The organism is Spirosoma profusum, assembly GCF_014699005.1.
Lineage (GTDB): Bacteria > Bacteroidota > Bacteroidia > Cytophagales > Spirosomataceae > Spirosoma > Spirosoma profusum.
In genome coordinates this window covers 1-57,671 of the sequence record NZ_JACWZY010000039.1, presented here as the reverse complement: position 1 = coordinate 57,671, position 57,671 = coordinate 1, and the positions used below count along the sequence as shown (strand labels likewise).

The 57,671-nt window shown below is 47.1% G+C and carries 51 protein-coding genes and 1 pseudogene; 24 read left to right on the top strand and 28 right to left on the bottom strand.

The window, feature by feature from the left end:
- Window positions 1–435: 435 nt before the first annotated feature.
- The 3 genes from tyrS to IC229_RS30115 all read right to left on the bottom strand — a co-directional run bounded on the left by tyrS (window position 436) and on the right by IC229_RS30115 (window position 3,560).
- The gene (gene tyrS, locus IC229_RS30125) at window positions 436–1,722 is read right to left on the bottom strand and encodes a tyrosine--tRNA ligase (RefSeq protein ID WP_190891884.1); all 1,287 of its coding nucleotides are present in this window, start codon (window positions 1,720–1,722) and stop codon (window positions 436–438) included.
- A 70-nt stretch (window positions 1,723–1,792) separates the two neighbouring features.
- Window positions 1,793–3,058 (bottom strand): S-adenosylmethionine:tRNA ribosyltransferase-isomerase, encoded by a 1,266-nt coding sequence (locus IC229_RS30120; RefSeq protein WP_190891882.1) that lies wholly within the window; start codon window positions 3,056–3,058, stop codon window positions 1,793–1,795.
- On the bottom strand, window positions 3,051–3,560 hold the full coding sequence (locus IC229_RS30115) for a hypothetical protein (protein ID WP_190891876.1): 510 nt from the start codon (window positions 3,558–3,560) through the stop codon (window positions 3,051–3,053). The genes IC229_RS30120 and IC229_RS30115 overlap by 8 nt, the downstream gene beginning before the upstream one ends.
- Before the next feature lie 389 nt (window positions 3,561–3,949).
- Between IC229_RS30115 and IC229_RS30110 the strand changes: the two genes are divergently transcribed.
- From IC229_RS30110 to IC229_RS30080, 7 genes are all read left to right on the top strand, one after another.
- Window positions 3,950–4,285 carry a PadR family transcriptional regulator gene (locus IC229_RS30110; RefSeq protein ID WP_190891874.1) on the top strand — a complete coding sequence of 112 codons (336 nt, stop codon included), beginning with the start codon at window positions 3,950–3,952 and terminating at the stop codon, window positions 4,283–4,285.
- The gene (locus IC229_RS30105; RefSeq protein WP_223834277.1) at window positions 4,282–6,942 is read left to right on the top strand and encodes an ABC transporter permease; all 2,661 of its coding nucleotides are present in this window, start codon (window positions 4,282–4,284) and stop codon (window positions 6,940–6,942) included. The genes IC229_RS30110 and IC229_RS30105 overlap by 4 nt, the downstream gene beginning before the upstream one ends.
- Window positions 6,943–7,160: 218 nt before the next feature.
- On the top strand, window positions 7,161–7,727 hold the full coding sequence (locus IC229_RS30100) for a cob(I)yrinic acid a,c-diamide adenosyltransferase (RefSeq protein WP_190891872.1): 567 nt from the start codon (window positions 7,161–7,163) through the stop codon (window positions 7,725–7,727).
- A 137-nt stretch (window positions 7,728–7,864) separates the two neighbouring features.
- The gene (locus tag IC229_RS30095) at window positions 7,865–8,935 is read left to right on the top strand and encodes a branched-chain amino acid aminotransferase (protein WP_190891871.1); all 1,071 of its coding nucleotides are present in this window, start codon (window positions 7,865–7,867) and stop codon (window positions 8,933–8,935) included.
- Between the two features lie 148 nt (window positions 8,936–9,083).
- A complete protein-coding gene (locus IC229_RS30090; protein WP_190891869.1) occupies window positions 9,084–9,497 on the top strand; it encodes a hypothetical protein in 414 nt (137 codons plus the stop codon).
- Window positions 9,498–10,059: 562 nt separating this feature from the next.
- Window positions 10,060–10,620 (top strand): hypothetical protein, encoded by a 561-nt coding sequence (locus IC229_RS30085; protein WP_190891868.1) that lies wholly within the window; start codon window positions 10,060–10,062, stop codon window positions 10,618–10,620.
- A gap of 214 nt (window positions 10,621–10,834) precedes the next feature.
- Window positions 10,835–11,971: an energy transducer TonB family protein gene (locus tag IC229_RS30080; RefSeq protein WP_190891867.1), complete on the top strand. Its 1,137-nt coding sequence runs from the start codon at window positions 10,835–10,837 to the stop codon at window positions 11,969–11,971.
- Window positions 11,972–12,010: 39 nt separating this feature from the next.
- Here IC229_RS30080 and lpxB read toward each other — a convergent pair whose 3' ends face one another.
- Window positions 12,011–13,123, bottom strand: coding sequence for a lipid-A-disaccharide synthase (lpxB, locus tag IC229_RS30075; RefSeq protein ID WP_190891866.1), 1,113 nt, complete (start codon window positions 13,121–13,123; stop codon window positions 12,011–12,013).
- Between the two features lie 75 nt (window positions 13,124–13,198).
- Entirely contained in the window at window positions 13,199–13,615 is a 417-nt protein-coding gene (locus tag IC229_RS30070; protein ID WP_190891865.1) for a 6-pyruvoyl trahydropterin synthase family protein, read from the bottom strand.
- A gap of 267 nt (window positions 13,616–13,882) precedes the next feature.
- Between IC229_RS30070 and rfaD the strand changes: the two genes are divergently transcribed.
- A complete protein-coding gene (gene rfaD, locus IC229_RS30065) occupies window positions 13,883–14,848 on the top strand; it encodes an ADP-glyceromanno-heptose 6-epimerase (protein WP_190891864.1) in 966 nt (321 codons plus the stop codon).
- 89 nt (window positions 14,849–14,937) lie between these two features.
- On the opposite strand, the gene IC229_RS30060 is transcribed toward rfaD, so the two are convergent.
- The 5 genes from IC229_RS30060 to IC229_RS30040 all read right to left on the bottom strand — a co-directional run bounded on the left by IC229_RS30060 (window position 14,938) and on the right by IC229_RS30040 (window position 19,748).
- Window positions 14,938–15,309 (bottom strand): DMT family protein, encoded by a 372-nt coding sequence (locus tag IC229_RS30060; RefSeq protein ID WP_190891863.1) that lies wholly within the window; start codon window positions 15,307–15,309, stop codon window positions 14,938–14,940.
- Window positions 15,306–16,631 carry a sensor histidine kinase gene (locus IC229_RS30055; RefSeq protein ID WP_190891862.1) on the bottom strand — a complete coding sequence of 442 codons (1,326 nt, stop codon included), beginning with the start codon at window positions 16,629–16,631 and terminating at the stop codon, window positions 15,306–15,308. Before IC229_RS30055 ends, IC229_RS30060 begins: the two co-directional genes overlap by 4 nt.
- Complete coding sequence (locus IC229_RS30050) at window positions 16,628–17,299, bottom strand: response regulator transcription factor (RefSeq protein WP_190891860.1); 672 nt, start codon at window positions 17,297–17,299, stop codon at window positions 16,628–16,630. The genes IC229_RS30055 and IC229_RS30050 overlap by 4 nt, the downstream gene beginning before the upstream one ends.
- Window positions 17,300–17,333: 34 nt before the next feature.
- Window positions 17,334–18,128, bottom strand: coding sequence for a hypothetical protein (locus tag IC229_RS30045; protein WP_190891858.1), 795 nt, complete (start codon window positions 18,126–18,128; stop codon window positions 17,334–17,336).
- 96 nt (window positions 18,129–18,224) lie between these two features.
- Window positions 18,225–19,748 carry a S8 family serine peptidase gene (locus IC229_RS30040; RefSeq protein ID WP_190891857.1) on the bottom strand — a complete coding sequence of 508 codons (1,524 nt, stop codon included), beginning with the start codon at window positions 19,746–19,748 and terminating at the stop codon, window positions 18,225–18,227.
- A 140-nt stretch (window positions 19,749–19,888) separates the two neighbouring features.
- Between IC229_RS30040 and IC229_RS30035 the strand changes: the two genes are divergently transcribed.
- Window positions 19,889–21,184 (top strand): aminopeptidase P N-terminal domain-containing protein, encoded by a 1,296-nt coding sequence (locus IC229_RS30035; RefSeq protein WP_190891855.1) that lies wholly within the window; start codon window positions 19,889–19,891, stop codon window positions 21,182–21,184.
- Window positions 21,185–21,447: 263 nt separating this feature from the next.
- Here IC229_RS30035 and IC229_RS30030 read toward each other — a convergent pair whose 3' ends face one another.
- Window positions 21,448–22,101, bottom strand: a complete 654-nt coding sequence (locus tag IC229_RS30030; protein WP_223834276.1) for a TetR/AcrR family transcriptional regulator — start codon at window positions 22,099–22,101, stop codon at window positions 21,448–21,450.
- A gap of 293 nt (window positions 22,102–22,394) precedes the next feature.
- Complete coding sequence (locus IC229_RS30025) at window positions 22,395–22,835, bottom strand: WapI family immunity protein (protein ID WP_190891853.1); 441 nt, start codon at window positions 22,833–22,835, stop codon at window positions 22,395–22,397.
- 195 nt (window positions 22,836–23,030) lie between these two features.
- On the opposite strand from IC229_RS30025, the gene IC229_RS30020 reads away from it, so the two are divergent.
- The 5 genes from IC229_RS30020 (at window position 23,031) to nspC (ending at window position 28,756) form a co-directional block, all read left to right on the top strand.
- A complete protein-coding gene (locus IC229_RS30020) occupies window positions 23,031–24,248 on the top strand; it encodes a saccharopine dehydrogenase family protein (RefSeq protein WP_190891852.1) in 1,218 nt (405 codons plus the stop codon).
- 246 nt (window positions 24,249–24,494) lie between these two features.
- On the top strand, window positions 24,495–25,286 hold the full coding sequence (locus IC229_RS30015; RefSeq protein WP_190891850.1) for a hypothetical protein: 792 nt from the start codon (window positions 24,495–24,497) through the stop codon (window positions 25,284–25,286).
- Between the two features lie 43 nt (window positions 25,287–25,329).
- Window positions 25,330–26,109 carry a hypothetical protein gene (locus IC229_RS30010; protein WP_190891849.1) on the top strand — a complete coding sequence of 260 codons (780 nt, stop codon included), beginning with the start codon at window positions 25,330–25,332 and terminating at the stop codon, window positions 26,107–26,109.
- Between the two features lie 254 nt (window positions 26,110–26,363).
- A complete protein-coding gene (locus IC229_RS30005; protein WP_190891847.1) occupies window positions 26,364–27,185 on the top strand; it encodes an energy transducer TonB in 822 nt (273 codons plus the stop codon).
- Between the two features lie 425 nt (window positions 27,186–27,610).
- Complete coding sequence (gene nspC, locus IC229_RS30000; RefSeq protein WP_190891845.1) at window positions 27,611–28,756, top strand: carboxynorspermidine decarboxylase; 1,146 nt, start codon at window positions 27,611–27,613, stop codon at window positions 28,754–28,756.
- Window positions 28,757–28,900: 144 nt separating this feature from the next.
- On the opposite strand, the gene IC229_RS29995 is transcribed toward nspC, so the two are convergent.
- Window positions 28,901–29,881: a UDP-glucuronic acid decarboxylase family protein gene (locus tag IC229_RS29995; protein WP_190891843.1), complete on the bottom strand. Its 981-nt coding sequence runs from the start codon at window positions 29,879–29,881 to the stop codon at window positions 28,901–28,903.
- 130 nt (window positions 29,882–30,011) lie between these two features.
- A complete protein-coding gene (locus IC229_RS29990) occupies window positions 30,012–31,346 on the bottom strand; it encodes a UDP-glucose dehydrogenase family protein (RefSeq protein WP_190891842.1) in 1,335 nt (444 codons plus the stop codon).
- Window positions 31,347–31,719: 373 nt separating this feature from the next.
- Here IC229_RS29990 and IC229_RS29985 point away from each other — a divergent pair, with 373 nt between their 5' ends.
- The gene (locus IC229_RS29985) at window positions 31,720–32,859 is read left to right on the top strand and encodes an acyl-CoA dehydrogenase family protein (RefSeq protein ID WP_190891840.1); all 1,140 of its coding nucleotides are present in this window, start codon (window positions 31,720–31,722) and stop codon (window positions 32,857–32,859) included.
- Window positions 32,860–32,973: 114 nt separating this feature from the next.
- Here IC229_RS29985 and IC229_RS29980 read toward each other — a convergent pair whose 3' ends face one another.
- The 3 genes from IC229_RS29980 to IC229_RS29970 form a co-directional block, all read right to left on the bottom strand.
- On the bottom strand, window positions 32,974–33,216 hold the full coding sequence (locus IC229_RS29980; RefSeq protein ID WP_190891838.1) for a GlsB/YeaQ/YmgE family stress response membrane protein: 243 nt from the start codon (window positions 33,214–33,216) through the stop codon (window positions 32,974–32,976).
- An 80-nt stretch (window positions 33,217–33,296) separates the two neighbouring features.
- Complete coding sequence (gene pgeF / locus IC229_RS29975) at window positions 33,297–34,064, bottom strand: peptidoglycan editing factor PgeF (RefSeq protein WP_190891837.1); 768 nt, start codon at window positions 34,062–34,064, stop codon at window positions 33,297–33,299.
- A 128-nt stretch (window positions 34,065–34,192) separates the two neighbouring features.
- A complete protein-coding gene (locus IC229_RS29970) occupies window positions 34,193–34,912 on the bottom strand; it encodes an SDR family oxidoreductase (protein WP_190891835.1) in 720 nt (239 codons plus the stop codon).
- Window positions 34,913–35,259: 347 nt separating this feature from the next.
- On the opposite strand from IC229_RS29970, the gene IC229_RS29965 reads away from it, so the two are divergent.
- Together IC229_RS29965 and IC229_RS29960 are read left to right on the top strand one after the other, a co-directional pair.
- Complete coding sequence (locus IC229_RS29965; protein ID WP_190891833.1) at window positions 35,260–36,789, top strand: peptidoglycan DD-metalloendopeptidase family protein; 1,530 nt, start codon at window positions 35,260–35,262, stop codon at window positions 36,787–36,789.
- 11 nt (window positions 36,790–36,800) lie between these two features.
- Window positions 36,801–39,479 (top strand): GEVED domain-containing protein, encoded by a 2,679-nt coding sequence (locus IC229_RS29960; protein WP_190891832.1) that lies wholly within the window; start codon window positions 36,801–36,803, stop codon window positions 39,477–39,479.
- A gap of 67 nt (window positions 39,480–39,546) precedes the next feature.
- Here the strand turns inward: IC229_RS29960 and IC229_RS29955 are convergent, their stop codons facing one another.
- Window positions 39,547–40,074 carry a DinB family protein gene (locus tag IC229_RS29955; protein ID WP_190891831.1) on the bottom strand — a complete coding sequence of 176 codons (528 nt, stop codon included), beginning with the start codon at window positions 40,072–40,074 and terminating at the stop codon, window positions 39,547–39,549.
- Between the two features lie 191 nt (window positions 40,075–40,265).
- On the opposite strand from IC229_RS29955, the gene IC229_RS29950 reads away from it, so the two are divergent.
- Window positions 40,266–41,033, top strand: coding sequence for a cupin domain-containing protein (locus IC229_RS29950; protein ID WP_190891830.1), 768 nt, complete (start codon window positions 40,266–40,268; stop codon window positions 41,031–41,033).
- Window positions 41,034–41,103: 70 nt separating this feature from the next.
- On the opposite strand, the gene IC229_RS29945 is transcribed toward IC229_RS29950, so the two are convergent.
- From IC229_RS29945 to IC229_RS29935, 3 genes are all read right to left on the bottom strand, one after another.
- Entirely contained in the window at window positions 41,104–42,108 is a 1,005-nt protein-coding gene (locus IC229_RS29945; protein WP_190891829.1) for an SMP-30/gluconolactonase/LRE family protein, read from the bottom strand.
- Window positions 42,109–42,187: 79 nt separating this feature from the next.
- Window positions 42,188–42,982, bottom strand: coding sequence for an alpha/beta hydrolase (locus tag IC229_RS29940; protein ID WP_190891828.1), 795 nt, complete (start codon window positions 42,980–42,982; stop codon window positions 42,188–42,190).
- Window positions 42,983–43,135: 153 nt separating this feature from the next.
- Window positions 43,136–43,723, bottom strand: a complete 588-nt coding sequence (locus tag IC229_RS29935) for a Crp/Fnr family transcriptional regulator (RefSeq protein WP_190891827.1) — start codon at window positions 43,721–43,723, stop codon at window positions 43,136–43,138.
- A gap of 116 nt (window positions 43,724–43,839) precedes the next feature.
- On the opposite strand from IC229_RS29935, the gene IC229_RS29930 reads away from it, so the two are divergent.
- Together IC229_RS29930 and IC229_RS29925 are read left to right on the top strand one after the other, a co-directional pair.
- A complete protein-coding gene (locus tag IC229_RS29930; protein ID WP_223834275.1) occupies window positions 43,840–44,256 on the top strand; it encodes a hypothetical protein in 417 nt (138 codons plus the stop codon).
- A 138-nt stretch (window positions 44,257–44,394) separates the two neighbouring features.
- Window positions 44,395–44,946 carry a DUF4468 domain-containing protein gene (locus tag IC229_RS29925; RefSeq protein ID WP_190891826.1) on the top strand — a complete coding sequence of 184 codons (552 nt, stop codon included), beginning with the start codon at window positions 44,395–44,397 and terminating at the stop codon, window positions 44,944–44,946.
- A 125-nt stretch (window positions 44,947–45,071) separates the two neighbouring features.
- On the opposite strand, the gene IC229_RS29920 is transcribed toward IC229_RS29925, so the two are convergent.
- Window positions 45,072–45,602 carry a hypothetical protein gene (locus tag IC229_RS29920; RefSeq protein WP_190891825.1) on the bottom strand — a complete coding sequence of 177 codons (531 nt, stop codon included), beginning with the start codon at window positions 45,600–45,602 and terminating at the stop codon, window positions 45,072–45,074.
- A gap of 232 nt (window positions 45,603–45,834) precedes the next feature.
- Here IC229_RS29920 and IC229_RS29915 point away from each other — a divergent pair, with 232 nt between their 5' ends.
- Both IC229_RS29915 and IC229_RS29910 read left to right on the top strand, forming a co-directional pair.
- Complete coding sequence (locus IC229_RS29915; protein ID WP_190891823.1) at window positions 45,835–47,592, top strand: purple acid phosphatase family protein; 1,758 nt, start codon at window positions 45,835–45,837, stop codon at window positions 47,590–47,592.
- Window positions 47,593–47,712: 120 nt separating this feature from the next.
- Window positions 47,713–48,594: an alpha/beta hydrolase gene (locus tag IC229_RS29910; RefSeq protein WP_190891822.1), complete on the top strand. Its 882-nt coding sequence runs from the start codon at window positions 47,713–47,715 to the stop codon at window positions 48,592–48,594.
- A gap of 605 nt (window positions 48,595–49,199) precedes the next feature.
- Here IC229_RS29910 and IC229_RS29905 read toward each other — a convergent pair.
- The 6 genes and pseudogenes from IC229_RS29905 to IC229_RS29880 all read right to left on the bottom strand — a co-directional run.
- Window positions 49,200–50,234: pseudogene (locus IC229_RS29905) on the bottom strand (right-handed parallel beta-helix repeat-containing protein); the annotation flags it as partial.
- Between the two features lie 352 nt (window positions 50,235–50,586).
- Window positions 50,587–51,039, bottom strand: coding sequence for a lipocalin-like domain-containing protein (locus IC229_RS29900; protein WP_190891818.1), 453 nt, complete (start codon window positions 51,037–51,039; stop codon window positions 50,587–50,589).
- A 271-nt stretch (window positions 51,040–51,310) separates the two neighbouring features.
- Window positions 51,311–52,636, bottom strand: coding sequence for a tail fiber domain-containing protein (locus tag IC229_RS29895; RefSeq protein ID WP_190891817.1), 1,326 nt, complete (start codon window positions 52,634–52,636; stop codon window positions 51,311–51,313).
- Between the two features lie 3 nt (window positions 52,637–52,639).
- Entirely contained in the window at window positions 52,640–53,170 is a 531-nt protein-coding gene (locus tag IC229_RS29890) for a hypothetical protein (protein ID WP_190891815.1), read from the bottom strand.
- Entirely contained in the window at window positions 53,167–53,781 is a 615-nt protein-coding gene (locus IC229_RS29885) for a hypothetical protein (RefSeq protein WP_190891813.1), read from the bottom strand. Before IC229_RS29885 ends, IC229_RS29890 begins: the two co-directional genes overlap by 4 nt.
- Window positions 53,778–54,665: an SGNH/GDSL hydrolase family protein gene (locus IC229_RS29880; RefSeq protein WP_190891812.1), complete on the bottom strand. Its 888-nt coding sequence runs from the start codon at window positions 54,663–54,665 to the stop codon at window positions 53,778–53,780. The genes IC229_RS29885 and IC229_RS29880 overlap by 4 nt, the downstream gene beginning before the upstream one ends.
- A 147-nt stretch (window positions 54,666–54,812) precedes the next feature.
- Between IC229_RS29880 and IC229_RS29875 the strand changes: the two genes are divergently transcribed.
- Window positions 54,813–55,538, top strand: a complete 726-nt coding sequence (locus IC229_RS29875; protein WP_223834274.1) for a LytR/AlgR family response regulator transcription factor — start codon at window positions 54,813–54,815, stop codon at window positions 55,536–55,538.
- Window positions 55,535–57,556, top strand: coding sequence for a sensor histidine kinase (locus IC229_RS29870; RefSeq protein WP_190891810.1), 2,022 nt, complete (start codon window positions 55,535–55,537; stop codon window positions 57,554–57,556). Before IC229_RS29875 ends, IC229_RS29870 begins: the two co-directional genes overlap by 4 nt.
- Window positions 57,557–57,671: the final 115 nt, after the last annotated feature.

Here is a 57,671-nt window from a genome sequence, read left to right as displayed (position 1 = left end):
TAAATAATTGTGTGTCTAACCTAAATTAAACACGGTGTTTTTAACCGGTTGAGCGAACTCAATCTCGGTTGTGTGCTTTCCAGTGATATCCCGTTTGTCAAAGAACAAGTTGCCCGGCCCGTTGGCCCAAGCAAGGTGAGAAAAAGGCCCGAAACTTGGGGTGTTTCTCAAAGCGGATGCAAAGGTACACCTTTTATTCCGTCGTGTCAAGTGAAAATGAAAAATATTTTTCTGATCCACTTACCCGTTTCAGCTGGTTAACTTCTTCACAATGAGCTTATTAGTACTTATCTGTGAATTGTTTTAGTGAATTGGGACTGCAAAGGTAGGGGGATAAAAAAGCTTTGTCAAGGGGTGGTTTGAAAATAGTTGGAGCCCTGCCAAATATTATTTGGTAAGACTCCCGCTATCAACTACTTACAAACCGAAAAAATTTTAAACTTTTTTTAGCAGGTGGTTCTTCTTCCCCTTTGAAACCAAAATATAGCGATCCTGGAGCCATTCCAGCGACAAAGGCGCAGCAGGATCAGCCACCTTCGTTTTGTTAATACTGACCGCATTTTGAGTAATTGCACGACGTGCTTCTCCTTTCGAAGCATACACTTCCCCTCTACTTGCTATCGATAACAAATCAGTAATGTCTTTGCTATTGGCTAATTCCTCTGCTGAAATCTCCGTTTGTGGTACGCCATCAAAAATCGTATCGAACTCGTCGATTTGTATAGAACGTAACGTATCGAGGGTTGCTTTCCCGAATAATACGTCCGATGCTTTTACAGCCAAATCATATCCGGCCTGCGAATGGACACGTATCGTTACGTCCTTCGCAATCGCTTTTTGCAGTATTCGTAAATGAGGAGCTTCCTGGTGCTGACGTTCCAGCTCTTCGATTTCTTCTCGGGTTAGTAAGGTGAATACACGCATAAACCGCCCACAGTCTTCATCAGCCGCATTTAGCCAAAACTGGTAAAACTGATAGGGTGATGTCATGGCAGGATCAAGCCAAACGTTTCCACCTGCCGATTTCCCAAATTTGGTGCCGTCAGCCTTTGTAATCAATGGCGTTGTCAGTGCGTAAGCGTGGTATTCTTCACGACCTTCCTTTCGCCGAATCAATTCGGTACCTGTCGTAATATTTCCCCACTGATCGGAACCGCCCATTTGTAAGCGGACACCTTTATTTTTATAGAGCCAGAAAAAATCGTAGCCCTGAAGCAACTGATACGAAAATTCCATAAATGACAAGCCCGTTTCCAGCCTTTTCTTCACCGAATCTTTCGCCACCATATAATTAACAGTAAGATGCTGGCCAGCCTCGCGCAGAAAATCAAGGAATGTCATTTCCTTAAACCAGTCGTAATTATTGACCATCTCGGCGGCATTCGCACCTGAATCAAAATGGAGGAACCGAGTTAATTGCGACCGAATTCCTTCCTGATTGCGACGTAGTGTTTCTTCAGATAAATAATCACGTTCGGTAGAGCGCCCTGATGGATCACCAATCATGCCTGTTGCACCACCAACCAACGCAAACGGTTTATGGCCGGCCCGCTGCAAATGCACCAGGAGCATAATGGTTGCCAGATTACCAATGTGAAGCGACGCAGCCGTCGGGTCGAAACCGATATAGCCCGCCGTCATTTCTTTCTGAAGTTGTTCTTCAGTGCCGGGGGTCATGTCGTTCAACATACCGCGCCAGCGGAGTTCTTCAATGAAATTCATAAAGAGCATTTTCAAAGAACGAAAGTGTGAAAGAGTGGAAGAGCGATGGTGCCAGATGGTATTCGCTCTTTCACTCTTTCACACTTTCGCTCTTTAGTTTTGGCAAAAGTAATGACGAATCGCCGTAACTCAGGAAACGATAATCGTTTTGTAGCGCTTCTTCATAAACTCGTTTCCAGTCGTTTCCTATTAAAGCAGCAATAAGCAAAATCAACGTAGAGCCTGGTTGGTGGAAGTTCGTGACGAGTCCTCTGCAAAGTTTAAAGGAATAACCGGGCGTCACGTAAATGCCGGTATGTGCCACAACCGATCCCTGTTCAGCCGATGCTACGTAGTGAAGAACGGCCTGTAAAGCTTCTTCAGCTGTTGGCTGCTGCTCTATCGGAATTTGATACGCATAGTGCTGATCTAACACAAACGGAGTTGATTCACTACGTAGTAATCGAACGCCAATCCAGTACAAGCTTTCCAACGCCCGCATCGACGTAGTGCCCACCGCAATAATCGTATCGAGATGACTGAGCAGATTCTGGATATTTTCTTTTGTATAAACGACCTGTTCGGAGTGCATGTAATGCTGCCGGACATCATCGGTTTTAATAGGCTGGAACGTACCGGCCCCTACGTGAAGGGTCAGATAATCGAACGTAACGCCTTGGGAACGTAGCGCGTCAAAGACGGCTGGTGTAAAGTGCAGGCCCGCCGTAGGTGCCGCCACAGCTCCTTCTTCCTTCGAATAAATGGTTTGATACGTAGTACGGTCGGCGTCGGTAACGTTACGTTTCAGATAAGGCGGTAACGGAATTTCGCCAGCATATTGAACAATCTGGGCGAACGTTAACTCTGTAGGAGCCCAACTCAAACGTACCACCGACTGCTCATAGTCCTCCCAACTCGCGGTAATTTCTATCCCGCCCAAGGCGATGCTATGTTTCCCATGCCCCCTGCCCTCTGCCCCCTGCAAAGTCAGCGACTCGTCTCGTTTCCAGCGTTTACGGTTGCCAATCATCCCTTGCCAGACTGCCGAGCCCGTCGCTTCCATCGCCTGACTGATCGGCAAATCGCTGGGAAATGGATTTAGCAAAAATAATTCGATGTGGGCGCCAGTGGGTTTCGTGAAGTGCAACCGCGCCGGAATAACTTTCGTATTATTAAATACAAGAAAACTATCCGACGGAAGTAGTTCGGGAAGTTCGGTAAACTGGTGATGGCTAATCTGACCGCTGCGGTAAACCAATAATTTCGACGTATCACGCTGCGCCAGTGGAAACCGGGCAATACGTTCATCGGGAAGGTCGTACTGAAACTGGGTCAGCAGTAACTCACTATCAGTCATCAGTACTAGGCTTCATGTACAACTGAACGGGCAGTGATAGCAGAACAGCGACTAAAATGGCCGTGCTCAATGGCAGTAACCAGGCATAATCGTAAGATTGCATACTTCGATCCGAGCGGTTGAGCAGCGATAAAACCAGCAATCCCATAGCCAGTATCGTATTGATAGCAGCCATCAGAGCCTGAAACCAGTTTTTAAACACTTCATTCAGTTGCGAACGATGACTAGCCCACACAGACTGATTCGGAACCGGAATCTGAGGAGTTGGAACACGCGGGAAAAGCCGGGCTACTACGTTAATCAGCGTATTACTCAGCAGAAAAATACCGATGGCAATGTAAAAAATCACCTCGCGGCCAATCGTCTGAATGGGTTGCTTGAGGGCATCGAAACGAACAGCAACTTCATCAGGATACGAAATATAACTGGAGAATAAGGCTATCAGCAAACCGAGAATGGACAGAAGACGCCACGCACGGACAAGAAAGGTACCTGTTTTCATTATAGTTATTAGTCAATAGTCGTCAGTCATCAGAAGTTTTACAGTAACACTCAACTAACGACCAGCGACTATTGACTTTATTTTGATGCAAAGGTACGGCGATACCAGGAAAATCTGTTAGTGCAGTCGCCTGGAATATCTGATGCATTTCTCAGATCACTTACTACGTCATTCCAGCCAGGCTTTACCAACTTAGTAAAGTGATCAAAATGATCGCCGACGTCCGTCCAGATTTGGACGATTCGACGTCCGTTTTCGGACGGCACCCATCTAAAAGAACTTTAAAATGGGCGTTTTTGAGGGACGTAGCGCACTCAGCAGGTATTGGTCTTGGATTTGCTATGCAAAGAGGAAAGATAAATTTTACTGGATTAACGTAGCATCAATTTATGAAAGGTACTCAACTAGGTGAGTTTGAAGAAATCGTTCTGCTGACGATTGCTCGACTCTACGATGATGCTTACGGTGTTGCCGTTGTGGAAGAACTAAGTCAACGGCTGGAGCGGCCCATAAGCCTGGGATTTGTCCACCGAACTATGCAGCGATTAGAGGAAAAAGGGCTGGTTCATTCCCGATTCAGTGAACCCATCGCCGAGCGTGGAGGACGTAGCAAACGCCTGTTCACGATAACCATGGCAGGTGAGCAAGCCTTACGGGAAGCGCGACGTATCCGAAACGAGTTATGGGAAGGTATTCCGAAAACCGCTTTTGACAACCTGTTATGAGTCAGAAAAATAATACGAATAAGCCAAGTCAACCGGAGCCGCCACGCTGGGCTGAGTGGTTGCTGACACAAATTACGGCTCCTCATCTTCGCGACGAAGTTTTAGGCGATTTGTATGAGCTATTTCAAAAGCGGGTTCAACGATACGGTAACACCACTGCCCAATTAGTTTATGCGCTGGAAATCGTGCTTTTGTTGCATCCCCGGCTTTGGCGTAAACAAACCAAATCGACTCACCAGTACCCCAAACCGACTGATTACTCACAACCAAATCCAATGAACATGCTAAGCAATTATGTTAAAATCGGTATCAGAAAACTGAATCGGCAAAAGTCCTATACCTTAATCAACGTAGTAAGCCTGAGCCTGGGCATTGCCTGTGTCATTTTGATTTTTACGTTGGTCAGATACCATCTGAGTTTCGATACGTTCCATGCCAATCAAAACCGGATCTACCGAATTTATACGGAGTTTCATGGCGAAAAATTGACTTATAGTACAGGCGTTCCAAATCCGATGGGCGATGCTTTCCGAAATGACTATAACGTAGCACAAAAAATCGGACGTATCGCGTTTTTACCAAAACGGGTGGTGACTATATCGCCCCAGAAAAAGTTTGAAGAAGACATTGCGTTTGCCGATGCCGATTTTATGAGCATCTTCAATTTCCCACTGATTCAAGGGAACTCACGATCTGCCTTGCGGGAACGTAATACGGCCCTTATTACGGAACGTATCGCTAAAAAATATTTTGGAGAAGAAGACCCAATTGGCCGATTACTACGTATCGATGATTCATTAGTCGTTAGCATTAAGGGAGTTCTTCAGAACCTTCCGCCCAACACCGATTTTCGGTCAGAAATATATATTCCATTCGGCAATTTGCAGAATCATAGTCCCTGGATGGTCGAAAAAGACTGGTGGTTCAGTGTCAATAAAGAAATGCAGTGTTTCATCCAACTCAAACCGGGCGTATTAGCCGCTTCAGTTGATGCGAATATTCTTCCGGCGATTTCCAACAAACACTATGATAAGGACATGGCGAAGTATTTTCAATTCAGATTACAGCCGCTCGCCGATGTTCATTTTAATCCGAAACTGCGGGGATATACGGAGAAAAAGAATCTCTGGACGTTTGTACTGATTGGCTTTTTCCTGGTCGTTACGGCCTGTGTGAATTTTATCAATCTGGCAACCGCGCAGGCACTTGGTCGCTCCAGAGAAATTGGCGTTCGGAAGGCATTAGGCAGCGAACGAAGTGCTCTTTTCTGGCAATTCATTACCGAGACGACACTCATCGCCGGACTATCCCTCGTTATTGCATTAGGATTAGCCTATCTGGCTATCCCATTTGTCAACCAATGGTTTGATATAAACCTGGCTATCAATCCATTTACGGACCCATATCTACTTACCTTTTTGCTTGGCCTTTTGGTGATCGTAGTTTTCTGTTCAGGTGCTTATCCCGGTCTGATTCTGGCCCGTTTCCAGCCCGTGCTGGCGCTGAAAGGAAAACTCTCCCAGCGGTCAGTGGGCGGCTTTTCGTTACGTAGAGGATTGGTTGTCACGCAGTTTGCTATCTCGCAACTGCTTATTATCGGTACGTTAATCGTTACCAACCAGATACGTTATTCGCAACAGACGGATATGGGTTTTCGAAAAGATGCGACCGTTATTCTACCGATACCCAACAATAAAAAGTCCACAATCAATACGTTGGCTGCTCAATTATCTGAGATGTCCGGTGTAGAAAACGTAACATTTTTCGATACTCCCCCCGCATCTGAATTTCTAGCGAGCACGGGTATTCGCTTTGACTCGCGTCCTAAAAAGGAAGACTTTTCCATTGGGATTAAGTCTGCCGATTACCAGTACGTTCCTACGTTCAAAATACCCATTCTGGCCGGCCGCAATCTGTATCCATCCGATACAGTTCGGGAATATCTGGTTAACGAAGCAACTGTGAAAGCCCTTGGACTAGCCTCATTAAAGGCCGTAATTGGCAAAACGGCAACAATCAATGGCCGACCGGGAACCATCGTCGGCGTTATGAAAGACTTTCATTTTAAGTCATTTCGTGTCGCAATTGAGCCCTTGTGCCTGACAACCTGGGGCGAAGTCTACAACCATTGCGCGGTAAAAGTGAATATGGCGAATCTAGAGCCAACCCTGGCGGGTTTTGAAAAAGCCTGGACAGCGCTGTACCCGTCGTCTATTTACACGTATCGCTTTCTGGATGAGGAAATTGACCGACTTTATAAGCTAGACAGCATGCTCCTACGACTCATTCAGGCGTTTGCCGGCATTGCGATTTTTGTAGGTTGCCTGGGTTTATACGGGCTGGTATCGTTCATGGCAGCACAGAAAAGAAAAGAAATTGGCGTACGTAAAGTATTGGGAGCCAGTACTTCCAGTATTCTTTGGCTGTTTGGAAAAGAATTTTCTCGTCTACTGCTGATCGCATTTGTACTGGCGGCTCCGCTGGCGTGGTGGGTCATGAAGGAGTGGCTGAATAATTTTGTATATCGGATTGAGCTTGGCGCTGGCATTTTCGTCCTGGCGATTCTGGTCACGTTTGTGGTTGCCTCACTAACTGTTGGCTTCCGAAGCGTAAAAGCCGCCCTGACAAATCCGGTAAAGACTTTACGAACTGAATAGGAAGAAGATTGCTACGTAGCGTAACCGTTGTGAGCCCGGTCTATTTAGTGAACCTGGTTAACTTTTTATTTAGAAGCCTGTTTTGTCATGCTGGAGCACGAAGCATCTTAACGTATCATACATCAAATAAGGATGCATTAAGATGCTTCATGCCTCAGCATGACAAAAACACTCATTGGACATTTTCGTTGTTTCAATAGTTCAATCTTCAAGATTCAATGAAAATTTACACAAAAACGGGCGATAAGGGACAGACAGCGCTTATCGGCGGACGCCGGGTTAGCAAAGCCGATGCACGTATCGATGCGTACGGTACGGTAGATGAGTTGAATGCGTGGATTGGTTTACTACGTGACCAACCCATCAACGTAGCGCGGAAGGACTTGTTGGGGGCTATTCAGGACCGGCTCTTTACGATTGGAGCTGAATTAGCCACCGACCCCGAAAAAACCATTACGCCCGGCGGCTCCAGACGTAGCATACCTGTGCTTGTACCGGAAGATGTTACCCAACTCGAACAAGCAATCGACGAGATGGAAAATCTGCTGGCTCCATTGCACGCCTTTATTTTACCCGGTGGCCACGAATCGGTTTCTTATTGTCATCTGGCACGTACCGTCTGCCGACGTACCGAACGGCTGGTTACGGCCCTCAGCCAAACATCGCCCGTTGACGAACAGATTCTGCAATACCTCAATCGCTTATCGGATTACCTATTTGTTTTAGGGCGGTTGATGGCACAGGATTTGAACGTAGCAGAAGTAGTCTGGAAGCCGCGAACGTAGCATTTTTCGAACGTTTTCAGCGTAAAAATAAGACCGTAAAAAAAAAGTTGTCTTGACAACTAAATTTGCTCGATCTTATTTTTTAGCTTTGCCACAGCCTACGCAACCAGGGGCTAACTCATTAACCACAAGCTGTTATGACGACGGACGTATTGCAAATTGAACTGCGGAAAGCGGAACGCTCCCGCCTTCAGGAGGTAGATTTTAATCATCTGCCTTTCGGAAAACATTTCTCGGACCACATGTTCGTGGCCGATTTCGTAGACGGTCAGTGGCTAAATCAGATGATTGTGCCATTCGACAACTTCACGCTAAGTCCTGCTCTGTCGTCACTACATTATGGTCAGTCGATTTTCGAGGGCATGAAAGCGTTCAAAAATGACGCTGGCGAAGTGCTTCTGTTCCGTCCACACGCTAATTTTGAGCGGATGAATGAGTCGGCTCGTCGGATGTGCATGGCTACGTTGCCCGAAGAGGTGTTCATCGGCGGACTGGAAGCGCTGCTACGTGTCGATGCCGATTGGGTGCCCGATACCCCTGATAGCTCGCTGTACATTCGACCGTATATGTTCGGGACGGATACGTTTCTGGGCGTTGCACCTTCGAAAACGTATCGATTCTGCATCTTTACGTGCCCCGTTGGCGCGTATTACACAAATCCGCCGAAACTGAAAGTGGAAACGGAATACATCCGTTCGGCACCGGGCGGGGTTGGTTACGCGAAATGTGCTGGCAACTACGCTGGTTCCATGTACCCAACGCTAATGGCGCAACAACAGGGCTACGACCAGCTTATCTGGACCGACGCTCGCGAGCATAAATACATTGAAGAATCGGGCACGATGAACATCATGTTTTTCATGGACGGAAAACTGATTACACCTGCTACGTCGGATTCGATTCTGAAAGGAGTTACTCGTGATACAATCATACAGATTGCCCGTAGCTGGGGTATTCCGGTTGAAGAACGGCTCGTCTCTATCGATGAGGTTATCAACGGTATCGAAACGGGTCGCCTGACTGAAGCGTTTGGGGCTGGAACTGCCGTCGTCGTATCGCCCTATTCGCTCATTGGGTACAACGGTAAAGATTATATGCTACCCGAATTTTCGCCAGAAGATTCGTTTGCTGTCCGCGTCAAAAATTACCTGACCGACCTACGTACGGGTAAAATAGCCGATGAATTCGGCTGGATACAAACCGTATAAGATTGATTAATAGCAATCATTCAAACGCCCCAGCCGCTTGGTTGGGGCGTTTTTATTGGAGAGCGAATTTGATATGGTTTCAGATAAAAATGAGCCTTCTTTGCCGTGTTGAGGTATGACAAAATTGGATTGATCAACTGACGTTTCCGTGCGAACGAACCGAAATTATTTACAGATTTTATACCTGGGCATTGGTATAGCCTCCCTCCTATTCTTTGCCTGGACCGGGCGTTATTTGAGAACTACATATCCCGACAAACAGGCGATGGATATGGGGCTACGCATAATGCTACGTAGTCGGCACATCTTTATTCTATTGGTCAGTTTGATGGAAGTGGGAATTGGACTCTACATCGAGCAGGCAAAAAAACCAATTGCGATTTTTCTGCAATGGGTAGCAACTACTACGTTACTGGCTGCTCATGGATTATTTGTCTATGCTTTTTTCTACGAAGTCGACCCGATTTATGTTCCTCAAACACCCATTCTGCACAAAGCAGCTTACCTCATTGTAGCAAGCGTTATAATGCATATTCTTGTTCGCCTGGAGCCAAAATCCTGAGTAAACAAAATCAGCAAACGCTACGTTATTCTAGCCATATTCTATGATTTTATTATCTTTTCCTGTTAATTAATACGTATTTTTAACATAATACTGGTGGCTATTGCAAAACTAGTTGGCTATTCTTACAACCCACTAACTTGTGAATTTTATAAGGACTACCTATTACAAATGAGCATTGTTACTGAAGTTGCTTATCAATATATCATTGATGAACTAAATAAAAGGTCAATCAGGCATAATGTTCACAACTTTGACTCTGGTGCGAGAATGATTAATATTTGATACAAAGGCCATTTCTATGTTATTCAAATTGACTCTGAATCAATAGGATTTTCGGAGGTTACAGAGGCTAATCCCGGATTCGATACCACCCCAGATGAGTTGTTTTATACTTCTGAAGATGCACAAACACATTTTGAATCCATACTTTTATGAGGGGGGTCAATAACATTGAAGGCACTTGCGACTTTTGCAACAGCCACGACACTTATAGAACAGCTTTATTCCAACCTATTTAGATCAATAGGAGTCTAAATACGGTATCCTCAAACTCATCGTCATGAAGAAAATAGGCCCTTCTATGTTGCTTTTAATGGCCTTATTAGGATGTGATAAAGCACCTATTAAACCGGAATGGACAGGCTGGGGAGATGTCAATGCAACTCGCAATGGCAGTAAGTGGACTAATACGGCTGTAGCAGCTCTATTCGTCAAAACACAACTGAATGGTAAGTGCAACGGCTATATTGATCTACAGTTTTATAAGTTTAGCGATAGTGGAGACATTCGTGAAAGTCTACACATAAGCGGGATATCTCCCCAATCGCCAGGACGCTATGGATTGGTTGATGAAGCTACTTCGGCCTGTGGCAGTGGATCGGCTCTAGCGGGCTATCAAACCAATGACGATGATGTGCGAATTTCGGTCTACTCATTTGACCAAAGCCAACCCAATCACTTAGAAATTACTGCCTACGATTCGACCACTCACCGTATTGAGGGCACATTTCGAGTCACTTTCAACAAGCAAGCCGCCTATACAAATAACGACCCTGCAACTGTCAGTTTTACAGGTGGAAAATTCTCAGCACCTGTTAATGATAAGGGTAGATTTGAATAAAGATTTTGACTATTTCCTAGATTGGAAATGGATATAATTTGTCCCATCTATTGGTTAATTCCCCTAACATATTCATAGTGGCTGTTGCAAAAGTCTGGACCAAGTTAAAGAGGTCTAAATTAAGAGCTGCTTATAGGGCGAAATGAGACTGAAATTTGTGGGCTCAATCGGATAATTCAGAATAATACCGACTTTTGCAACAGCTACACTGTTTATGAATCGACTTATCCTGATCACCTGTATTTTGAGCATTGCCTTTGCTAAAACCTTCGGACAGTATACGGTATATCAAGATACAAAAGGGCACGTTTTAACCCGGTTTGATCAATATGCGTCACAGACTGATGGACCCAGACATAATGAAGTACTTTACCAGGGAAGCCCATTTCTGACGTATCCGGTGTGGCAGGCTGGCAAAGTTCGCTTAGATGAAAGTGGGCAGGTGCTTGTGTGTGAACTGGCTTATAATTTAGTTACGAACGAAGTGTTGTGCCGGTTTCCCGACGATCTGGCCGTTAAGATTGTGACACCGAGTGCATTTACTATCAACGATATTGAATTTATCCGACAGCCAAATAAATCGATTGCCGTAAAACAACGCTTGTATTTGACTATCCTTCATCAGGGCCCAACTAAACTGTTAGCCAGTTACAGTAAACAAGCAAAACCTGCGTACGGTAATAATACTGGCTACGACAAAGATCTGGCAGTTAAGGGTTATTATCAGGATTATACGAAATACTACATCCAGAAGGGCGACGCAAGCCCTGAGTTCATTTCACTTTCGAAAAATTCGCTGGTTTCTGTATTATACGAGCAGTCGGAACAGATCGCAGCTAAAATTTCTAACAAAGAATTGACTCCGGATATCGTAGCTAAAACCTTACTTTACTACGACACGCTCATGGCTACTACAAGGGCCAACAAGTCGCCTTTGCGCTACGAACCTATTTTTGCCCAGTTGCTCCGGGACAAAATCACATATCCGAATCGGGCCTGGAATCAGGGAATTTACGGGCGCGTTTATATTGGATTTGAAGTTACGGAACAGGGCAGCGTAAAAAACGTCCAGATTCTTAGTCCTGGAAACGATGGCATTGGTTTTACGGACATGGTTCGAAACGCGTTTAACTACGTACCAGACCTCAATCCTTCCCTCCGCGGACAATACGCCCTGCCTGTTACGTTCACGTATACCAATGTAAAAGAGAAAGCAGATCCGCACGTCCCTGTAAATCAGTTGCCGACTGAGCGACTAGGCGACCGTACGCTTCTAGAGGAATTTATAGTGCCTTCAACTGTGAACAAGCCGGTTATTACGAGTCGGGAAGTCTGGGGTTATTATAAATGACACGTAGTACTGTTGATACTGATACTACGTTGCCGTCTGTCATTTCCTTAACGCTTCAACCATTTTTTTACCGGCCCGTTCCGAAGCGCCGGGCTCGCCCATTTTTTCCTGCACCTCGGCGTAGCCAGCCAGCATATTCACTCGCCCTAATGAATCTGGCAAAATAGCCTGTAATTCGCGGGCAGCGTTATCAGGAGTGAGGTCATTTTGAATTAATTCTTTGACCACTTCGCGCCCGGCAATCAGGTTCACCAATGAAATAAATGGAACGGCGATCAGTCGTTTGGCAATCACGTATGAAATGGCCGTTGTTTTATAACAGACCACTTGCGGTACGTTCAGCAAGGCGGTTTCGAGCGTAGCTGTACCCGACGTAACGAGGGCAGCTGTGGCAATAGTCAATACGTCGTAAGCGGCATCCTGAGCGAGCTTTACGTTAGGATAATCAATTAACAGGCTATCGTACAACGTAGTAGGCAAATTGCTGACCGTACCCAATACAAATTGATAATCCGCAAATTGACGTGTTACGTCCAGCATGGTGGGCAAGATGGCCGTTATTTCCTGCTTTCGGCTACCCGGCAGCAGCGCAATAACCGGACGATTATCTAGCTCCAGTTTTTTGGCGAACGTAGTATCAGGTTGAAAATCGGCCAGCGCATCGAGCAACGGATTACCAACGTACTCGACTTTATAATCGTAGCGGGCAAAAAATTCGGTTTCGAAGGGAAGAATCGTAAACAGTTTATCAACGTTGGCTTTGATACGTAACGCCCGACGCTGATTCCAGGCCCAGACTTTCGGCGAAATGTAGTAAAACACCCGAATGCCGTGTTTTTTGGCAAAACGAGCCATCCGCAGATTAAAACCTGCGTAATCAATCAAAATCAATACGTCGGAACGGTGAGCAAGCAAATCGGCCTGACATTCGCGAAGAATCCGACGTATTGTTCCCAGATTTTTTACGACTTCCAGAAACCCCATGAACGCCATCTCCCGGTAATGCCTGACCAACGTAGCACCAGCGGCTTCCATCTGTTCACCACCATACGCCCGAAACGTAGCGACTGAATCATGTTGCTGTATGGCCCGGATCAGATTAGCCCCGTGAAGGTCACCAGAGCGTTCACCGGCAATGAGATAATACGTCATGTATGAAGTATGATATAGGATGTATGAAGCCAGTTTCTTGAATACATCTTACATCATATATCATACATCCAGATACTATTCTCCATAATAATCGACAAAGTTTTTCGGGGTTTCGTAGAGCCGGAGCTGATGAAGGTGAGCATCGGTAACGGGTTCTAAAGCCCGTTCGAGAATCTTCCAGATCTGCATGATAAAGATTTCGCAGCTCGCCATTTTGCCCTGCATAAAGTCGACGTCAATATTCAGATTTTTATGGTCGACTTTTTCGATAACCTCTCGCTTGATGATATCGCCCAATACTTTCAAATCGATCACGAAACCCGTATCCGGGTCGGGCTCACCTTTGACGGTTACAATCAATTCAAAATTATGCCCGTGCCAATTGACGTTGGCGCAGGGACCAAAAACCTCTTTGTTACGTTCTTCCGACCAGGCTGGATTATAAAGCCTGTGAGCCGCATTAAAGTGCTCAATTCTGTTGATATAGACCATTTTTCTGGTTTAGATGGGGCGGTTGCCAGAAACGCCGTTTGACAAATAAACCACAAAGGTACGAACACTTATCGCGGGATAAAACAACTTCTAAAACTAGAGAAGATTAGAAAGCGCTAATCTACTATATTAGAATAATACAAATTATTCACTAAATCCGCTATTCATTACTACCCGATAAAAGGCGTATCTTTACAGCCAATTTTACTTCATCCGACCTGACACTACGCTAATTACCACTTAGAACACGTTTACGACCAGTACTTTATGATCATCGTTACGGGAGCTGCCGGTTTTATTGGAAGTTGTTTAATCAATAAGCTAAATCAGGAAAATTTCAATTTCATCATTGCCGTTGATGACTTTTCATATCCTGAAAAAGAAGCCAATCTGGCCGGTAAACGTATTCAGGAGCGCGTTGACAGAGAAGACTTTTTTTACTGGCTCGACCAGAATTATCAGGAAGTAGAATTTATCTTTCACATCGGAGCCCGCACCGATACCACTGAATTTGACCGGCAGATTTTTGAGCATCTGAACGTCGAATACTCTAAACAGATCTGGAACCGCTGCATCGAGTATCAGATTCCGCTCGTGTATGCTTCCTCAGCTGCTACGTATGGTCTGGGCGAGTTAGGGTACGACGACAATGAAGCCCTCATTCCGCAACTGAAACCGCTGAATCCCTACGGTGACTCAAAGAACGAATTCGACATCTGGGCGATGCAACAGGATCGTAAGCCTTTCTTCTGGGCAGGACTGAAGTTTTTTAATGTATATGGCCCTAACGAATACCACAAGGGGCGTATGGCGTCGGTAATTTTTCACGCTTACAATCAGATTAAGAAGTCGGGCAATATGAAGTTGTTCCGGTCGCATAATCCCGACTTTGCCGACGGCGCACAAATGCGTGATTTTGTTTATGTGAAAGATGTAATCGAAGTTTGTTCGTTTCTGATGCATCACCGGCGAAACTCCGGTATTTATAATCTGGGCAGCGGCAAAGCCCGTACTTTCCTCGATCTGGCAACCAATACGTTTCACGGACTGGATCTTGATCCTCAAATCGAATTCATCGATACTCCCGCCGATATTCGCGACAAATACCAGTACTTCACGCAGGCCAACATGGCCAAACTACGTTCTATCGGCTACGATCGGCCTTTCTGCACGTTAGAAGAAGGTATTGCAGACTACGTAACGAATTACCTGAGCAAAGGAAAGTATCTGTAGGATTCTTTAACCGCAGAGAGCGCAAAAGTTTCGCAAAGAACCGCGGAGTTCCCATTACGAAACCTTAGCACTCTCTGCGGTTTAAAAATTTACCATTTCTTAAAAATAAAGAATACGGCAACTACAAGGAAAACAAATCCTACTACGTGGTTCCAGGCCAGCTTATCCGTTTTGAAAATAAAGACAGTGATTAACGTAAAAACAATTAGCGAAACGACTTCCTGAATCGTTTTTAGCTCAAAAAGCGAAAAAGGCCCGCCAGTTTCTGCAGAGCCGAATCGATTGGCCGGGACCTGAAAAATGTATTCAAAAAAAGCCAGGCCCCAACTGAGTATTATGACGCCGAACAGGGATAATTTAGCCAGCATCGGATACTGTTTCAACTGAAGATGGCCGTACCAAGCCAGGGTCATAAAGATATTCGATAACGTGAGCAACAGAATGCAATAAACTCCTTTCATTTTTTACTGGTTAAATGTTGATTGACGGGTAACAGCGGTAAATGTAACGTACTGGTGAATGTAAAGTTCTGCCAATCTAATGCTAAATTTCCTTCGAGCAGTCGGGTTAATCGCGCGCTGATCCAGAGGCCTAATCCGTGTCCTTCTTTTAGCGGATCGGCTTGAAAATACGGCTGCGTGAGATCAACGGTGGGACCGCTCTCACGCACGGTTTGATTCTGTATTCGCACCGTCCAGACCGAATCACACGTTACGTGAATTTGTATATTACTTTTTTCGATTGCGTATTTAATGGCGTTTTCGATCAGGTTTAGCACGATATGCTCCAGTTTTATGGCATCGGTCACAATGGTTTTATCTTCTGTATTACCGAACCAAATACCAACACCTACACCATATTCACTAGTTAAGGACGATAATTGTCCTATGGATTTATCAACCAATTCCATCAGATTAACTTCCTGATAATTAAGTTGCTGTTCGTTAAAATCAGGACGGCTAAGCGTTAGAAATTCGTCGAGTAACCGTGATAGGCGACTTACTTCATCCAATTGCCCCTTTAAAAAAAAATCGACCTGTTCTGGATTATATTCACCTGTAATCGTTACTTCCAACCCCGTTTTCATGACGGCCAGTGGAGTTCGGAGTTCGTGGGCTGCTGCGCCAAAGAAATTTCGTTGCTGTTCAGCGTTTTCCCGAATCCGACGTAGCATCTGATTCAACGTATCAGTCAATTGAAACAATTCGTCACGACTATCAGGCAACTTTATCAGGTCGATTGAGAGCGCATCGTTGATCGTGTTCGCTTGATTAGCAATACGTTGAATTGGACGTAGCAACCATCCGGCCACTACGTATCCAACGCCAAAAGCCAGCAATAAACTTGCCAGCCAGCCTAATCCAAATGTCCAGCGTATTTGCCTGATATCCTGTTGAAGGCTAGTATCTTCCACACCCAGCTTCAGCATGATTTCACTGGCAGGAACCGACTCAGGATTGCTTCGGCTTGTTACGATCCGATATGTTTCGGCAAACGGAGTGCTACGTTCATCGTTAGGGTATTCTGGACTTCGAAACAGTTCGCGGGTCTGCCCATACGCCATATAGTGAACGAGCATTTGCTCATTAGCCGCCGGAACCGGCAAAACTACGGGGTCTACGCTGACGAGCGACAATAGCCAGTCGGCCCGCGTTTGTGCAGCCCGATCGAAGGCTGTCTGTAAACTTGTTTCGGCCCGAATGAGCATTAACCAGCCCGCCAGTAAACTTATAGTGGCGAAAACAAGGGTTGTAGCCAGTACGATCCGACTGCGTAATTTCATGGTGTGTTCATCCGATACCCCCGACCGATAACCGTTTCGACCAATCCGGTAGTACCAATGGCGTCGAGTTTTTTACGAAGCTGGTATATGTGCACCTCAATGACATTACTTCCCATGTCGTAATCGGCCGACCAGACTTTCTCCGCAATTTCGTTCTTCGTTACCAAATGCCCTGCCCGGCGCATCAATAATTCCAAAAGCGCAAATTCACGGTTCGTTAACTCAAGTGCTACGTTCGATTTAATCACTCGATGCGATACCAGCCTCATTTCCAGATCGGCAACACGTAGCACTACGTTGTCGCCCGTTGTGGTACGTCGTTGCAGCACCCGGATACGGGCCAGCAACTCGCCAAAATCGAACGGCTTTCTGAGGTAATCGACAGCGCCCAAATCCAGTCCCTGTATCACTTTTTCAGGATCGCTTAGTGCTGATAAAATCATCACCGGAACCGTCATTCCAAACGTTCTGATGTTCTGTAATACGTCGAAACCCGTTTGGCCGGGCAGCATCAGATCGAGCAATACCAGATCATAAAGCCCTCCCGCAAGCAGATCGATTCCGTCGGTACCGGAATGGGTCAGGTCGGCGACGTGGCCATGTTGCTCAAGTCCCTGTTTGATGAATCGAGCCAGCTTGCGTTCGTCTTCAATCACCAAAATTTTCATAAGGCGAAATCAGGAGAGGATCTGAATTGAGTTTTTAGCGAACCAGATATTGTTGTCCGTTGATTGTCAGCACGGAAGCACGCATAATATTACGTTTTTCCAACTGTACTTGTCCATTACGTACCGTTCTTGGATAGCCCTGTACCGTAATCGTACTACCTTTCTGAGCCAGATTTGTGAGTTGATACGCCACGTGGGACGGGATGTTCACAATCGTTTTATCGTCCAGAATCAGGCCATTGGCGCGCCCTTCCTTATCAAGTCGATAGTCCGCGATTCTTCCGCTGATCGTCGTCAGTGCTGGCGTTTCAGGCTGTGTAATTGGGGCAGCAGGGGGCGTATTGGTAACTGTTGTTTTACCCGCATTCAGACTGTTCATTAGGAAGAAAGTCTCTCCTCTCGGTGATGTTTCGGTATACCCTGAAACACTAACAGAACCTCCGGTTTTAACCGCCTTTTGCACTTCTTCTCCCAAATGGGTTGGGAATTTTACGGTCGTCGTAGCAGAGCCGGAATTGAGGGTGAATCCATTAAGAATAGCGTCATCATTGCCAACCCATTGTCCAACCGTTCCCGAAACCGTCGTCAGTGAAGTGAGCCCCCGTGAGTGCATTCCACGCAGCCCTGGAAGTCGATCTGCCCCACCAGGCCGACGATCTCCACCATGTCGTCTACCCGGACCCATAGGAGGTTGGGCTCTATCCGGTGAATTCAGAGCAACCGGAGGTGCTGGCTGGCTTGTGGGAGCCTGATCCTGGGCATGAACCAATGGGGCCGTTAACGTAGCAATAAGGCTGGCAAGGGTGATTAATTTTGCGTTGGTTTCCATAGTCAATTGTTGTTTACTGTTGATTACGGAAGCAAAACTAATACGACCATATAAGCTCGATCTGAAACGAAAATTAATTTTTCTTCATCTCGTTCCTTATTCCCAAATCACCTCAATTACCTCTTTTTTTAAGTCAACTGTCGTTTGTTTTTCATCCGACGAACGACGTAGCGTCACTTTTCCGTCACTAACTTTGGCCGCTTCCTGATTCAATACGTGCGTGGCATCTTTTTTATGAAAGACCGACACCACTGGTTCTTTCGTCTCTAACATCAGCGCGAACGTTTTTCCAGAAGCTTTCACCGTTCGGGACGTAGCAGTCAGCGGTTGATTACGTAATAACGCCAATGCCCGCGATGCCTGCGGCACGCCGTATCCAACGTAGTTATTGCCATAGGGATAAAGATGCGACGACTTCTCAATGATGTCGATAACCTCCTTGTTGGTCAATTTTGGATTGGCCTGCATGATACAGGCAGCAAAACCCGTAATTACTGGCGCCGACAGCGACGTACCATACAGCGAAAAACACGATACGTTCGGTTTCAGGTAAGGCAGATTTTCGGGGCCGATACTGCTGTATCCGATGCGGTTCCAAAGCCGGGCGTTGGTCGCACCGATGGCCAGTACGCCTTGTGCATCGGCGGGGGTACTGATGATACGCCAGGAACGATCTTCACCCTCGTTGCCAGCCGATACCACAATCAATATTCCTTTTTTATCCGCAGCAATTTGAGCGGCCCGGCTAATCAGGCTGGTATGCCCATCCATTTGTCCGGGTTCGTAATTTTCCTTCGGATTGCTCATGCCTTTAGCGTATCCCAGCGACGTATTGATCAACCGAACGCCCAGACTGTCCATCCATTCCATTGCCGCCACCCAATTGTCTTCTTCCCCCCGGTATTCGCGATTTCCCTGATCGGTACGTGCCAGATAGAACGTAGCATCGGTAGCCAAGCCGAATTGAATATTTTCGGTAGGATCACTACCAGCTATAGCTGCAAAAACTTCGGTACCGTGGAAGTCGGAATTGGTTTCGAGTGTGCGAAACAGGTTATTGTTTGTTTTCTTTACGTTGACATAATCGCGCACCTGTTTCACGCCCTGTCGCGCAAAAACATGTTTGAGCGCATTAGCCGAATCGGCGCCGAAAAAACCGGCATCAATAACTCCAACGTTCACAAATCGACCTGTCAGGCCCGCCTGCGCAAAATCAGGAGCCTGAATTTGTGTCATCACAGGCGCCATTTGTGGTTTAACGGGTAAATCAATCGACGTAATGACAATGGCTGGGTCGATGGCCCGAACTTCCTGCACAAACGGCAGCGAACGAACGTAGGCATACTGTTCATTACTCAGACGCGCCGAAACCGCGTTGAGCCACCGCGAGTGGCAAACTGTCTGAATACCAATTTGTTTTAACTGACGCAGATACGCCCCCGAAACCGGTTTATCCGTCTCATCAACCGAAAGATTCTGAAGCTGTCGTTGCTGTAAGGTTTGCTGCGACAGAGCCGGAACCGACGTAGCATCTTTATCCTTAAGAAGAATCCAGTATTTCGTTTGTGCCTGTACCGAAAGGGCAACCAGCCAAAGCAGGGTCGTTAAGCGAAGCGTCATAGTTAGTTTAGGTAGACAAAGACTGTTGGAGTAAAACCCGAATCAGTATTTGCTAAAACAATGAAACGGGCAAAAACTCTTATAGCTTTTGCTAATATTTGCAAAATTAATCAGAAACACGAGTCTTCTCAATTTGCGGTATGCGTTACCTACCAATCGATAACCAGCTCTTTATCCAGAATCGCCAACGCCTGACAGCTCTGTTAAAATCAAAATCATTGGTAGTGGTCAACGCCAACGACATTATGCCTACAAATGCTGATGGCACAATGGCGTTTCGGCAAAACAATGACCTTTTCTATCTCACGGGCGTCGATCAGGAAGAGACCCGGCTGGTTTTATTTCCTGAACACCCAGACCCGAAATTTCGCGAAGTATTGTTCCTGCGCGAAACCAGCGAATTGATCGAAATCTGGGAAGGCCACAAACTCACCAAAGCCGAAGCCGAGAACGTAACGGGCATCCCCCAGAAACAAATTTACTGGATGACCCAGTTCGAGCAGATTTTCATCCAGATGGTTTTCGAAGCTGAATACGTTTACCTGAACACCAACGAACATACCCGCGCGGGTGTAGAAGTCCAAAGTCAGGATGCGCGCTACGTTGATGCGTTCCGGCAGAAATACCCGCTTCACCACTTGGAACGATTGGCTCCATTAATGCACCAGCTACGTGCCATCAAGCAGCCACAGGAAATTCCACTCATTCAGACTGCTATCGATATTACTGATAAAATGTTCCGTCGACTGCTCGGTTTTGTGAAGCCAGGTGTGTGGGAATACGAAATCGAGGCTGAGATGATGCATGAGTTTCTGCGCCATCGCTCACGGGGAGTGGCCTATACGCCCATTATTGCATCAGGAGCCAATGCCTGTGTGCTGCACTACATCGACAACAGTCAGCAGTGCAAAGATGGCGACGTAATACTACTTGATATAGGGGCCGAATACGCTAATTACAATGCAGATATGACGCGTTCAATACCTGTAAACGGTCGCTTCACAGCCCGTCAACGAGCGGTGTATGATGCTGTGCTACGAGTTATGACTGAAGCCAAGCAGTTGTTACGTCCTGGCAATCTTTGGGATGAGTATCACCGGGAGGTGGGTAAAATCATGGAATCCGAATTAATCGGCCTCGGCTTGCTGGACCAAAATGACGTAGCAAAACAAGACCCGGATACACCGGCTTACAAGAAATATTTCATGCACGGTACGTCGCACTTTCTGGGTCTCGACGTGCATGACGTAGGTAATAAATACCGAAAAATGGAGCCAGGAATGGTTTTCACGGTCGAACCCGGCATTTACATACGCGAGGAATCGCTCGGTATTCGGCTCGAAAACAACGTATTGATTACCGAATCCGGCAACATAGACCTCATGGCCAATATTCCCTTAGAAGCAGGAGCGATCGAGGATTTGATGAATAGGTAGATTATAGAGGCTCTCTAAAATTTATACTGAAAATCAAAAGCAGTGATTTGTTATGCTGAGGTACGAAGCATATTAAAGCATCCCAGTTAATGAGCAAGGGTACTTTAATATGCTTCTTACCTCAGCATAACAAATCTCCGATACATTTTTAGCGGGCACTTATACAATAAAGAAAGACAAACGAGTAAAGACAAGCACCTGACGTTAGGGTTTGTCTTTACTCGTTTGTCTTTCTTATCTATATATGGGATGCAAACAAAAACCTAAACCGCAGCCTCTTCCTTCTTATTATTCTCCCGTTCGAGGGCGATGTTCAGACTCGAGTAAATCCGACGAATAGCCGTTTCAAGACGTTCCCAGCCAGCATCAGAACGAAGGTCAATATCGCCGATATGATCACGTTGCGCACTATTCAATACAATATTCGTTACCGCTGCCACCATCAGGCTCGTGATCGCAATAGGGTCAAAATCGTTATAGGGAGCTAACTTGGAAACCAGATTTTTATAAGAGTTATCCCGGAATTCGGCTAACCGACGAGCGAGTTCGGTTTCACCATGCGCCATTTCCCAACGAATCAATTCCTGCGACGATTTGCGAGCGCGAAACTCCCGCATAAACTGAATCGTGTATTCTGACCAAACTTTACTCCGATTTTCAGCAGGCAAATTCGCAGGTACGGAATCCAGAAATTTGTCATTAAACATCGACAGGAAGAAACCCCGTTGTACATACGCTTCCAGAAGCCCGTTCCAGCCACCGAAATACCTGTAAATGAGCACTTTGTTAACGTCAGCCCGTTCGGCAACGGCATTAATACCAGCTTTATCGGTACCACGCTCGGCCATTACGTCGCCCATTGCTCGTAGAATGCGCTCCATTGTCATCTGGCGGTTTCTACGCTTAATTACTTTCATAGGAAATATATTTTTGGTTAAAAAAGAGGGATCTCAGGATTTCTTCAATGATGTATACCACTAAATACACCAATCAAATTGATATAGAAACAAATATGACAGTTACACGAATCTTATCAAAATATACCCGCTAAAACTGGGATGTAAGGATAAGAATGACACTTATCAGTCACACTTGATTTATATTATTAACAATCTGCGCTCAATGGCACCTGTATGTTCAGCTAACGAAATACTGAACTTCTATGTATATAGACTCAGAAATTTGGTGTAGTCACATCAAAATCACCAAACTATCTTTCAGGGTACGTTGCCACTTGTCCCGACAAATCCTGGATAGCCTCCTGCAACTGATTCCGGTCCAGTAAAATGGTAACTTCTATCGGCACATCCGGATAAGCGTCCCAGGCGGGTTTTAGGGAATGGCCTAGCTGAATCTGAAGTTGATACGTATTTTCGGCCATCGTTTTGGCCTCCATGCTTAGCCCTGGCTCAGAGAAATTAAACGTAATGCGATTGGCAGCTTTATTCCAGAGTGAGCGTAATCCACTCAGTAGTCGTTTCACTTCCCATGTCTGCAAAGGGGCTGATTGCGTATCCGATTTTTGCCGCCAGAACGTAGAAACTCGACATTGAAGACGGTTGCGGTCACGCCACGTAGTTGATGCCGTACCATACCCAAGAATAGACAGTTCAAACGAATCGAGGGAGCCGGAAGAGGAGATAAGTTTCATAACGGGTCAATTAGGGATTGTATATATGTCTACTTAACAAATATACTAAAAGATTGTTGTGAACAGACGGGCGTCTGTTCCTATTTTTTCCGTACTATTAAGTTTACCTCTCAGTGGCAGTCGGAGACGTAGCGACTTGGCGACTTTCTTTATCTTTGCGCCCGTAAAAATCGTAAAACCATTAAATTTACATAGATGGCGAATGTGCTCATTATTGGGGCGGGTGGCGTTGGTAGGGTTGTAGCGCACAAATGCGCGATGAACAGCGACGTATTTACATCGATCATGCTGGCCAGCCGTACGAAAGCAAAATGCGACCGAATTGCAGCCGAAATTCAGGAGATGCACGGTGTAACGATTCAAACCGCGCAGGTCGATGCCGACGTAGTGGCCGAAACGGCAGCACTTATCCGGTCGTTCAATCCGGTGCTGGTCATTAACGTAGCACTCCCCTACCAGGATTTACCCATAATGGATGCTTGCCTCGAAGCGGGTGTTCACTACATGGATACGGCCAATTACGAGCCGAAGGATGTAGCGAAATTCGAGTATAGCTGGCAGTGGGCATACAAAGAACGTTTCGAACAAGCCGGTCTGATGGCCTTGCTGGGCTGCGGTTTCGATCCGGGCGCTACGCAGGTGTTTACAGCTTACGCCAACAAACATTACTTCGACCGGATGGATTATCTGGATATTGTCGATTGCAACGCCGGAAATCACGGCAAAGCATTCGCCACCAATTTCAATCCAGAAATCAACATTCGGGAAATCACCCAGCCCGGTCGCTACTGGGAAAATGGCGAATGGGTCGAAATTCAGGCGATGAGCATTCACAAACCCATCGACTATCCGGGTATTGGGCCGCGTGAATCCTACGTACTGTATCACGAGGAGCTGGAGTCGCTGGTGAAAAACTTCCCAACACTGAAGCGCGCCCGTTTCTGGATGACGTTCGGGCAAGCTTACCTGACGCACCTGGAAGTGCTGCAAAACGTGGGCATGACACGTATCGACCCCATTAAATTTCAGGGCATGGACGTAGTACCACTGGAGTTTCTGAAAGCTGTGCTTCCGGCCCCTGATTCGCTCGGCGAAAACTATACAGGTCAGACCAGTATCGGCTGTCAGATTAAAGGGGTGAAAAATGGCGAAGAGCAAACGTACTTCATCTGGAACAACTGCGACCACGCCGAAACGTATCGCGAGGTACGGGGGCAGGCCGTCAGTTATACAACGGGCGTACCGGCCATGATCGGTGCCAAACTGATGCTCACCGGCGTCTGGATGAAACCCGGTGTCTGGAACTGCGAAGAACTTGATCCTGACCCGTTTATCGAGCAAATGAACAAACAGGGCCTGCCCGTTCAGGAGCGCATTAACGTAACACTCCCGCATGAGTATCCTACCTACTAGTAAATTTAAAATCCCGCTACGTTAAGAAGCGGGATTTTTCGTTAGTAATGAAAATTGATAAAATTCAATAGAAAAGCGAAAGCAGCGTCTTTGTCATGCTGACCGGTCCGCCGGTGCGGTAGGAAGCATCTTAAAGTACCCAAACCGATTAGCTGGGGAAACTTAAGATGCTTCCTGCCGCACCGGCGGACCGGTCAGCATGACAAAAATGCCTCTACACATAGTCTCTGAAAAGCTCGACTCACCATGAAAATCGTTACGAACTTACTGCTATCGACTGTCTTTACTCTTGGACTCTTTGTAAGCACATTTGCTCAAAAGCCTGACTCCAGCAAAACTAGGCAACCCCAAGTGCCGAATTCCGTTACGGCGCAACGTAATGCGTTTGAAGGAATCTCCTCGATGAATCAGATTATTGGCTCAGGGGTTTATACCATGGTAGCCACCATTGACCAGCGTTACGAGGGTTTGCACGGAACAGCTTACTTTTTGCCGGAGTGGAATACCGGCCAGGTTGAAATTGCTTCCGGGCAACATTATCGAAACGTACCAATCAAGTTCAATGCCTACAAACAACAATTAATACTACTCCGCAAACAGGTCAACAACGATTCAATTATTGTCGATGCAAACCAGGTGAAGTCGTTTCAATTTACAGATAACCTGGGTCAGCTTTACGTATTCCGGAGGTATCCCAACGTTAAAACCGACGAGACGAAAGCTAAGGAAGGCTATTTTCTGGTGTTATATCAAGGCAAATCGTCGCTGCTGAAACGTATTTCCAAAACGTTTCAACCGGCCAATTTTAAAGGTCCGTATTCAAATGATATTCGTTACGATGAATTTCAGAACGTCATTTCCTACTACTTACTCAAACCCGACCAGACGCTCTCTAAAATCAAACTGTCGGACAAAGCCCTGCTCGAAGCCATCGGTGATCATAAAGATGAATTGAAAGATTTTGCCAGGCAGTCGTCGCTCAATCTAAAAACTGAAGAAGGCGCAGCTGCCCTACTGAAACGTTACGATAGCTTATAAACCGCGTCTGATCCAAAATCATGTTTACTACGTAGCACCAACTATGAAAACCCCGGTTCTTTTCTCGCTGCTCACGCTGATTGGCATTAACGTAATGGCTCAAAAGGCTGATACGTCGGCAACCAAACCCAAGCGCGCCGTCATCGACAATCCGAACAGCCGACGTAACGGTTATGAGACGTATCAAAATTCAGCTGAATTAACCGGTGTAGGTTTAGCACCCGGAGCTGCCATCAATACCATCGATCACCGTTATGAAGGACTGCGCGGGACCCCTTATTTTCTACCAGAATGGAACAAAGGGCAGATCGAAATGACGGCAGGACAGAATTACAAAGACGTCCCTATCAAATTCGACGCCTTTCGCCAGCAGTTGATGTTGCTACGTACCTGGATGGGCAATGATTCTATTATGGTCAATCCCGAGACCGTAAAATCATTTCAATTCCGCGATGCTAATGGGCAAACATACCTATTCCGGCGTTTGACAGCCCCGCAGGAATCACAGCCACAAGGCTACTTTTTAGTACTCTACTCGGGAAAAACAGCGTTACTGAAACGTATCGAAAAGAAATTTAAACCTGCCGACTACAAAGATCCATACTCAAACAACACTCGCTACGATCAATTCCGGGAAACCGATACGTATTTCCTACAAAAACCTGATCAGACCCTCGCCAAAATCAAACTGTCGGATAAGGCCCTACTTGAGGCTATAGGTGCACATCAGGACGAATTAAAAGCTTTTGCCAAACAGGCATCACTCAACCTGAAAACCGAAGAAGGCGCAGCGTCTTTACTGAAACAGTACGACAATTTATAAAGAGCGAAAGGCGGAAAGAGTGAAAGAGCGAATCTGCCGGATGGCCTTTGCTCTTTCACTCTTTCCGCCTTTCGCTCTTTATAGACTATATGGTCTTTGCTACGTTAGTTCAATTTAATTGCAACGTATTGACTATTAACAATTTAATACTTTTTCACTCGTTGACATAGTCAATGTTGATCAACGTAACAAAATACCATATGGAATAGGACAGACTTGGTCATCTATGGGGTATACCTTAAACCACAACGACCATGTTACCGAACGATACGTCCGCCCTCTCGTACGACGAGATTATTTTTCAGGCACGTAACCGTGCTTATGGAGCTTTCGAACTGCGTCGCCAATACCGACCAACACTCAACCGTGCTTTGGGGCTGGGCATCGGTTTATTTCTGCTGGCATTAAGCGCGCCCATGCTTCACGCCCATTTCTTCCCCACCGACCAACGCAGAATTACTGAAGTTATGCTAGAACACTACGTAATGAAACTTCCTGAACAACCCATCGAGCCCCCTGTTACGTTGCCGCCCGTTGAGCAACCTCCCGCCGTAAACACCGTACGCAATCTGCCACCGGTCGTTATGCCCGAAGCGGAGGTTGTTGAAGAAAACCTGCCCGCTACTACCGACCAGCTCGAAGATGCTACGTCTGGAACCGAAACTGCCGAAGGAACCGGTGATCTTGAAGCTATTACTGCTCCCGAGGCTTCGGCACCGACTGTTCAGGAAAAGGTCGTCGAAGCAAACCCGAAACCAGAGGAGACGTTCATTCTGGTTGAACAACAACCCGAATTTCCGGGTGGAATGGATGCGCTACGTTCATTTCTGAGCAAGAATCTAAACTATCCACGGGCGGCTGCATCGGCAGGTGTTTCGGGGCGGGTTTATATCAGTTTTGTCGTCAACACCGACGGTAGCCTGACGGATGTGCACGTACTGAAAGGTGTTGGTTTTGGCTGCGACGAAGAAGCCCTGCGCGTTGTCAATAAAATGCCCACCTGGCGGCCGGGTAAACAATCTGGCCGAACAGTTCGGGTGAAATACAACCTGCCAATAACTTTCACACTGGAATAGGACGTAGCACGAAAGTTGACATGCTCTTTCTCAAAGAATCTACGTTAAAATTATGAATGCCATTCCCCAAGGAATGGCATTCGTTGTAAGCATCAGTCTTGTGTTATGCCTACGCGCTCATATTTGGGCACAGTCTCCGATCGACCCGGCTTCCACCGTTTACACGATTGTCGAAAAGCCGCCTGAGTTTCCAGTGGGCTTGATTCACTACGTCAATTTGTTCTGGCAAAACGTCAATATCCAGCAGAAGCCCGTATGGTTGCGATGAAGAATCACTACGTATCGTTGAGGAAATGCCAGCCTGGAAACCGGGTAGTCAGTCAGGGAAATTAGTACGTGTTACGTATAGTTTACGAATTCCATTCGGAATGGATTACCCCAAACGTAACAGGTGGTAGAAGCAGCTTGTATGCTACCTTTGCGGCATGAATACAAGCCTGCAACAAAACCTCGACGCTATTCTGTCGCCCTGCTTCGTGCTGGAAGAAGCCAGACTCCGGCGGAATCTGCAATTAATCGATTCGGTACAACGTGCTGCCGGAGTTACCATTATCTTGGCCCTGAAAGGCTTTTCCATGTACAGCGCCTTTGCGTTAGTACGCGAATATTTGTCTGGTGCTACGGCCAGTTCGCTCAACGAAATCAAGCTGGTGAACGAGTACATGGGCGTGAAAGCGCATACCTACATCCCTGCTTACCGCGACGATGAATTTGACGAAGTAGTGGAACGTAGCAGTCACCTGACCTTCAATTCATGGAATCAGTGGGTCCGTTTTAAAGATCGGGCGGTAGGCAACGTTTCGTGCGGCATTCGCGTTAATCCGCAATACTCAGAAGTAGCCACGGAGATGTATAATCCCTGCGTACCGGGTTCACGCCTGGGCGCCACCCGCGACCAACTGCCCGATACATTGCCAGACGGTCTTGACGGTATTCATTTTCACACTCTTTGCGAAAACGATTCCTATACGCTGGAGCGAACACTGGCCGCGCTGGAAAACCGCTTCGGCGATTTATTGCATCAGGCTAAATGGGTCAACTTTGGTGGTGGGCACCTGATGACCCGCGAAGGCTACGACACCAATCACCTGATTCAGTTACTGACCAACTTCCGGGAGAAATACAACGTGGACATACTACTGGAACCGGGTTCGGCCATCGCCTGGCAAACGGGCGTGCTGGTTTCGACCGTGCTGGACGTAGTAGACAGTCAGGGAATCCAGGTGGCGATACTTGATACGTCGTTTGCAGCTCATATGCCTGATACGTTAGAAATGCCCTACAAACCGCGTATTCTGGGATCGTATCACGAGCCCATTGCCGGAAAACCTATGTATCGACTCGGTGGCATGACGTGTCTGGCCGGTGATTTTATGGGCGATTATTCGTTCGATAAGCCGCTCGTCATTGGTGACAAAATCGTATTTGACGATATGATTCACTACACGATGGTAAAAACCACTACGTTTAATGGCGTTAATCTGCCCGCTATTGGCATCTGGCAGGAGGACGAAACATTCCGACTCGTCAAAACCTATGGCTATGAGAGTTTTAAGGATCGATTAAGTTAACCGAACGCAACAGGCTGAAAACAAAAAAACCTGCGCGCAAGTGGCTCGCAGGTTTTTATTAGACAGCTAAAGGTGTACTGCTCAAAAGCAGTTACTGAAGTAAAAGTATAATTATTTTTTGACAACCACAATAAGTTGGCAATATCACTGTTTTACAAACTCGCGGTGATAGGCGGCCCGGTATAGCTCTTCGGGAGGCAAACTCTTGAAGTATTCATACGTAATACGTAGCCCTTCGTCACGCGACACCTTCGGCTCCCATCCCAGAATCGCTTTTGCTTTGGTAATATCAGGCTGGCGTTGTTTCGGGTCGTCCGTCGGCAGTTCTTTAAATACCAGCTTCTGGGTGGTGCCTGTCAGCTTGATAATTTCTTCGCCAAATTCCTTAATCGTAATTTCCGACGGATTACCAATGTTCACCGGATTCACGTGGTCACTCAGGAGCAGTCGATAAATACCTTCTACCAGATCATCGACGTAGCAGAACGAGCGCGTCTGACTGCCATCACCGAAAACGGTCAGGTCTTCGCCACGTAACGCCTGCCCAATGAACGCAGGCAGTACCCGTCCGTCGTTCAGGCGCATCCGGGGACCATACGTATTGAAAATCCGAACGATACGTGTTTCCAAGCCGTGATACGTATGGTAGGCCATCGTCATGGCTTCCTGAAACCGTTTGGCTTCGTCATACACACCGCGAGGGCCAACTGGGTTTACGTTTCCCCAATATTCTTCGTTCTGCGGATGAACGGTAGGGTCACCATATACCTCCGACGTCGACGCAATTAGCACACGAGCACCCTTCACACGGGCCAGACCCAGGCAGTTGTGAATGCCCAGCGATCCCACTTTCAGGGTCTGAATCGGAATTTTCAGGTAGTCGATAGGGCTGGCTGGCGACGCAAAGTGCAGAATGTAATCCAGGTTGCCCGGTACGTGAATAAATTTGGAAACGTCGTGATGATAAAACTCAAAATTCGGCAGATGCCAAAGGTGCTCAATGTTCCGGATATCGCCCGTAATGAGGTTATCCATGACAATCACATGGTATCCTTCTTTGATAAACCGATCGCTCAAATGCGACCCCAGAAAGCCGGCTCCACCGGTAATTAAAACTCGTTTCATCGGAGGGATGGATAATGAATGATGAATGATGAATGATGACTGATGAATGGGCTGGCGCAAGTGGATTGTTGACGCGCCAGCCCATTCATCAGTCATCAGTCATCATTCATCATTCATTGTACATTATTCATTATTTAACGGTTTGCTCAACGGGTGCCAGTACAGCTTCCCGGCCAATGCTGTAGTACGTATAATTGTTTTCCCGCATCTGATCGAGTTCGTATACGTTCCGGCCGTCAAAGATAAGCTTATTCTTCAGCAACAGGTTCATTTTCTCGAAATCGGGCGTGCGAAAGAGTGGCCACTCGGTAATAATCACCAGCGCGTCGGCATCGTCAAGAGCAGCATATTGCGTGTGCGCATACGAAACAGCATTGCCAATTTGCTGGCGAACATTCTCCATCGCTTCGGGGTCATAAACCGTTACTTTGGCTCCCGCATCAAGTAACGCCCGGATGTTATCCAGAGCCGGCGCTTCCCGAATGTCATCAGTATACGGTTTAAACGCCAGTCCCCAAACGGCAATGGTTTTACCACGTAAATCGCCCCCGAAATAATCCAGAACCAGCGGCATCAGTTTGGTTTTTTGCTCGGCATTAACCTCCATCACCGATTTCAACACCTTGAAGTCGTAATCAAAATCTTCGGCGGTTTTAGCCAATGCCTGCACATCTTTCGGAAAGCAGCTACCGCCGTATCCAATACCAGCAAACAGGAAGCGCTTACCAATGCGGCTATCCGTACCGATTCCCCGTCGAATATCGTCGACGTTGGCGCCAGCTCGTTCGCATAGGTTAGCGATTTCGTTCATGAACGTAATCTTGGTAGCCAGAAACGCGTTTGCCGCGTATTTGGTCATTTCAGCCGAACGTTCGTCCATGAAAATAACCGGGTTACCCTGACGTACCAGTGGTGCGTATAGCTTATTCATAACGCTCTTAGCCCGTTCCGATTTGGTGCCAATCACGACGCGGTCGGGCTTCATGAAATCTTCGACAGCCACGCCTTCCCGCAAAAACTCGGGATTCGACACTACGTCGAAATCAACTTTCGCGTTGTCGGCAATGTGAGTGTGCACTTTCTCAGCGGTTCCGACGGGTACGGTACTTTTATCGACAATAACCGCGTACTGACTTAAAATCGGTCCCAGATCGCTGGCTACTTTCAGGATGTATTTCAAATCGGCCGAACCATTTTCGCCCGGTGGCGTTGGTAATGCCAGAAAAATCACTTCGGCTCCTTTGATACCTTCTTCCAGACTCGTCGTAAATAATAGTCGACCTTCTTCTACGTTCCGGTGAAACAACGTTTCAAGACCAGGTTCGTAAATGGGTACTATTCCATTGTTCAGTTTCTCAACTTTTCGCTCATCAATATCAACACACGTAACCTGATTTCCTGTTTCGGCAAAGCAGGTGCCTGTAACGAGGCCCACGTATCCAGTTCCAACAACGGCTAATTTCATATGTGATGTTCAGTAATTTCAGACAGTAATTAATCTAGACCAATTATCGAGTCTATTCTCACAAAAATAGGAGTTTTTTAATAGTCGATATCGGTATGTGTCATTAAGTGATTGATCGGTTCCCTGTTTTAGCTAATTAATATATTTCATACTGACGTATTGACTAAGGCCAAGTCACAATACCATTTTTATAAAAAAATAAATTAATAGTATTCAATAGTTATCATCAGCTAAGCTAAACAGGAATTTATTAAACTAAATTACCTTAAGAGGAATGGCAGGTAAAATCAGAAAATAAGGTTGGTATTCTCCAATAATTTTCCTATATTATCAACTATTACTATCTAACTAAGGTAGTTACTATGTTCACTTTATGACAAACGAAATTGTAGAAAATCAAGAATTAATTGCCCAATCAGTACGTGATTTGAGCGAACGCCTTATTCGCCCAAACATCCGAAAGTGGGATGATGAACAACATTTCCCTGCCGATTTATTTCGCCAGTTAGGTGAACAGGGTCTAATGGGAATGCTCGTACCAGTTGAGTATAATGGTGCTGGACTAGGGTATGCCGAATACGTAACCGCTATTGTTGAAATAGCTCGTGTAGATGGTTCAGTTGGCTTATCCATGGCAGCCCATAACTCACTATGCACCAATCACATATTACTATTTGGAAATCCAGAGCAGAAGCAGACCTATCTACCCCGATTAGCCACCGGCGAGTGGCTGGGAGCCTGGGGACTGACTGAACCCAACACTGGTTCTGACGCTGGTAATATGCGCACTACCGCCGTACGCGACGGTAACGACTGGGTGCTGAATGGTGCTAAGAATTTTATTACACATGGCATAAGCAGCAACGTAGCAGTAGTGATTGCCCGTACCGGCGAACCCAATACAGCGCGGAATGCCACGGCTTTTGTCGTTGAGCGCGGAACACCCGGTTTTTCAGGTGGTAGGAAGGAAGATAAATTGGGAATGCGAGCATCAGAAACAGCAGAAATGCTCTTTCAGGACTGCCGGATTCCCGACAGTCAACGACTTGGTGAAGTAGGAGAAGGGTTCATTCAATCCCTCAAAGTGCTGGACGGAGGGCGTATTTCCATTGCAGCTTTAAGTTTGGGGATTGCACAGGGAGCATACGATGCTGCGCTTGCCTACGCTAAAGAGCGCGAACAGTTCGGTCATCCGATTGCTACGTATCAGGGCATCAGCTTTAAATTGGCCGATATGGCTACAGCTATTGAAGCAGCTCACCTTCTGACCTACCAGGCGGCTGCCTATAAAGACACGGGAAAACCAGTTACCAAACAGGCAGCTATGGCCAAATTATTTGCTTCAGAAACGGCAGTATGCGTTGCGAATGAGGCCGTGCAGATTTTCGGCGGTTACGGCTACACAAAGGATTTTCCGGTGGAGAAATTCTATCGCGATGCTAAACTGTGTACAATTGGTGAGGGAACGAGCGAAATTCAGAAAATAGTGATTTCAAGGCATATACTTATTTGAACCGGGATTTAACGGATTTAGGGATTTTCACGATTTTGTTTTTCGCTTCTTCAAAGCGCTTTATCAATAACAAAATCGTGAAAATCCCTAAATCCGTTAAATCCCGGTTCAGAATTAGACGGCGCTGCTACGTCCCTTAATCAGGGCGGCAATACCCAGAATGATAACGGCACCAACGAAAGCGGTCAGTATTTGATCAATGACTCCGCCATCGCGGCCAAAGATCATGCCACCGACGAAACCACCGGCGATACCGAGCAGAATTTCAACAAGTAAAGAAAACGAAAACCGTTTAAAAACGAGGTCGGCCAGCCAACCGGCAACCGCACCTACCAGGATCGAAACTAAGATTCCCATGATTATTTCTAGTTAGTGTTGAGTAAATAAATTGTTCTAAAAGCAGAACAGATACATAACTAGCGCTTGGTTGACTTTGTTTATCCGAGAATACCAATAACAGCCAACATTCGACCCGTTTGGCCCTTTTCGGCACGATAAGAAAAATAATCAGTGTTATGTTCAATCGTTGAAAATGGCGATACCGCTATTTGTGACGCCGGAATACCAAAATCAATTAATTGCTGCCGATTTGCTCCTTTCAGATCAACACAATCTTTTTTGGTAGTCGGATCAATACGTTTAAAAGCGGAGGCAAACTGCTCGCCCACTTCGGGACCTACTTCGAACGAACACTCATCGATACACGTACCTACGTAAGCGTTGCAATCGGTAGCGACTGTTCCGTACTGATTGTGCATCATGGCGAGTGCTTTCGACACGATTTCTCCAACTGTTCCGCGCCAACCGGCATGAATGGCGGCTACAGCCTGATTGGTACGATCGTAAATCAGAATAGGAACACAATCGGCTACCGTTACACCAACCCATATAGCTGGCTTGTTGGTTATCAGCGCATCATACCCCTCAAAACGTCCCGGCTCGCTAACGACCAAAACCGACGTACCATGCACCTGATACGACGAAGCAACCGAAGCCTCATCCGCACCAATAGCCGCAAAAAATCGTCTACGGTTTTCTGTTACGTTCGCCGGATCATCGTCTGTATTGATTCCCAGATTGAGCGATGCAAACGGCTCCGGACTAACGCCCCCGTGGCGGGTACTTTCGGCCGCCATTACGTTCGGAAAGTCAGAAAATATGGTTGGTTTTGTGTACAGATGTGTTCGTGTTGATTCACCCGTCATAAAGTAGATTACAGTTTTAGTAGTGCTACGTCATTCGCCATTTTGCACCAAAGTATGATACGTTCAGCGGCATTTTTTGGCGAATTTAATGCCTTTTAAAACCACTACGTTGGCGGATTTAGCATGTATTATTTTCCACCCGGACGAGTCGGCCTGACTTCAATTTTGCTGGGCAATGTGCGGGCAGGCATACGTATAAGGTCGGCAACGAGCTGACCGATGTCTTCCGGCTGGATTTTCCACGCATCTTTTTCACTTGGCTGATGATCGTTAAAATACGTAGCGACAGAGCCCGGCATAATCGTCGTTACTTTAATGCCTTCGTTACGTAGGTCGAGCATGACGGCTTGCGTAAATCCGACCAGCCCAAACTTGCTGGCGTTGTAAGCCGCACCTTTCTCAAAGAAATTTGTTCCGGCCAGACTAGCGATGGTAATGAAATAACCCTCCGATTTTTTCAGCGCGTCGAGTGTTGCTTTTGCGGTGTAAAACACACCCGTCAGGTTAATATCAATGGTTTCCTGCCATTGTTCGGGCGTTAATTCCTGAATGGAAGCAAAATGGCCCACGCCGGCATTAGCCACAACGTAGTCGAGTCGACCCCAGGTTTTTACTACGTTCTCTACTGCTTTTTGCTGCGATTCCAGATTACGAACATCAGCGCCTACGCCCAGCGCATAGCCGGGTTTAATTTCATTTAGTTTAGTCGCAGCCAGTTCGGCCGCTACCGACGAGCGGCTGGTGATAGCCACTTTAATGCCTTCCTTGATCAAAACTTCGGCGATACCGTATCCAATACCTTTTGAGCCGCCCGTTATCAGGGCCGTTTTTGTTTCTGTAGTAGCCATATTTACAATTTACTGTTAATCATTTCGTATGTCCGGTGGCGTTTATTTTCGCTCACGAACACTACGTACACCCAAAGACAGTAAACAGCTAACGTAGTGAAAACGTTAGCCACTTTATTTCCATAAATCGTCAAAAATGAAGTAAGCTGAAATAACTGCTCTTTATCTGACCCATTAATAATTCTTTCTAAAACTTGTATTTGATACGTATCATTACGCGTCTCCTTCCAGATTAACATTAAAAAGTGACTAAAACCTACCGCTCCCTCATATAAGCAGTAGTAAGTCAAACCATTACACCAGGGTTTTCTATTTTTGCGAAATAGAAACGAAATCTACACCAAAACATGAAAAAACTGATACTTCTTCTTCTTCTATCGTCAACCGTTCTTGCTCAGCCAGTTGTTTATTTTGGTCAGAAGCAGCCAGATAAGCCTACCACTAATTGCATTACTCCTGCTTTAGAAAAACAAATTCAGGCACAAACGCGAGCCTATCGAGCCGGGGCACGTAGCAAAGCTGTGACCGCAGGTCCCGTACTTTTTGATTGGCCGCTACGTCAGCGAGCCCCGCTCGACTATACGTATTACGGTTTTGTGGCTTTTGTCGATAACAATCCAGCTACAAATGCCATCCTTGATTATAATGGTGGAAATCGCACCTACGACGGCCATACTGGAACAGATATTGGCGTGCAGCCATTTCCCTGGGATATGTTGGATAACAGCCGGGTAGAAGTGATTGCTGCGGCTGCGGGAACAATTATAATTCGTCAGGATGGCAATTTTGATCGTCAGTGCAACCCTAATCCAGCTAATGGCGCTAACATGGTTGTTATTCAACATGAAGATGGTACAACCACTCGCTATCTACATATGAAAAATGGCTCTGTTACGTCCAAAGGAGTCGGCCAGACAGTGCAGTTGGGTGAGTATCTGGGAATTGTAGCTAGTTCAGGAAATTCTGCTGGCCCTCACCTTCACTTTGAAATACGTGACGCCAGCAACAATATTATCGATCCGTTTGCGGGGCCTAGTAACCCAACCACGGCCACCAGCCGCTGGATCGCTCAAAAGCCTTATTGGGACCCTAAAATTGGGCGCTTAATGACTCATAGTGCAGAGCCTGTCTTCATTGCACCATGCACAGCTAACCCAGCAGATGTCACGAATGAAAAGCGTTCATTTGTATCGGGCAGTACGGTGCATTTTGGATTCTTTGGTAGAGATTGGCAACCCAATCAGGTATTCACCATCAAGATCATTCGGCCTGATGGCACTGCGTTTCAAGACTTCCAGTATACTCGTCAAGCCGATTATCTACCTTTTGCCTTTACGGCCAACGCTTTCCCTGAGACATTGCCCAACCCAGCACAAACGGGCCGCTGGAAGTTTCAGATTACTACGTTGGGAATTACAACCGAAACGGTTTTCAATGTCAATACCACCAGCCCCTACGCTGCTACAACAACGCTTTGTTCGGGAAATGGCATAGAATTGACGGCCATGAATGGTGGGCAAAATTTCACGTACCAATGGCGACGTAACGGCAGCGATATCGGCGGAGCTACCAGCGACCGATATACGGCAACACTGGCCGGGGTATATACAGTAGTGGCCACTTTTAATAGCTCATCTTCAGTCAGCGACCCGCTGACTATCACAAGTGCTACGTCGTTAACTACGTTAAAAGCGGGCAATTGGAGCGACCCTACGGTATGGTCATGTGGCCAAATCCCTTTGATTACCAACGCGGTTAGTCTGAATCACCTTATTACTATTCCGACCAGTTTCACCGCAAGAGCGCAGCGGATACTCTTGGGAGCAGGGGGGAAACTTATATACAATGGAAGCGGAAGCGTACAGATTGAACCGTAGCCATCCACACTGTGAAAAATCTTTATACAAAAATTCTGCTCATGTTGACCATATGGGGCAACGTGATAGCACAGCCTGTCCAACAAATGGGCACGCAGCAGTTTGTACACCCCACGGGAACAGCTTGTACACCGCCGGCTACTGTTTTTGCAGCTTCCCGGCTAAGTGCTACAAATGCAGCCACTACTCCGCCCCGGCTTCGGGTCGCCTATATCATCCCATCGAACCGAACTGCACAGGCGAACGCCGTTGCTGATATGCAGTATGTGGTCATGTTGGCGCAGGCCTGGTATCGCGAACAAATGAAACTGAATGGATTTGGAGAGAAAACGTTTGTTTATGAATCCGAGCCGAATTCAAACCGACCGAAAATCAACTTTGTTAACAGTTCCTTCACCGACGACTACATCCGGGCCGACCCATGGGGGCGTAGCATAACAGCTGCCACAAATGGTGGTTTATCGATCTGGGCTCCTAACGAAGTATGGTTCCTGATAGCTGAAACTCATCAGATGAATGCCAACAGCACTGTTGTTGGGGGCATTGCCCTGGGCGCCGGTGGAGGTGGCAGTTCGGGAGGTGTAGCCCTGGTAGGCAGTGACTGGCTCGCATTCTTCAATAAACTCACAGATAATACCCCCTACAACGGTCAGACTCTGCCTGCCCTTGGTCCTTATCAAATGATACAGGACGTAACCTATTCATGGGCCGACGGAAGTACGTTTAGTTCAGCGGCTTCCTCGTTTATTGGGGGCGCACTTCATGAAATAGGGCATGCTTTTGGCTTACCCCATGATCAGCGTAATGATGCCAATCGGTTCGGGAATGTGATGCATAATGGGTTTCGAGGCAGCAGAGGCAGCATTTACCCAGCCCTTTATCCAACCGAACACATGCGGCTGGAGTATGCCGCAGCTCTCTATTTGAATACCAGTCACAAATTCAATCGCAATCAGCGCACTACCGATGCACCAAATGTCAATATAAACACCCCATCTCCCACCACACTGAGCAACGGGCAGTTGGCTATATCGTTTACAGCCTCAGACGCCGACACACTGACATCGGCTTTTTTGATGTATAATGGGGACCGGGTAGCTGAACTATCTTTATTATCGACCAGCATTACTACCCAGTTCATAACACCTTATTACGATCTCGACCAAAGCCGGGAGTACAAAGTTCTGGTGGTTGATAAACAGGGTAACGTCAACGAAGCCACTACCATGCTGACCGTACAGAGTGGTGGTAATCAGGCACCACGCCCTTTCATTTCTGTAGAGGAGCCATCACCAAGAGTAGGCCAGTCGGTTGCGCTGAAAGCATCGAGCAGTTCAGATGGTAACGAACCCCTGAGTAATCTGAGTGTGCAGTGGGATATCAATAACGACGGCACATATGACACAGGCTGGCTCAGCGCATCGTCGCCCCTGAACTTCACCTATCAGGCTGCGGGGAATTATTTAATAAAAGCGAAAGTAAAAGATCAAAACGGAGCAGAATCTATTGGAACCCCTATCACAACACGGGTAAGCAACACCAGCGGATCTTGTCGCTATCTAATTCCTCCATTAATTTCGGGCAATACTCTGATATGCTCCGGCACTTCTACTACGCTGACCGCAAGAGGCTGTCCCGGAACTGTAGTCTGGAGCGGTGGCTCAACGGGCAATCAATTAGTAGTTTCACCTACGGTATCGACAACCTACTCGGCTTACTGCCAATTGCCAGATGGTTGTCAGAGTTTACCGGCCCAGCACCAGGTGGGCCTATTAACTGCGCCCACGAATCTGACAACGATTAAAGTGTATGGGTCGCAGGTGCTGTTAGGCTGGAACCATACGGATGTTACGGGCCCATTTACTGTAGAGTACAAACCTAGCACATCGAGCAGTTGGATTGCTATAACCGGACTTACAGTACCTAGCACCTACATCAATTCGTTAACTAATAACACCGTTTATGACTGGCGAGTAACAATTGGCTGTGTGACATCAGCCGTGGCCAATTTTACGACAAACGCCCAGCCAACCCCACAATACTGTTCGATTTCGTTTTCAAATCCATGTCAGTTTGGTATTGCCATCAAGGATGTAGTTATCGGCGGCACCTATTTCAGTCAGAATTCCGCTTGCAAGCCAAATGGATATGACTTTTCGCTTTACCCCATCAACAATCTTGTGCGTAATCAGACCTACTCGTTCAGTCTGGCACTGGATGGTTATTACAATGGTAGTCAGGCGGCTATCTGGCTTGACTTTAACGGAGATGGGCAGTTTCAGAGCATTGAACGAATATTTACAACTACTCAGGAATTTACAGCACCAATTACTGGATCGTTTCAGATACCAGCCAACAGTCCGCTGCAAACAGCGACTCGCCTACGAATTGTACTGAATTTCAACTCAGCGCCCACGTCGGCCTGCGGAAACTATGGCTATGGCGAAGCTGAAGATTATTTAGTAAATATTGTATCTCCCTGCGTAAACATGGTCACGACAAAAGAGGGTTTATGGAACGACCCTACTGTCTGGACATGTGGGCGAGTACCAACCAATATCGACGCCGTTACACTTGGCCACCTGGTAACGATGCCCAGCAACTATACCGGCCAAGCCTTAACCGTTCAATACACCAACAGTGGCCGATTAGTACTCAATGATGGCGGCAAATTGAAACTGGTCAATTAATTGATTTATAAGGTCAAATTATTACAAATGGCGGTCGGATTTTCTAAAAATCCGACCGCCATTCATGTTATCCTACCAAAAGGTAAAAGCTATAATCGGTCATCGGTGCATCCGTAAGACCAAGCACGCGCCCGATGGTCACTACCTGCCCCCGATGATACGTACTATGATTCAGGCAATGCTGAATAAAGTTGGCGCGGGGTTGGGTTCCCGAAACCCAGGGCGTATCAAATGTTACGTATTCTTGCAACGATTTGTCTGACAACGATTGAATATAGTCCGTAAACGCTTCCGATTGGCTAACAATACCATCGAAAACGTCATCCACTGTACCATTGAAACCATGTAGCCGAAATGAAATAGGCGGCTCAACCTGCTGCACCACAGCCAGCCAGAAACGCTCTGTATCCCAGATGTGAACCAACGTTTCTTTCAAACCCGGAAAACTGGAGGGTACTACTTCGTCCATCAATTCGGCAGATTTTGTTTGCAGCCAATCGACCAGCCGTTTGTTGGCCCAGGCATTATAAGCGGCAAAATCCTGAATTAGCGTGGCTCCAGCGAGCGTCGTTTTTTGTTCGGTTTCGAGTATCATACGATGTTTGGTTTGATAATATAAAGTTAACCTCACCCACTGACAGCCCTATGTCAGTAGTGATTCCGGGAATTAACTTTATTTTCAGCGCTGTTAAGGCCAATACGTAGCAAGGCAAATAGCTCATTGCTAAACCTGTGAGTAATCATTTTTATATTACTCCTTTTACGGATCAAAGCCCGAATACGCCCATGATTCTTCGTTCTATTTTCCTGTTTATCTGCCTGTTGCAAACATATTTCTGTCTGGCTCAGACTATCGCATCGAAAACGTATGTCTGGAAAGATATTCCAGTTGTGAAGAAAGTAACGTCGGAGCAACGCGCCATTCTGGATGGAACCTCCACCGATTTTAGTCACCTCGAAGTACATGCTACGTCTCTCCCTGCCCATCAGAAACCGCACCCCGCCCATAAACACGACGATGAAGAGCTGATTATCATCAAGGAAGGTCAACTTACCGTAACCATCGAAGGAAAAACCAAAACACTGGGACCGGGCAGCGTAGCGCTGATTATGCCCGGCGACGAACACGGTTTTGCCAACAACGGCGACGCTTCGGCAACGTATTACGTTATGCGCTATACGTCGAAAGAGCCCGTTGATCTGGAACGGGGCCGTAAAGCGGGCGGGTCGTTCTGGATCGACTGGAACGACGTAGCATTCAAATCTCACGACAAAGGTGGCATTCGTCGGATGTTCGACCGGGCAACAGCCATGACCAAACGTTTCGAAATGCACGTCACTACGTTAAATCAGGGCTTGTGGAGTCACCCACCCCATACGCATAAAGCAGCCGAGATCCTCCTGATGAAAGAAGATTCGTCGCAGGAAAGTATTGACGGCAAGCTATTTACCGCCACGACGGGCGATCTGATTTTTCTGGAATCGAACGTACCACACGCGCTTCAGAACACGAGCAAGGGGTCTTGCACATACTTCGCCTTTCAATTCGAGTAGAGACTTTATCCCAGACAGCAAGTTGCCGCTTTGGCGCGTGGCGGCCCGTGCCGTCCGATGTCGGGGCCGTTTAATCAACTGGCACAACCAGAATCGTTGGCTTCTGCGCGGGGAAGTTCGGAACGGGTTTTCCGGCCTCGTCAAATGCCTCCCACTGGCTGTTAGCAACGTAGTAAAACTGATTGCCCACCAATACGCCCAGCGTCGGTTCGGTCATGAGCGGGTGGCCGCTTTCTAACGTAACGGTGCGTTCAATGGAAGGCGTTGTTTTGGAGAGATACAACCGCGAAACGCGAAAGGGTTTCCGGCGATTCTGAATGGCAATCAGGCTGTTCCGATAATAATATAATCCGTCAATACCACTCAAATCAGCAGTCTGGGTGCTTGTCAGTCGGGTTACCCGCTTCGTTGCTACGTCAACAGCAAGTGGCCCGTTTCGATAATCTGCTACGTATAACGTTTTGCCGTCTTCGGAAAACGCCAGCCCTTGTAACGAGCGAAATAAACTATCGGTCAGCAGTGGTTTTACGGTTGTTGTGCCAGCCGCCAGATGATACAGCCAGGGCGTGCGGCTATCGGTAGTGTACACATCGCCGTTTTTGGCAATGGTCAAATCGCCCAGCAAATGCCGTTTTCCGTCGGCAGCAACCGGATACGTAGCAACTTTACGTTTGGTACGTAAATCATACGCTACCAGCGCCGTCCGACCTTCTTCGGCGGCCGTTATACCATCAGCCTGCACCAATGCCGAACTACATGCCCATAAAAGCCGACGATCGGGGTCAACTTTCATCCCGAAAACGCCCCATAAACTATCGCTCGAGGCCGAAAAATTCGCTACGTTCCCAGACGCATCATAACTGATAATTCGTCGTTCGCGGACGCTGCTTATGTAAAACGTTTTGGTTTGGGGGTTGTAGGCAAGCCCCTCGGTAATGAGTTCGGATTGGTGTAGCTGAAACGCGATTCGGCTTTTGTGCGCCGTTGAATCTGGCTGTTTTTGCTGCGCTAAAGTTGGCGTAAACAGGCAAACGAACGTAGTAACTAACCCGTATAACGTAGTGATACGTAGCATAAGTGAATCGATTAAAGCTGGCTAAAGTTAACCAGGATTCGCTTATGCTACGTATCGCTACGTTCCGTAATCAGTTGATTCAGGCGTTTTTATCGAGCCAATCCAGAATATAATCGGCGTCTTCTTTCCAGGTCGATTGACCCAGGACGTAGTGATTCCGCCCTTTAAATTCTTTGTAATCCAGCACAGATCCGTTTTTGGCATACGCTTCAAAATTCCGGTGATTCAGGTGAGCGGGAATGATGTTGTCCCGTTCGCCCGATGTAAGCAACAGTGGAACATGCGGCTTGTCGAGATCAACGTGGGCCGCGCTGGTCAGTCCTCCACGCGCTACCCGTTTCGATTCGGGAATGGTGTTCGCTTCGTAGGCGGCTTTCTGTTCGTCCAGCGGCATTTCATTCACAAACGCGTATTGCCAGTCTTCAAACGACATCAGGTACGTTTTGTCAAGATCTGTGAACAGACCGAGGGCTTTCCAACCCGCTTTCAAAAATGAAAATTCGTATGGAAATACACCCTGTGGCGGAACCGAATGGATAGCAACACCGGCCGCAGCCAAATCGCGATTCACGATAAGCTGCGTAATTAAACCACCCAGTGAGTGCCCAATGACGATCGGTTTTTCGGGAAACGATGCGACAATAGCCGCGTAATGATCGACCAGTTCGTCTAGGGTTAATTTAGCCAGATCGGTGTCATTTGGCTGACGATTGCGCAGTTCTTCGGCAGTTCCGTCTTTATGCGGCCAGGCAGGTGCAACCGTGTTATAGCCTTTGCTTTCGAAATACGCCTGCCACTCACTCCAGCCGTGGTGTGTAACGAAAGCCCCTGTTACAAACACAATGTTTTTATTTTTACTCGATGTCGTTTCCATGATTGTAGTGTTTTAAGTCGGTCGAAAATTTAGAATACATTTATTGTCAAGACACTACACATTAAATTGATCGTCAACTGGTCTGCTGTAGCGTTTGAACAGGACAAAATTCAGCATGGGTCGCGGCAAACAGTTTAACCCAAGTTAAAATCGTCATTGACCAATCATTCTTTTTCGAATACGACTCAGCGAAGGCCCCTGAATGCCCAGATAGGACGAGATATGGTAAAGGGGAATGGCGTTAAAAATATCGGGATGCTGCTGAACAAGGTCGAGGTACCGTTGTTCGGGCGTCTGAAACAGGAAACTTTCGGTACGTCCCATCGCAACGGAAAAGGCCCGCTCAGCTACCATCCGCCCAAACCGCTCCCACTGGTGCGACTCCTTATAAAGTTGCGTCAGGTTGTTGACATGGATGTATAAAATGGTTGAATCGACCATCGATTCCGTATAGTAATTGCAGGGGGATTGTTCCAGAAAGCTTTTGAAGGAAACTACAATTTGATTCTTCGAGAAAAAGAAAACGTTCTTCTCCTCACCTGTCTGCTCGTTTACGCAATACGCCCGAAACACGCCGTCAAGAATAAATCCGAGGTGTTTGCAGACGTTTTTGTACTCATTATAAAACTCGCCTTTATGATATTGTTTCTTTTGCCAATGAGGCATCGACAAGTCGAATGCTTCGTCATCGATATCGGCAAAAGCTTTCAGGGCATATCTCAGTACGTCAATTTCAGTCATAAATAGTAGGATTGGGCTTTTTGTAAAAATAGAAACCGGCAACGTAGCAACCAATCGTATCGGCTACAAATCAATACGTTCAAAACCAGGTACGTAATTGGCTAGTTATAGCCATTATGAAAACATACTCAACTACTTCAATACGTATCATAAAGGCTACCTTGTTATGGCCCGTAGTCTGCCTGTTCATTGGTTTGGCAGCCTGTAGCCAGACCAGCCAACCGATTAATGGACCTACGCAACGTCTGCGAGTCATGGTGGGCGAAATCAAAGAAGTTTCGCTCCCTGCTCAGGGAGATGGACGTACCGAGCTTATCGGCACATCTGATAATCAAGAAGTTGTAGAAGTATCTCGTCAGCAGTTGGCACCCGCCGTCGATACGTTAAGTCGAAGCAAATCAGGACCAACGGTTTTCCAGATAAAAGGCGTTACGTCAGGTACGGCCAACGTTGTGTTTTCAGCCAGACCGCTGAATCAGTCGGGAAACGGGCAACCCGTTCGTACCTACGTAGTGCGGGTTGTGGCGAAATAGCGCCAACTATCGGCATTTTTTCGCCCGTTATTCAGCCAACGCCACTACGTATAAAATCTGGCTGGTTGTTCGGTTCGAGGGAATCTACCTTTACATAACTTTCAATGTAAAGCCCCCGAAAGCATAACCAAGCAACACATGAACACTGCCTTTCTCTCGCTACTTACTGCCTGTTTATTTCTCACCGGTTCGGTTTATGCCGATTCCACACCAAATCCGTCGGACGGGAAATTAGCGGGTATTTTTCCTGTTGTTAATCAGAAAGCTACTTACATCGACGTAGTAGACTGCGGAAGCGTAACACAGACCGACGTATTCCGCCGGGTACGGTTGTGGCTGGCTCAGTCGAATTCATCGACGGTCGAAACGTTTCCAGTTATGGATAAAGAAACCGGCGATCTGGCTGGTCGGCTCACGCAGGTTATACGCCTTCCCCGCACCGAAACATCGGCAGGTGGCATTTATACGTTCCAGTATAGCCTGACAATTGAATGTACCAACCGGAAATACCGGGCTACCATCACCCGAATTGAGCTGGAAGAAAACGGTAGCAATAAACGCGTTTCGCTCGAAACCTTCTGCCAACGTACTGAGAAGGATACGCAGGCCGTTTGTGCGGAACTCGACAAACAACTCACCGGCGTACTAGCCTCTTTGCAGGAAAGCGTTAAGAATTATAAAGCGTTTTAGGAGATATTTTTGTCATTCTGAAGAAGGAAGAATCGTAAAGTACCCCTACTCACTAGTAAGGATGCATTAAGATTCTTCCTTCTTCAGAATGACAAAACGCTCATTTTGGCAACAGTGCCAAAAGTTTAAACAGGCTCATTTACATCATTCGTTACCAGTTCCATTTGAGTAGTTTTTGGCTGTTTTCGAACAGCAAACGGCATAAAGAGCAACGTAATAGTACAGGCAATTGTTGGTACGTAGCCAATTGGAGAAAACACACCGGTAGGTGCGCTGATAGCTACAATGATAAGCGCCGTTTTAATGATTTGACGCTGACTGTCAGGCACTCCGCTGAACCAGTTTCGGATGTAACGTAGCATCTGCACGCTGAGCGACAGGAGTAATACGCCCAGTAGAATCAGTGCGTAAAAGCGGAAATTATAAACAAAAGTCCCCGCCATTTTCTGCTCGATGGCCCGGTAACTGATTTCAAACAAATGTCCGGCTCCCAGGAACGTAGCGATTGAAGTAGCGCCGAAAACGACAAAATAAGCGGGCACTTTTCGCACAGGCACAGCGGCCCGACGTACCATCCGAACCGTATTGATGAAGGTAAAAACGACGCAGAACGTCAGTACGAGTTGGTCGATGTGGTTTAGATAATACGTTATCATGGTTTCTGGCTGATTCAGAAATAGTTTGTTATCCAGACAAGTTAATCAGCCAGTTTACTTATTTCCTTACCTGAGTTGTATCAACTGGCAAAAGAGTCACATCAATTGACTGTAATCGACCTTAAACTGCTACATCAAAGAGAGGAGATTATGATACTTAAGTCATAGAAAAAAGTATCAAGACCCGTGCATTGCTTAAAGTTGAGTACATTCACTCTTCTTTATCCCGACCATGCATATGCTCTCTCAACGTTCTCATTGGCTAACTGGTTGTTTACTACTAATTACGCTGACAGGGATGGCTCAGGCGCTTACCCGTGCGCCTTACCTGCAAACCGTTACGTCGACAGGAATTACTATACGATGGCGTACCGACCAGCCATCCGACAGCCGGGTTCGATTTGGTACTAGTTTCGGCCAACTTACTCAACAGACTACGAATCCGGCGCAGACCACCGAACACATCGTTACGTTAACGAATTTGCAACCGGCTACTCATTACTATTACGCCATTGGTTCATCGGCCAACGATATTTTGGTGTCGGAAGAGTTGTATTTCAAAACTTCGCCTGTGCCGGGTTCCACTGCCCCCTTTCGCATCTGGGCACTGGGTGATTTTGGAGCGGGTTCTGCCAATCAGATGGACGTAGCACAACGATACAGACAGGTAGCCCAAAACCGACCCGCCGACGTCTGGCTCTGGCTGGGCGACAATGCTTATAATCAGGGATACGACTGGCAATACCAGCAAAACGTGTTTACGATGTATACCGACATACTGAAACACCTTCCCTTCTGGCCGACACCCGGCAACCACGACTACGCCGATACTCCTACTAATCCCAACATCGAATATTTCAATTTGATTACGGTGCCACAACAGGCTGAAGTTGGTGGAGTACCGTCGGGTTCGAAAATGAATTACTCCTTCAACTACGCAAACGTCCATTTCGTATCGCTGGATTCTGAAGGGCAGGACGACAAACGTCTTTATGACACAACGGGGCGGCAGGTGCAGTGGCTGAAGCAGGATTTAGCAGCCAATAAGCTACCCTGGACTATCGTATTTTTTCACCATCCTCCCTATAGCAAAGGCTCGCACGACACTAATAATAGTCTGGAGTTAACTCTTATCCGTCAGCAACTTACCCCTATTCTTGAGCGCTACAATGTCGATCTCGTATTGTGTGGCCACAGTCATGTGTATGAGCGGAGTTATCTGATGAAAGGGCATACGGGTTTATCTAACACGTTTAACGTTAATCAGCACGCCGTCTCGACCAGCACGGCCCGTTACGATGGTTCGCCTAACTCCTGCCCGATTACCAACAAAACGAGTGGTGTTATTTACGTAGTAAACGGTAGTGGGGGGCAATTGGGCGGGCAGGCAGCGGGTTACCCACATCCGGCGATGATTTATTCGAATAATACAATTGGCGGCTCCATGCTCATCGACGTAAATAATAACCGGCTCGATGCACAATGGCTGGCGGCTGATGGTACTAGTAAAGACAAATTCACGCTGTTCAAAAACGTTGGCAAACGCTATTATCTGTTCACAACACCTGCTACGTCTCAAACACTAACCGCTTCCTGGCCAGGCAACTACGTCTGGAGTGGTAATCAAACCAGCCGTACTATCAACGTAGCACCAACAACCCCTACGAGCTATACCGTAACCGATTCGTTTGGCTGCCTCACCGACGTATTTACTATTGATATGGACAACACAACAGATTCCAATCTGACGTTTGCCGGTGAAATGACTATCGATGAAGGTAAAGAGCCGGCAACAGTACGTATATCGTTACCCGCAAACCAGACTGTCGATCTACACGTAACGGATAGCCAGGGTCTGGTTCTTTTCGAAAAACAATACCCGAATACGTCACAGATTCAGGAAACCGTAAGTTTGCCCAATCCAGGTAGGTACTGGTTCACGGCTCGGGTGGGAACGCAGCTTATCGGACGTATCAGTTTCGTCAAATAAGATAGTCGTTTTCGGATGCTACGTTCTGCATTTTCCGCTTTCAGAATCCCATTTATAAATCCAGAAATCTTTCTTAGTGGTATATAGGTTGCGATTTTCTTCTTACGGTCGCTTATCGTTATGGTTTTATCCCGTTTACTCTGGCTCGCTCCACTTACGCTGATTCTGCTGACAACGCTACTAGTTATAGCCAACGAATACGCTGTAGCCAGCGGTAGTAAACGTACCAAAGATATTTTGTACGATAGTTCCGATTCAGCATCTGAGCGGCACCGGCTCGATGTATACACACCTCGTTCTACTACGTCGAAAACCCGGCCAGTGGTCGTTTTTATCCACGGTGGGAGTTGGGATAGTGGCAGCAAAAATATGTATTCATTCGTTGGTCGGCGGCTGGCCAGTCAGGGTGTTGTGGCCGTACTGATCAATTACCGACTTGCCCCGGCGGTCGAGGTACCAGAAATGGCTGTTGACTGTTCTCATGCTTTAGTCTGGACGTATCGACACATTGCCGAATATGGTGGCGATCCTAATCAGATTTACGTAATGGGCCATTCAGCGGGTGGTGGATTAGCGGCCTTACTGGCTGTAAATAGCCATTATTTTACCCAGCTTGGCCTGATGCAAAATCCAATAAAAGGGGCCATTCTCGACGACCCAGCCGGCCTGGATATGTTCGATTATCTGAAAAAAATGGAGTATCCCGGCGACGAAAAATATTTGATTCCTTTCGGCAAAAAGGCTGACGTCTGGCAGATGGTATCAGCATTATATCAAGTAGATGCCAATTGTCCACCGATGCTAATGTACACGGGTGAGGAGACGTATCCCAGCATTATCAAAAGCAGTCGTAAGTTTGATCAACAATTGAAAAAGTTCGGCATCAGACACACACTTACAATAATTCCGGGTAAAAAACACGTCGGTATGGCGGTACAGCTTTTCTGGAAAAACAACCTCATCTACAAAGATTTACGTAAGTTTATCGGGGTAGATCAATGACACTTTTATCATGCCGAGGCTTTTGTCATGCTGAGGGACGAAGCATCTTAAAGCATCCAAACAAAATAGTTATGATACGTTAAGATGCTTCGTCTCTCAGCATGACAAAAATCTCACTTCAACCCTGTTCCAATCACATTAGCTGGCGGAGGCACGGTTAGAGCAGTTCCGCCGGTTTCGTCGGCACCGAGGTCGGGGTTGCCAGAGCGAGGATTGCCGTCGTAATCAATGGTAATGATGGATTGAGGTAAACCCACTTTAATGCAGGGGCTTCCAGCCTGAAGATGGAATTGCGTATTGAGTTGAGGATCTCCTTCGATACTATGCGCATCGAAACCCGTTCCCGATTTCCACTGCGCAAATGTCAGATCGCGTTTTTGCCGGTTCTCATAAAGCGGAGCTTTGCCCGCTCGATAATACCGGTTATAATCAATCTGGCTGTTACCGGCCAGTGATTCGGCTTTGTCATCTTCGTAATACCGAATCCGTACCATGGGCACATTGCCCGTTTGTGGTTGTACAAAAATGTTATTCAGCACTTTAGCGTCTCGGTTAGACGGAGTACGTAACGCACCCGATGGCCCTACGTAGGTTTCGCCCCGGCTGATATACAGAACACCATACGTATCACTGCCGACATTCACGAACGTATTATTCAGCACCTGCGGACGTACCGACGCAATCAGCCCTACCCCGCCCCATTTGGCATTGACGATGATGTTGTTACGTATCACCATATCAAAACTTTCAATGTACTCAGTGTTGTCCTTACTGAACCACTCCTGATCGGTGTTGGTATAGCCAGCCACTACGCCCAACTCCCCACAATTCATAATCAGGTTGTTCTCGATAACACAGTTTTTAGGGCCGCCTTTGGCGTATAAGCCGTTGGTCGAAATATCGTGGATGTAACAATTGCGCACCACCATCGCCGAACCATTTACATTGTCGATGGCTTCGGCATTGTTGGCCGTTACGTTGGCTGGACCAACACCAGAGCGATAAATTTCACAGTTGAGTATCTTAACGTTATCGCAACCCGACACAATTTTGATACAGTCGCGACCGGTATCATGAATTTTACAATTACGTATCGTAATATCTCTGACGCTACGTAGCACCGGCTCACCATTTTCCCAGTTGTTTTCCAGTTTGATGCCATAATAGTAGCCACCAACGATTTCCAGATTTTCGAGCAGACCGCCAACAATGGTTGGTTCGCGATACCAGATTGTCGAGGCAATATCCTCATCGTTGGTCACCGCCCGGATAATCGCCCATTCGCCCGGATAGGAACGTATCGTGAGATTGCAGGTTAAAATCCTGATTTCGCGACTTTCGTGCGTACCTGCTCGCAACTCAATAGCATCGCCCGGTTTAGCCGAATCGACGGCTTTCTGGACAGTTTTCAGTGGCTTACCTAACGTACCGTCATTACTGTCGTTTCCGTTCGTTGCTACGTACCACGTTCGGGGTGTTGGGTTAGGCTCGCTACAGGCAAAACCTGATGGATTACTACCGGGGTCTGTTACGTTGGCGCTATCCACCGGGTCCGATGGATCGAGACTAGCTTTTATACATTGAGTCAGCGATAACGCTGCAATCAGAAAGAATACGAGGTGTGGAATTAGTTTCTTCATCGTTTTTGGGTGTTGAGATTATCCAATGCTGATCCGATCTGGAAGCTGTAAACCGTGACTCCAATTTGTCTAAACGCTTTATTACGTCCTCCAGTTGGTTGTTCAACTGGGCATATTCTTGTTGTAATACGTTGTTCTCGCTTTTCAACTCCTTTACAGATTCAGCCAGATGCGGTATAAAATCTGTGTAGTTCACACGCAGAAATCCTTAGTCGTCAGTTTGAATCAACTCTGGCAAAACACCGGCATCACAGGCCTGATTCAGGTATAGATTTTGAGCCTACAAATATGTTGGCAATTCCAGACACAGCACTAGCAAAATGGGTACGTACTTCATTGCTACAGAGTGGTTTTAGATTCGCTTGTACGTAATGACTGTACGTTTGGCTTTGGTAGGATTAGGCATTTGCGGATTGTCGGCATAATTGAACGACCAGGTCATGGTATTGCCGCTTACGGTCAGATCATAGTCGGCGTCGGGCAAACTTTTATCGATCATGACAACTTTGATTTTATTACCCTTTGCCGACCATCGACCCGATTTGTTCATGCTCTCAATGGCCTTTTTCATCTGGCCACAAGATTCAGGAACGTCCGTCCGGAACGTACCATCGGCTACAAAGGTGTAGGTAATGTCGGCTGTGCAAGGCATAGCTTTCGTGAGCTGAACCGACATATCAGTGGTTTTGCCGTCGGCTTCGGTCATGAGCATGGTGGTACGTTTCCAGGTACCAACGGCACTTTGTGCCCAACCCGTAACGCATAAAAAGAAACAGACTGACGTAGTGAAAAGTAGACGTATCATTTGGTTAGATATTAAGGAATGGAGAATAAAAAAACAGCACTGGTACGTACCCGGCTAGCTTTCTGAAGTATCGACATCCTTTTTGCATTTCCAATACTTAATTTACTCACCGTTCAATTTTTAGATCAAACGTGAACGTAGCAGTGCCGCTGCCTTTCCCTGAAACGTAACAAATCTTTTTTCTCTGCTGCATTTTGAGCGCATTCCCAGCCAAAACCTCGTCCGATGCGTACTAGCAGAAACAAATGTTTTCATACGTATCAGTCGTTACTTATTTCTTCCCAGCTTCTGCCAATTGATTTGCTGACAACTGAGTTTCCAATGCCGTTATTCGCTTCAAGACCGCATCCAACTGGGCCTGTAACACTTCGTTTTCACGTCTCAGCGTCTCAACAAGTTCGTCGTCCTTCGCTTTTAATGTTTTCACGGCCTCAACCAGATGCGGTACAAATCCCGTGTAATCGACGCTCAGAAACCCGTTGTCGTCGGTGCGAACCAGTTCAGGAAAAATCGGCTGCACTTCCTGCGCGACGAAGCCCGTTTGCAGACCCGGCATTTTGGCTTCTTTCCAGAAATAATGCTGCCCCTGTATGCCGGTAAGTTTAGTTAACGAACCTGTTAGCGGTTGAAAATCCCGTTTTAGTCGCTGGTCGGAGCAAAGGGCGATAGCCGATCGGGAACAAATGCTGCCCGAATTGACATTGAGCCGAAGCAGCCAGTCGCCAAGAGGAAAACCATAAATACCCAGTTCGTTATCATCCCTCATGCCAACGTATGCCTGAGGGTTGGGCACCCGAAATGATTCGAGATTGGCGAACTCAATGCCGCCGGAGCGGGAAGCGTCGCTTCCTCCTTCAACCAGAATACGCCCTCCCTGAAAATGCCCCGAATAGCGCCCATAAATCGTTTTGGCCAATATAGCAGGACCAGCATAGAAACTAGGGCGGGTATTCGTGGCCCGAATAGTGCCGTAGTTGTCCTGGCTTCTCACACTGATAGCCGCTCCCGTTGACTCATCAGCGGTATTGATGATATTGACTAATGCGTTAACGGCACTGCCCCGAATACCAACTATTCCATCAAACGCACTGCCCTCAAACAGAGTCGTTCCTACAATATTCGTAAATCCCTCGACTCGGTTATTTCCTGTTATCCGTACATCGCCCGCTACATCTAATTTATATGCCGGGCTAGACGTACCAATGCCAACGTTTCCGTTGTTCAGAATCGTCATCCGGGTAGCGTAATTGGTGGCAAATATCAGGTGTTTGGGGAATTGGTTATTACCTGTGGGCGGCACACCGATTTCGAGTCCATAGTGACCCGCCGGGTTGAATGGATTGGAGGTCCAGGTACGAATGTAGCCATAGGATCGGCTGATATCGGTTGGGGTGGGGTCGTTCACGTCCCGGAACAATACGTAGGGATTTACACCTTCAACGCGCATGGCGTTTTCGCCGGGAGTCTTTACGTGCAACGGGGACAAGGGATTGCGCGTGCCGATACCAACGTCGCCCGTCTGATTTAGGTACAAATTTTGCGCCGAACCAACCGAAGCCAGAAGAAGCCAGAAAAGTAGGCTAAAGAGGGGTTTCATGGTTTAGAGTTTGTGGTAGACGTAGGTCAGGATGTTTTTTTTGTATGGACCAACTTTGGTTGCGTCCACCTCCAAGAACATAGCAGCAGAGCCGTTAATCCCGTCTACGGTCTGAATGTCGTAGGTCAGATCGCCCGTTTGGCCGATGAGTTGGGCAAACTCCCGTTCTTCTTTACCAATAATAGTGAGCTTTCCCTCCTCAATGCCGATCCCACTGGTGCGTTTAGCGTTCAACGACCAGCGTACTTCACGGGTTTTAGTGCTTCCATCAATGTCTCCAGTTGCTTTCAACCGACCATCGCTGAAAAATTCCCAGATGATTACCGTACCCTTACTTTTGAGTTCCGGGCCGGTGCTCAGCGTAGTACCATCCTGTTTGGTGATGTGATAGAGCGCACGAATGGCCTCCCATTTGCCTACCAGTGAGGTAATTTGTTGCGGCTGCGGGTCATCGGAATTTTTGCTGCTGCAACCCGCGCCTGAATTGCCGAACAGCACAGCCGCTAACAAGCTGTATACAAGTATTTTTTTCATGACTTTATTCGTGTTAAATGAACCGTTATTTTTTTGTCGTAGCGTGGATCGGCACTACTCGAATAGCCCGAACCCGTATTGGTCGTAAAGGTGAAAGCCAGCGTAAGCGTCAGATCGTCGTTCTGCCATTGACCGCCTTCGAGCGCCAATGCTACGTTGAAGTTGTTACGTAGCGGGCCAGTTTCGTCGCTACCCTGAAAATGAATCACATCAAGTCGGTGTCCATCCCTGGTTTCGACATGGCCGCTCAGGTCGTAGACTTCATTTCCGAACTTGCTTGTTACGTTAGCCGTTCCGTCGAAATGCTGCTTATCAGCTCGGGAGCCTAATCCGCTACGTTTGCGCGTCCGTCGACTTGCTTTTTGGGCCCGTTCTTCGTCCGTCATCGGTTTAACGATGGTCAGCCGGATCGTTTTCAATACGTTGTCTGGATCGTGGAATTCGCCCTGCCACGTACCGACGAGCAGTTTAGCATTTTCGTCGCGGCTGTAGGCCCAGGGGCGTTCGCTCAGGTCGGCGTAGTAGCTGACGTAGTACTTACATTCGTAAACCGCCCAGCTAATCCCCGCCAGTCCCAGAAAAAACAGCAGGAGTTTGGTGCTTTTTGTCATTTGCCAACCTGATAGATGGCGTACAAAAGTGCCTTGCTGATACGTTGGCTGGCCTTTTTACCCAAATGTCCCTGCCCGTCGCTGTCCACGCCGTTTACCTCAGAAGGATCGGCAGCACTGGCGCGGTTATCCTGGCAGATGCGTGGTACGTTGCTCTGCTGACAAGCACCATCGTTCGTTTCTACAGCCTGTAGGTCGAATACTACGTCGGTACTTTTGAACGTATCTTTCATCCACTGGCCTACGTTCGCTTTGGCAGCATTACCTTCTTCTGCCGTAGTCGAATACACGAGCGGGGGCGTCATGTGTACGAACCGAATTCCCGGAATCTGTTGCCGAAGTTCATCGACAAATGTTTTGTAAGCCGTTTTAACCTGTTCCCGATTAGTATCCAGAACGTCGGCATAGCCGAACTTGAACACGGCAATTTTTAACGTAGCTTTACTACGTAGCGCGGCCTCTTTAAACACCCGAATTTTCTCGTACGGATTGCCATTCGGAATACCGCCCACATCCACGAAAATGCCTCCCCGAAGTCCTTTCCCTTCGCCCCCTTTATCGACAAGGTCTTTCGGTCCGAAGTAGTCAAACGTAACGCCGTTGGCTTTGGCACCTTCTTCTAAATCCTGACCAACAGACTGATGCAGAAAAAGCGTATTCCAGTTTTTGATACGTCCCTTTTCGGTTGCAATCAGTTTGTCCCAGGCCTCGATACCAGCTATTCCGACTATTCCTGGCTGTCCATTGCCCAGTGCTACGTTACCGACAGTGCCTGGGTCGGTAGGATTGGTCGGCGTTGTGGGACTAGTTGGTGATGCAGGACTTGGGTCGTTGGATGGGCTGGCACAACCCGCCAGCAGCAGTAAAAACAATAGGTGTCTCATAAACAATTGGCGTTGATGGGTCGAAACTGCATGCGTTCGACCACGCCTACAACAGACTCTCGACTAACGACCGTTTGAATCGACCAACAGCAGGTGGCTTTGAGTAAGCGGTTCGTTTTGTACACCCAAAGCGTATATCTTTGATCGTTGACCACCTGTAAGGCAATGCCACTCACTACGTATTCCTGTGTAATTGTTGACGACAACGAGATAGATCGATTGACGGCCCTCGCGCACGCACGCCAGTACCCGATCCTCGACGTAGTGGGCGTATTTGAGTTAGCGACGGCTGCCTTGCCGTTTCTGGAAAATCGGGCGGTTGACGTACTGCTGCTCGATATTGACATGCCCGATTTAAACGGATTGGAACTGCGGATGAATCTGATGAAAGTGCCGGTGTGCGTGTTCATTACGTCCTATCCCGACTATGCCGCCGATAGTTTCGCCGTCGATGCTTTTGATTATCTGGTCAAGCCGATACGTCGTGAACGCTTTGCCCATACGATGAGCCGGGTGGAATCTTTTTTTGAATTGACCCGCAAGGCACAACTGTTCGATTTAAGCCTCGGCGCCGATACTATATATATTAAGGACGGCCATGAGCAGATTAAGCTAAATCTACACGACATTGTGTATCTGGAAGGATTGAAAGACTACACGCGAATTGTTACGTCGACGCAACAGTATACGGTACTTTCATCGATTGGAAATCTATTGCAGACGAAACCGTTTGGGTCATTTTTACGTATTCACCGGAGTTATGCCGTGCAACGTCACTACATCGACCGAGTAAGCGCACAACAGGTACACGTGCAGCAATTTACCCTGCCCGTTGGACGGAGTTATAAATCGGCGTTGAACGGAATCGAATGAACCGGCTAATCATCGTTTTTCTTCTTTTCTCTGTCCCTTCGCTGGCCCAAAAGCAGGGTCGCGCCCTGATTGACTCGCTGGTAGCTGAGCTACCCAAAACCACCAATGATACAGCCAAAGGTCGACTGTATCGGGTTATCGCCGAAGAATGGTTCTTTACCAATATCGATCAGGCGCTGTATTACAGCCGATTAGGGCTACAGCACACCACCCGCATGAACTGGCAACGAGGCATTGGTGTTTTCAATGCCTACATTGGCCGGGCCTATAGCGACAAGGGAAATTATGATTCGTGTCGTTACTATTTTCTGAAAGCCATCAGAATCTACAAACAGCTTGGCGATACCTGGAATCTGGCTAGCAGTACGAATAGTCTTGGTGTCGCCGAGCACAATATCCGCTCTAATTACATAGCCGCCACACGCTATTATTTCGAGGGATTAACTTATGCTGAAAAGACAGGTGACAATTACCTCATCGGGATTAGTCTGGATAACATCTCGGAGATTTACCGGATTCAGAAGAACATCCCGAAGGCACTACAATTCGGGAAACGGGCACTAGCCCTTCGCCAACAGCAGCGTAACCCCGACATCAACGCACAACGTGAACTGGCTGCTGCTCAGACCAGTATGTCCGCTTTATACATTCTGATGGCAGATTGGCCCAAAGCCAGGCAATTCGGGATACAGGCGTTAGCCGGTCATCGGCAGGTTGATAATAAGGAAGGACTGGCAAAAACGTACGGCAATCTGTCTATGGCGATGCAACAGGATTATGTCCAGAAAATTGATTACGCCCGCAAAGCCAAAGTATTATGGGACGAAACAAATCCTCGTCATCTGGAGGCAGTTGCTAATCTGGCTAATCTGGGCGTAGCCTATTTCGATCTGGTACGTCGCCCCAATCCAAACACCGTTGCGATCCAGCCTACTAATCGGGCTGTTCGGCTGCAACTAGCTGAGCAATATTTGACCCAGGCTATTCGACTCAGTGCCGATAAAGGCGAAGTAGGTGATCAGGCTCATTTTCGGGGAAGCCTGGCCGAATTGCAGGCTTTGGCAGGAAATTACAAAGGAGCTTACGAAAATTTCCGGGCATATCAGACGGCCCAGGATTCGTTGTATTCACAGGAAGCCAAAAACAGGATTGCCGGTCTGGAAGGTCAGCGCGAAATCGAACTACGTGATAAACAACTCGAAATTAATCGGTTAATCATTGCCGCTCAGAAACGTCAGCAACTGGCTATGCTTGTTGGGTTGGGGCTATTGGCAGTGATTGGGGGGCTACTATACTGGCAAAACCGCACCCGTAAACGTACTAATACTACGTTACTGCGTCTAAATCAGGAACTTGACGAAGCTAACCGTGTGAAAGCCCGATTCTTTGCTATTCTGAGCCACGACCTACGTAGTCCAATTGCCAATCTGATTAGTTTTCTGCATCTCCAGCGCGAAAATCCCGACCTGCTCCCACCCGACCAGGTAGCTCGTCATGAACAAAATATTACCGAAGCTGCGGAAGGTTTGCTCGATACGATGGAATCGATGTTGTTATGGAGTAAGGGTCAGATGCAGCAATTTAAACCCGATAAGAAGATCGTTCCCATTGCTACGTTGTTTGGTTATTTGCAGCGATTTTTTGTAGGTGTTCCCCATGTACGTATCAGCTTCGACGCGCCCGATGGAATACAGGTCGCTACCGACGAAGATTACCTACGCACCATCATGCAAAACCTGACCAGTAATTCCATCAACGCGCTGAAACATACTCCCAACGCGCACATTCACTGGCAGGCTCAGGGTGACTTGAATCAGGTTATACTGGTTATCACTGATAACGGCCCTGGTATGTCGGAAGCTCAATTAAACGCACTTTACAGCAATGATGCGGTAATTAGTGGCAAAAGTGGGCTGGGTCTACATCTGATACGTGATCTGGCTCGGGCCATTGCTTGCCAGATCAGCGTTCAGTCAAAACCGGGATGTGGCACGGAATTTAGATTGGCGTTTTCCTGACTTCGTTAAGCAGAACAAAATACCTATATAAAACACTCTTTAAGGGGTTAAGCAAAAGTAATGGTGTATTCTTGACCGACCTGACTTAGAATGCGCTCGACCGCTTTGCGCAGGC

Excerpts from the sequence above, each read along its gene's own strand:
- tyrS (WP_190891884.1), bottom strand. The coding sequence starts at position 1,722 with ATGAATTTCATTGAAGAACTCCGCTGGCGCGGTATGTTGAACGACATG.
- IC229_RS30120 (WP_190891882.1), bottom strand. The coding sequence starts at position 3,058 with ATGACTGATAGTGAGTTACTGCTGACCCAGTTTCAGTACGACCTTCCC.
- IC229_RS30115 (WP_190891876.1), bottom strand. The coding sequence starts at position 3,560 with ATGAAAACAGGTACCTTTCTTGTCCGTGCGTGGCGTCTTCTGTCCATT.
- IC229_RS30110 (WP_190891874.1), top strand. The coding sequence starts at position 3,950 with ATGAAAGGTACTCAACTAGGTGAGTTTGAAGAAATCGTTCTGCTGACG.
- IC229_RS30105 (WP_223834277.1), top strand. The coding sequence starts at position 4,282 with ATGAGTCAGAAAAATAATACGAATAAGCCAAGTCAACCGGAGCCGCCA.
- IC229_RS30100 (WP_190891872.1), top strand. The coding sequence starts at position 7,161 with ATGAAAATTTACACAAAAACGGGCGATAAGGGACAGACAGCGCTTATC.
- IC229_RS30095 (WP_190891871.1), top strand. The coding sequence starts at position 7,865 with ATGACGACGGACGTATTGCAAATTGAACTGCGGAAAGCGGAACGCTCC.
- IC229_RS30085 (WP_190891868.1), top strand. The coding sequence starts at position 10,060 with ATGAAGAAAATAGGCCCTTCTATGTTGCTTTTAATGGCCTTATTAGGA.
- IC229_RS30080 (WP_190891867.1), top strand. The coding sequence starts at position 10,835 with ATGAATCGACTTATCCTGATCACCTGTATTTTGAGCATTGCCTTTGCT.
- lpxB (WP_190891866.1), bottom strand. The coding sequence starts at position 13,123 with ATGACGTATTATCTCATTGCCGGTGAACGCTCTGGTGACCTTCACGGG.
- IC229_RS30070 (WP_190891865.1), bottom strand. The coding sequence starts at position 13,615 with ATGGTCTATATCAACAGAATTGAGCACTTTAATGCGGCTCACAGGCTT.
- rfaD (WP_190891864.1), top strand. The coding sequence starts at position 13,883 with ATGATCATCGTTACGGGAGCTGCCGGTTTTATTGGAAGTTGTTTAATC.
- IC229_RS30060 (WP_190891863.1), bottom strand. The coding sequence starts at position 15,309 with ATGAAAGGAGTTTATTGCATTCTGTTGCTCACGTTATCGAATATCTTT.
- IC229_RS30055 (WP_190891862.1), bottom strand. The coding sequence starts at position 16,631 with ATGAAATTACGCAGTCGGATCGTACTGGCTACAACCCTTGTTTTCGCC.
- IC229_RS30050 (WP_190891860.1), bottom strand. The coding sequence starts at position 17,299 with ATGAAAATTTTGGTGATTGAAGACGAACGCAAGCTGGCTCGATTCATC.
- IC229_RS30045 (WP_190891858.1), bottom strand. The coding sequence starts at position 18,128 with ATGGAAACCAACGCAAAATTAATCACCCTTGCCAGCCTTATTGCTACG.
- IC229_RS30040 (WP_190891857.1), bottom strand. The coding sequence starts at position 19,748 with ATGACGCTTCGCTTAACGACCCTGCTTTGGCTGGTTGCCCTTTCGGTA.
- IC229_RS30035 (WP_190891855.1), top strand. The coding sequence starts at position 19,889 with ATGCGTTACCTACCAATCGATAACCAGCTCTTTATCCAGAATCGCCAA.
- IC229_RS30030 (WP_223834276.1), bottom strand. The coding sequence starts at position 22,101 with ATGAAAGTAATTAAGCGTAGAAACCGCCAGATGACAATGGAGCGCATT.
- IC229_RS30025 (WP_190891853.1), bottom strand. The coding sequence starts at position 22,835 with ATGAAACTTATCTCCTCTTCCGGCTCCCTCGATTCGTTTGAACTGTCT.
- IC229_RS30020 (WP_190891852.1), top strand. The coding sequence starts at position 23,031 with ATGGCGAATGTGCTCATTATTGGGGCGGGTGGCGTTGGTAGGGTTGTA.
- IC229_RS30015 (WP_190891850.1), top strand. The coding sequence starts at position 24,495 with ATGAAAATCGTTACGAACTTACTGCTATCGACTGTCTTTACTCTTGGA.
- IC229_RS30010 (WP_190891849.1), top strand. The coding sequence starts at position 25,330 with ATGAAAACCCCGGTTCTTTTCTCGCTGCTCACGCTGATTGGCATTAAC.
- IC229_RS30005 (WP_190891847.1), top strand. The coding sequence starts at position 26,364 with ATGTTACCGAACGATACGTCCGCCCTCTCGTACGACGAGATTATTTTT.
- nspC (WP_190891845.1), top strand. The coding sequence starts at position 27,611 with ATGAATACAAGCCTGCAACAAAACCTCGACGCTATTCTGTCGCCCTGC.
- IC229_RS29995 (WP_190891843.1), bottom strand. The coding sequence starts at position 29,881 with ATGAAACGAGTTTTAATTACCGGTGGAGCCGGCTTTCTGGGGTCGCAT.
- IC229_RS29990 (WP_190891842.1), bottom strand. The coding sequence starts at position 31,346 with ATGAAATTAGCCGTTGTTGGAACTGGATACGTGGGCCTCGTTACAGGC.
- IC229_RS29985 (WP_190891840.1), top strand. The coding sequence starts at position 31,720 with ATGACAAACGAAATTGTAGAAAATCAAGAATTAATTGCCCAATCAGTA.
- IC229_RS29980 (WP_190891838.1), bottom strand. The coding sequence starts at position 33,216 with ATGGGAATCTTAGTTTCGATCCTGGTAGGTGCGGTTGCCGGTTGGCTG.
- pgeF (WP_190891837.1), bottom strand. The coding sequence starts at position 34,064 with ATGACGGGTGAATCAACACGAACACATCTGTACACAAAACCAACCATA.
- IC229_RS29970 (WP_190891835.1), bottom strand. The coding sequence starts at position 34,912 with ATGGCTACTACAGAAACAAAAACGGCCCTGATAACGGGCGGCTCAAAA.
- IC229_RS29965 (WP_190891833.1), top strand. The coding sequence starts at position 35,260 with ATGAAAAAACTGATACTTCTTCTTCTTCTATCGTCAACCGTTCTTGCT.
- IC229_RS29955 (WP_190891831.1), bottom strand. The coding sequence starts at position 40,074 with ATGATACTCGAAACCGAACAAAAAACGACGCTCGCTGGAGCCACGCTA.
- IC229_RS29950 (WP_190891830.1), top strand. The coding sequence starts at position 40,266 with ATGATTCTTCGTTCTATTTTCCTGTTTATCTGCCTGTTGCAAACATAT.
- IC229_RS29945 (WP_190891829.1), bottom strand. The coding sequence starts at position 42,108 with ATGCTACGTATCACTACGTTATACGGGTTAGTTACTACGTTCGTTTGC.
- IC229_RS29940 (WP_190891828.1), bottom strand. The coding sequence starts at position 42,982 with ATGGAAACGACATCGAGTAAAAATAAAAACATTGTGTTTGTAACAGGG.
- IC229_RS29935 (WP_190891827.1), bottom strand. The coding sequence starts at position 43,723 with ATGACTGAAATTGACGTACTGAGATATGCCCTGAAAGCTTTTGCCGAT.
- IC229_RS29930 (WP_223834275.1), top strand. The coding sequence starts at position 43,840 with ATGAAAACATACTCAACTACTTCAATACGTATCATAAAGGCTACCTTG.
- IC229_RS29925 (WP_190891826.1), top strand. The coding sequence starts at position 44,395 with ATGAACACTGCCTTTCTCTCGCTACTTACTGCCTGTTTATTTCTCACC.
- IC229_RS29920 (WP_190891825.1), bottom strand. The coding sequence starts at position 45,602 with ATGATAACGTATTATCTAAACCACATCGACCAACTCGTACTGACGTTC.
- IC229_RS29915 (WP_190891823.1), top strand. The coding sequence starts at position 45,835 with ATGCATATGCTCTCTCAACGTTCTCATTGGCTAACTGGTTGTTTACTA.
- IC229_RS29910 (WP_190891822.1), top strand. The coding sequence starts at position 47,713 with ATGGTTTTATCCCGTTTACTCTGGCTCGCTCCACTTACGCTGATTCTG.
- IC229_RS29900 (WP_190891818.1), bottom strand. The coding sequence starts at position 51,039 with ATGATACGTCTACTTTTCACTACGTCAGTCTGTTTCTTTTTATGCGTT.
- IC229_RS29895 (WP_190891817.1), bottom strand. The coding sequence starts at position 52,636 with ATGAAACCCCTCTTTAGCCTACTTTTCTGGCTTCTTCTGGCTTCGGTT.
- IC229_RS29890 (WP_190891815.1), bottom strand. The coding sequence starts at position 53,170 with ATGAAAAAAATACTTGTATACAGCTTGTTAGCGGCTGTGCTGTTCGGC.
- IC229_RS29885 (WP_190891813.1), bottom strand. The coding sequence starts at position 53,781 with ATGACAAAAAGCACCAAACTCCTGCTGTTTTTTCTGGGACTGGCGGGG.
- IC229_RS29880 (WP_190891812.1), bottom strand. The coding sequence starts at position 54,665 with ATGAGACACCTATTGTTTTTACTGCTGCTGGCGGGTTGTGCCAGCCCA.
- IC229_RS29870 (WP_190891810.1), top strand. The coding sequence starts at position 55,535 with ATGAACCGGCTAATCATCGTTTTTCTTCTTTTCTCTGTCCCTTCGCTG.